This is a genomic window from Microcoleus sp. Aus8_D2 (assembly GCF_036702665.1).
GTDB lineage: Bacteria > Cyanobacteriota > Cyanobacteriia > Cyanobacteriales > Microcoleaceae > Microcoleus.
This window is the reverse complement of the sequence record NZ_JAUBUN010000016.1, coordinates 98,544-148,234: the sequence shown is the minus strand read 5'-3', so window position 1 is coordinate 148,234 and position 49,691 is coordinate 98,544. Positions and strand designations below refer to the sequence as shown.

Sequence of the window (49,691 nt, the reverse complement as noted above, 5' to 3'; positions counted from 1 at the left end):
TATGCCCTATGCCCTATGCCCTATGCCCTATGCCCTATGCCCTATGCCCTATGCCCTATGCCCTATGCCCTATGCCCATAGCCCGTCAAGTACCTCTAGTACCTCATCTTTCTGAGAAAGGCTATATATTAAAATATACTAGATTTGAATTAAAGCAATATTCGAGCGTTCAGAAAAATACAGAGCTCAGGCTCTTCAAGGCAGATGTATCTCAAGATAGAGCGGACGCAGGCTTGTAGCCGCCCAGTCTTGCGATCGATCGTCGTGAGTTTATGGTACTTTATATTTACTAGCGATTACTTGCTGGCATCAGGAGTTTTCAGTATCGCCTTTGCTTCCTCAATATTTTGGGCAACCACTTTGCCAGATTCGATTAACGCAGCTTTTTCCGTATTACTGAGTTCGAGTTCGACTATCTGTTCGACTCCCCGAGATCCCAAGCGACATGGAGAGCCTAAAAAGATATCTTGCACGCCGTATTCGCCTTGCAAATAAACAGAGCAAGATAAGAGTCGCGATTGATTTAATAAAATTGATTCTACCATCAAACAGGCAGAAGATGCGGGTGCAAAATAAGCACTAGAAGTCTTCATCAATGAGACAACTTCTGCGCCGCCGTGGCGAGTTCGCTGTACAATGCGATCGATCGCCCCTGCATCCATAAGTTGAACGATGGGAATGCCGTTGACTGTGGAATAGCGCGGCAAGGGAACCATTAAATCGCCGTGGGAACCGATGACTGTGGCGCACACTTGGGCAATGGAAATGCCCAATTCCATTGCAATAAAAGTTTGAAAGCGGGCGGAGTCGAGAATGCCGCCCATACCCATAACTCGGTGTTTTGGCAAATCCACAGCTTCCCAGGCTAGATATGTCATGATATCTAGGGGATTGGTGACGACGATTAAGATTGCTTCGGGGGAATGGGCGATCGCCTGTTTGGCAGCTTCTGTGACAATTCGAGCATTGATTTTAATTAAATCTTCGCGATTGATACCGGGTTTGCGCGGAATTCCGGCGGCAATGACGATGATATTTGAGTTGGCTGTATCTATATAATTGTTGGTACCGACAATTTGGCGATCGTGGCGTTCGACTCCCCTAGCTTGCATCAAGTCCAAAGCAACACCCTGCGGCCAACCTTCGACGATATCTAGCAATACTACATCTGCTAAATTTTTCTCGGCAATTCGTTGAGCCAAGGTGCTACCGACTTTACCTGCACCGATAATTGAGACGCGAGTTGATGGGGGATTCATTCGATTTTAGATTTAGGATTTTAGATTTTAGATTTTAAGAATGAGCTTAATTTGCGATCGAGCGAACTGTATGTAATCTACGTTACCTTTACTCAGGTATGTTGTTGCGCTTCAGCGCTCTTTCATATATGAAAGAGCGCAAGCACAACAACGTACCTAAAAGTTAGCGAAGATCGAGAAGAGTTCCAGTTGCATCCAGAACCGACTGTAATGTTTTGTGTCGGTGAGTTTACTTAAAATCTTCGAGTTGGTCTACGCGCAGCCAAATATTCGGGGTGGGGACTTTGCCGAATTTAACGAAGGCGTAGTCGCCGCGAACATCCATCACTTCGCCTTTGGTTTCAAATATATAGGAGGAAAAGCGCTGGTCGCTGGCTTGGGCTTCTAGACTGTTTTCGAGTTTCTCGCGAATTGCGCGGACTATGCTACCTTTTTTGATTGCCATAATTTGCTCTGTTTCATTTATAAAAGTATACAAATTTTAATCTAGATTTGTCTTGAAAGCACTTTTTTCTGTTGACTGTTGACCGTTGACTGTTAGCTGTTAGCTGTTGACTGTTGACTAATGACTAATGACTAATGACTACTGACTACTGACTATATTTGACACGCGGGGCAGTAATGAGTCGATCGCCCTGCTAATTTTATCTTTTCGATCGGCGTTGAGCAAGTGCGGCAGGGTTGACCGGTGCGATTGTACACCCAAGCGACGCCGCCGTAGTTACCGTTGACGCCTTGGACGTTGAGAAAATTGCTGAATGTCGTGCCGCCGTTTGCGATCGCCCGCTGTAAAACTTGAATAATAGCTGTATGAATGCGATCGATTTGCTCTCTTGTCAAATCCGCGCACAGAGTTGTCGGCATCACTCCCGACAAAAACAAAGTTTCGTCTGCGTAAATATTGCCCAAACCCGCTACCAGTGCCTGGTCTAGCAATGCTGTTTTAATTGGTCGCGCCCGTCGGTGCAGCTTGCGGGCTAAATATTCTGTGGTAAATTCGTCGGAAAACGGTTCCGGGCCTAGGAGTTTCAGGCCGGTGACTGTGCTGGAAACCTCGGTTTGTGAGGGGACGTACCACATTTGACCGAAGGTGCGTTGGTCTACAAACCGCAATTCTTGGTTTCCTGCAAAAAATAGTCGCACTCGTGTGTGTTTTGGTAGGGCTTCGTCGCCATTCACCCACAGGAGTTGTCCGGTCATTCGCAGGTGGACACCCAACCAGCCAGTTTTGGAAGGCAGGATGGAGGGGAGGGCGGGCACGGGGGCGCCGCCCCTACATTGCGATAGTTCTGCCAGGAGGTATTTGCCGCGCCTGTACCAAGATGCGATCGACTTTCCTTTGAGTTTTGTCAAAAAATCGGCCGCAGAGATTGAGCGGGCGATCGAGCTATTTAACAGCACGTCTCCGCCCAAAATTTCGCGATCGAGGGTAAGTTGATTCAAACCCCGGCAAATAGTTTCAACTTCTGGCAGTTCCGGCACAATTAGCGCTGTTCTGTTCCTTGATTGGGTGCGCCTTCCACGCTGCCGGGAACTTCGGCGCCCGGTTTGCTGTCCGTCGAAGTTTTGGGCTGGTTGGGGGCTGCTCCGCTGCCGGTTTTCCGGGTTTTCTCGTCGAGAGTGGTTTGCTTGCCGCCGGAAGCTACTGGAGTCGCTGTTTTGGCTTTGGCTTTGGGTGCTGCCACTTCGACTAATTCGCTTTGGGCGTAGTTGTTGGTGTTGACACCGGCATAATTTACGGTGTTAAAGCGAACGATAACTGGGTATTTAATGCCGCTTTGGTCTACCGTAGCAACGGTGCCCACTTCTTGATACCAGTAGGATTCTTTGCGGAGAATCCGGACTGTTGAACCGCGTTGAACCATGAGCTTTGTTTCCTTTGCGATGAATAAACGGATAAAGCCATTTTTTTTACTTTAGTCGATCGCGCGACGCATTTAAACTCTGTAACGAAATTCTTGCTTCCCCTGACGTTTTTTGTTACAGGTTTGTAAAGAAAAGTAAAGTTGTTTTGCGGGCGATCGCTGGAGGTGAAAAATAAATAAACAGACATTATCCGTTAAATGCAAGCTGTGCGATCGAGTTGAAAAAAAACTTTACAAATAGGAGAGCGGGGCGGTCAGTTTGTTGTCAGCTTAAGTCTGGAACCTTTTTTGTATCTCTCGTTTGTTGCCCAGGCCAGATCCCCCTAAATCCCCCTTAAGAAGGGGGACTTTGATTCGGACTCTTGCCCCCCCCCTTGGGAAGGTGGAGTAGGGGGCAAGCTAAGCGGGATCGAACCTCTTAAAGTTTGGAACCCTTTTTTGTATCTCTCGTTGGTTGCCCAGGCCAGATCCCCCTAAATCCCCCTTAAGAAGGGGAGTAGGGGTTGACTTTGATAGGAATCCTGTCCCCCCCTTCTTAAGGGGGGTTAGGGGGGATCTGGCCTCGGCGGTAAACAGCAGTCTGTGACTACGTTTTACGTTAAGTTGACACCAATGGGGCCGCCAGCCGGTTGTGGGGCCGCCAGGGATTGAAAACCCCTGTCTCACAGCTAAAGTTGTCTCAAGACGACTGAATAGGTGATATTAATTAACCTCGTATTTAATTATCTCACCGCGCTAAACTATTGCAAAGTGCGGGAATATTTAAATTATGTCGTTAGTTGATTTAGCTAATACTAAAGTTAGGGTTATTGGATGGAGTGCGATAATGGGTGTGGCGCCAATGATTGCCAGCGCGATCGCCAATCCGGCAGTGACAGCAGCATTGGGGGTGATGGCCAATCCCGCCGTTGGGGGAATTTCTATTTTAGCGACTATTGCGGGCGGTATCGCGGGGAATATGGCGGCTAATGAGTTGGGGAATCGGATGGCCGAAAAGTTGGCAAAAAATCCGAATATTCTCGACAATCACGATTTGATTGAGGCGGCTGGTGAGGCGATCGGCTATATTCTCAAGGATGTCGCAAAGTCGGATGAATTAATTGCGATCGCCCTTAGCAAAAATTCGTCTGTCAGGGATTTAGATAAGTTAGCCGACAAGACTCCTGAATATTGGCTGAACATTAACACGCAAGCGGTTGATTTGTCAAGAAGTTTAAATATTTCCGAAGAGCAACTGACTCTAATTTTTTCGGCGGATGCTGCGGAGTTCGATCGAGTTACGGGATTGACACCGGAAGATTGGGCAAGATTCATCGGGGAATTCGCCCGCAGCGAGGGGAAATCCTTCGATCCTGAAATCGTGGAATTTGTCGCGCAAAGACTCTACGCAACTTTCCCGAAAGCGTACCGGGAAGTGCTGAAACAAGACGCGGCGGCGGGAGGACAAAAGTTTGCGGCGATGCTGTTGAACCTGCACCAAATTGCTTTGGCGGATCTCAAGGATTTGAGACTGGAAAATCGGGAGATTCTGGACAAGTTGGAGGCGGTGGCGACTCAGCAGCAGATTTGTCAAGTGATGGCGAAATTGGGCGCGATCGAAATTGAGATCCGATCTGATTTGGCGCAGATTCGGGCATTGCTGCAAAGATATATCGATCCTGCTGCGCCGAGTTTGCCGATTCCAGTTAAGTCCGAGACAATTATTCAGGACAGAATTAAAGACTTTACCGGTCGGAAATTTGTGTTTAAAGCAATTAACGAGTTTCTGAGGACAAATCGGAAAGGCTATTTTGTTTTAGAAGCGGAACCGGGTGTTGGGAAAAGCGCGATTATGGCTGCCTGTGTTGTGATGCTGAATCGACGCTGCGTTACCCATTTCAACTCGCAACCGGACGGAATTATCAGCGCTGAAACTTTTTTGGAAAATGCTTGCCTTCAGTTAATTGAAGGTTTTAACCTCAAACACAAGTATCCTGTAATGCCGGACAACGCTTTCAAAAACAACAACTTTCTAGCCAAGTTGCTGGGGGAAGTTAGCGCTGAGTCGAGCAGCGGCAAAAAGGTGATTTTTGTGGTGGATGCGCTGGATGAAGTTGATTTGCAGTCGCAAAGTAAAGGCAGCAATGTTCTTTATTTGCCTAACGATTTGCCGGAGAATGTTTACTTTATTGTCTCGAAGCGGCCGGACTCCCTGCCGATGCCCGCAGCTAACCGGACAGTTTTTGATTTGATGGAGTACGGTGCCGAAAGTCGGAAAGATGTCGAGGTTTTTCTGGCTAAACGCACGGAGAGAAGCGAGCTGATTCAGAATTGGATTAACTGTCAAGGTTTGCAGCGGGAACAGTTTGTGACGGCGGTAGCCGAAAAAAGCGAAAACAAATTTATCTATCTGCGCCACGTACTTGATGAGATTGAAGGCGGCACGTACAATGATGTGAATTTAAACGATTTGCCAGCGGGTTTGGAGGAATACTATCAAAAACACTGGGTACAGATGATTGGCAGTGAAGACGATCTGGAATTGAAAGTTAAGATTATCTACGTGCTGTCGAAAGCTCACGAAGCTGTTTCTCGCGGCTGGATTGCTAAATCGGTGCGCGAGACGGATTTTAAAGTACAGCAGGTACTGAAGAAATGGAATTCTTTTTTGCGACAGGAGCAGGTAGGCGGGGAAATTCGCTACAACATTTATCACAATAGCTTTCGCCAGTTTCTGGAAAAAGATGAAACCGTGCAATCTGCTGGGATGAATGTGGAAGAACTCAACCGCCAAAGTATTAATAACAGGTTGGGAGGAGCGCCGATATGAGCGAGTTAGGTGTGTGGTTGGCGCAGCAGAGTGAAAGCGATCGGGAATATTTTTTGAAATATCAACCCAGGGATTTCGTTAAGGTGTTGCAGGATTTTAATCGTTATTTTGCTTGGGTGACGGATTTCGGTTTTATGCAGATGAAACTGGAGGTGTTGGGGGTACAAGCGTTAATTGAGGATTACGATTTGGCGAGAAATTCTGATGTGTTGCTGTCGGGGGAGCAAAGTGAAACTCTGAGATTGATTCAAGGGGCAATTCGGAAGTCGGCACACGTTTTGGATCAGGATAAAATGCAACTGGCAGGGCATTTATGGGGGAGGTTGTTGGATTTTGAAATGCCCCAGATTCAGGGGATGCTGGCACAAACAAAGCAGTCGAAAGATTGTCCTTGGTTGCGACCTTTGAAGGCTAATTTAGAGCGGGCAAATGAAGGTGCGCTGCGGACGCTTGTCGGTCATACTAGCGTGGTAACAGGAGTGGCGATCGCACCCGACGGAAAAACAGCTATTTCGGCATCCGAAGATGATACCCTGAAAATCTGGGACACCGAGACAGGCTCAGAACAGAAAACTCTCACCGGTCATAGTGCATCGGTAAGGGCAGTGGCGATCGCACCCGACGGCAAAACAGCGATTTCCGCATCCAGGGATAAAACCCTGAAAATCTGGGACACCGAGACAGGCTCACAACTGAAAACTCTCACGGATCATAGTGACTATGTAAATGCAGTGGCGATCGCACCCGACGGACTCACAGCAATTTCGGCATCCGACGATCATACGCTGAAAATCTGGGACACCGAGACAGGCTCACAACTGAAAACTCTCACGGGTCATAGTGAGAAGGTAATAGCAGTGGCGATCGCACCCGACGGCCAAACAGCTATTTCGGCATCCTGGGATAAAACCCTGAAAATCTGGGACACCGAGACAGGCCGGGAACTGAAAACTCTCATCGGTCATAGTGGCGAGGTACTAGCAGTGGCGATCGCACCCGACGGCCAAACAGCGATTTCGGCATCCTGGGATACAACCCTGAAAATCTGGGACACCGAGACAGGCCGGGAACTGAAAACTCTCACCGGTGATAGTGGCGGGGTACTAGCAGTGGCGATCGCACCCGACGGACTCACAGCGATTTCCGCTTCTTACGATTCTACCCTGAAAATCTGGGACACCGAGACAGGCTCAGAACAGAAAACTCTCACCAGTAATAGTTACAGGGTAAATGCAGTGGCGATCGCACCCGACGGCAAAACAGCTATTTCGGCATCTGAGGATACAACCCTGAAAATCTGGGACATTGAGACAGGCTCAGAACAGAAAACTCTCACCGGTCATAGTAACAGGGTAAATGCAGTGGCGATCGCACCCGACGGCAAAACAGCGATTTCGGCATCCTGGGATACAACCCTGAAAATCTGGAACATTGAGACAGGCCGGGAACTGAAAACTCTCACCGGTCATAGTGGCGAGGTACTAGCAGTGGCGATCGCACCCGACGGTAAAACAGCGATTTCGGCATCCGACGATCATACCCTGAAAATCTGGGAGACCGAGACAGGCTCAGAACTAAAAACTCTCACCGGTCATAGTTTCTATGTAACAGCAGTGGCGATCGCACCCGACGGTAAAACAGCGATTTCCGCATCCAGGGATAATACCCTGAAAATCTGGGACACCGAGACAGGCCGGGAACTGAAAACTCTCATCGGTCATAGTGGCGAGGTACTAGCAGTGGCGATCGCACCCGACGGCAAAACAGCTATTTCGGCATCCTGGGATTATACCCTGACAATCTGGGACACCGAGACAGGCTGTGAACTGAAAACTCTCACCGGTCATAGTTTCTATGTAACAGCAGTGGCGATCGCACCCGACGGTAAAACAGCGATTTCCGCATCCAGGGATAATACCCTGAAAATCTGGGACACCGAGACAGGCCGGGAACTGAAAACTCTCATCGGTCATAGTGGCGAGGTACTAGCAGTGGCGATCGCACCCGACGGCAAAACCGCGATTTCCGCTTCATGGGATCGTACCCTAAAAGTCTGGGATTTGCTCACAGGTAAAGAGGTTGCTAGTTTCAGTGGAGAAGCTGCGTTTAATGGCTGTGCTTTGGCGCCTGATGGAGTGACAGTTGTAGCGGGCGATGATTTGGGCTGGGTGCATTTCCTGCGTTTGGAGGGAATGCAGGATTGGGGCGATGTTTGAGAGAAATTTGCGATGAATTTTTGCGGTAGGGACACGGCACTGCCGTCTCCTATTCTGCCGTGTCGCCGATGATTATGTGCGATCGACTTTCGGGAAACGGGCGATCGACTAAGGCCAGATCCCCCCTAGCCCCCCTTAAAGAAGGGGGGGACAAGAAGCGCTCAAAGTCGGTCTTCAACTAGGGGGGATAAGAATTTTCTCAAAGTCCCCCTTCTTAAGGGGGATTTAGGGGGATCTGGCCTGGGCGATCGACGACAGATACAAAAGGTTTTAGTGGAAACGGGCGATCGACTTTTGGGGAAACGGGCGATCGACTTTTTCGTGCACGGGATTTACGCACTCCGACTCCCAGAAACCGGGTTTTTTGTGAATCTGTCAGTCGTAGCGCGTCTTGTGGAGAAAAACCCGGTTTCTCGGCCCCTCGTCAGTCTGAATGTAGCGAGTTTCGGGCGATCGACTTTTGGGGAAATGTGCGATCGACTTTTGGGATTATGGGCGATCGATTTAATTTATTCTTCGGATATACTATTCGGATCGATCGGCACAATTCCTTCCCTAGCGTAGCGAGTAAAATCCTTCACATTTAGCGTTAAAATATACGTTGCACCGTTTGCTTTCATAATAGCCACAAGACGGGCATCATGTACCTGAACCCCTAAAACTTTGTAAGTTACAACCAACCTGCGCCACTCCGAGTAAGTGAGATGCGTGTCGGGAAACAATGGAAAAATACGCTCGATCCGGCGTAACAGGCGATCGGCATCAGCAGGACTCAACCCAAAGCCATTTTTCTCGATCGGGCGAGTAACAACGTTCCAAAACTCAACGCAGTTTTGTGATGCTACTTGCAGTTTATATCCCTCCTGTCGCAACTTTTTTACGGCATTGCGGATTACAGGATATAAAGGATGAGAGCGATCGGCAAACCGCAGCAAAATATTCGTATCTACCAGGCATAACATTGCTATGGATGCTCCTCGTAGATACCAGCGCGACTTATGGCAAAATCAGATAGCGCAGGGACATTTACTCCCATGTTTTTAATAAACTCATCAGCCAATTCATCTAAAAGTATTTCAAACTCGCGATCGCTAATCTCTGCATCAGAATCACTTGCCTTTGATGACCGATTCGGTGCTGACTGCCAAGTTAGGAAATCAACAAAATTAAGGACAACTTCTAGCTGCGGTTTACCTAAATAACGCAGCTTATCTACAATGCTTTCAATTACAGCTTCCATACATTTATAGTTGAGCTTTAATTGTGATTATTTCAAATAAATTATAGCAGAGATATCCAATTTTGTCAAATTTACCAAACTGCGAGAAAATGGGAAGGGCGATCGATTCAGGCTCGGGATAGCTACGCTTCACTTTTTGGGGTAGGGAAACGGCACTACCATCTCCTGTTTGGTCGTTACGATATTGTGTGAAAATTTGATAAATAGGACTCGCGCAGCAGCCCAAAGAAACCGGGTTTTTTACTTGATTTGTGGTCAAAAACGAAGGATTATCGAAAAAAACTCGGTTTCTGAACACCCGTGAAAACTTTGATAAATTAATGACAAATAAAGTCGATCGACCTTACGCCACAGTCATACTCGCGATCAGTGCCGATGGTAAGATTGCAGATCTAGTGCGATCGCCCGCCAGATTCGGTTCTGCCAACGACAAAGCCCACCTCGAACAACAAGTCGCAGCCAACGATGCAGTTTTGTTCGGCAACGGCACTTTACAAGCCTATGGAACGACGATGCGAGTGATTTCGCCGGATTTGCTCAAACAGCGGGAACTCGCAGGGAAGCCCCCACAACCCGTGCAAATCGTGTGTTCGCGCGCGATCGAATTTGACCCGAATTTGCGATTTTTCCAGCAACCGGTGCCGCGATGGTTGTTGACTGTGAAGCCGGGAAAAGATGAGCAAATTGTCAAGTCTCAGTCTCAGGATTTGCCGACTTCGACTCAAGAAACCGGGTTTTTTCCTGAATCTATCGGCGGTGATGCGTCTTTTCTGGAAAAAAACCCGGTTTCTGGGCCCTCGTGCATCAGTCCTAAGTTCGATCGCACAATCTGTGCTAAAACCACGGATGGAGAGATTGATTGGATTGATGCGTTTCAACAGCTAGCCAGCTTGGGTATCCAACGCTTGGCGATTCTGGGCGGGGGGAAACTGGTAGCGTCTGTGCTGGCTGCGGGCTTGGTAGATGAACTTTGGCTGACGGTGTGCCCGTTAATTTTGGGCGGCGAGGATGCGCCAACTCCGGTTGAGGGAAAGGGTTTTTTGGCGGATTTTGCTCCCAAATTGCAGCTTTTGGCGGTTAAACAGGTGGGACAAGAGGTGTTTTTGCATTATAAGGTCGATCGGGCTAAAGAAACCGGGTTTTTTCCTGAATCTGGCAACTGCGATGAAGGATTTTCGCAAAAACCCGGTTTCTGAACGATCGCACGCTTGGCTAAAGAAACCGGGTTTTTTCCTGAATCTGGCGACTGCGATGAAGGATTTTCGCAAAAACCCGGTTTCTGAACGATCGCACGCTTGGCCAAAGAAACCGGGTTTTTTCCTGAATTTTGTGACTGCGATGAAGGATTTTCGCAAAAACCCGGTTTCTGAGCGATCGCGATTCCCAGCGATCGAATAATTGTATTAACTTAAATGAAGTTCGATCGCTCTACGCACAAATCTCCCTATGCTGCAACAGCCAAAGACTCAACAATATTCTGTAGCCTGGATTGGCAAAATAGGCGAAATCCCCCAAGCCTCCTGGGATGCCTTGGCGATGCCGCTAAAAACTCCATTTCTAGAATGGGATTGGCTGAACAATCTCGAAATCTCCGGTAGCGCCTCAGGTAAAACCGGTTGGCTGCCGCATCACTTGACTGTGTGGCGCGACAAACAGTTGATTGCTTGCGCGCCGCTTTATGTCAAAAGCCACAGCTACGGCGAATTTGTGTTTGACAATCAGTGGGCGGATTTAGCTCAACGTTTGGGCGTACAATATTATCCGAAGTTGATGGGAATGACTCCGTTTACTCCGGCTGAAGGCTATCGATTTTTGATTGCGCCGGGGGAAGATGAGGATGAGTTAACGGGAGTCATGGTAACCGCGATCGACCATTTTTGCGATCGCCACAATATCTCCGGCTGCAATTTCCTGTATGTCGATCCAGAATGGCGGCAGCGCATGGAAAAACACGGTTTCAGCACTTGGCTGCACCACAGCTATATTTGGCAAAATCAAGGCTATGAAAATTTTGACGGCTATTTAGGCGCTTTTAATGCCAACCAGCGCCGGAATATCAAACGCGAACGCAAGGCTGTTGACAAAGCTGGTTTGTGGCTCAAAACTCTGACGGGTGATGACATTCCCCAACCGATGTTCGGTCAAATGTATGCTTTTTATGAGAATACTTGCGATAAGTTTGGTTGGTGGGGTAGCAAGTATTTGACTAAGCGGTTTTTTGAACAGTTGCATCACAATTATCGCGATCGCGTTTTGTTTGTCGCCGCCTACGATAAGGAAGATGAGAGGCAGCCTGTGGGTATGTCTTTTTGTTTGTATAAGGGCGATCGACTTTACGGGCGTTATTGGGGTAGTTTGCAGGAAATTGACTGTTTGCACTTCGATGCTTGTTATTATACGCCGATCGAATGGGCGATCGATCGCGGCATCAAAACCTTCGATCCGGGTGCGGGCGGGCGCCACAAAAAACGGCGCGGTTTTCCGGCGATGCCTAACTACAGTTTGCACAGATTTTACAACAATCGTCTGGCGCAAATTCTTAAGTCTTATATCGGTCAAATCAATGAGAGGGAACAGGAGGAAATTGATTTAGTTAATCAGGATTTGCCTTTCAATCAGGATGATTCTTGATAATGGGGAATGGGGAATGGGGCATTGGGAATGGGGAATTGGTAATGGGGAATTGGTAATGGGGAATTGGTAATGGGGAATTAACTAATCCCCAGACTCTGCCTGGGAACCAGTTAATTTCATCCGTAGGGAAACGGCACTGCCGTGTCCTCTACTTGCTCGTTCCCAGGCTCTGCCTGGTAACGCAGATTCGGAGGCTCTGCCTCCTTTCCTTTCCTTTTTTCCAGGCGAGGCAGAGCCTCTGGATATAGTTTCCCAGGCAGAGCCTGGGAACCAGTTAATGACCAATGACCAATGACCAATGCCCCATGCTCCATGCCCAATGACTAATTCAAGAATACTCGCCCGTCTTCTTGAATTTCCATCGATTTTGTATCGACGCCCAAGTCAGTTGTCGCGCCGAAATTTACTTGCAACATTCCTGTCGTCGCGGTAGCTTGCGGGCGAACCAGCATCAATCCGCCGTCTGGACGCTGGTAAGTGAGGGTGATTGGCACTTTGATGTTTGTGAGCACAATTTCCGATTGTTCGCCCAGAGTGCGCGGTGGGGTAATGCCCACCACTTGATAATTGATGACTGCATTGGTGGTATTCACCAGTTTAATTACTACCGTGCCGGATGCCGCCGTCACTCGCGCAGCAGGCATCGGGAAGCGGGGAGGCGCGTCTGTTGTTGCAGGTTTTGAGGGCATCCCGTTGGGGCTGGGACTTACAGCGGGACTCGGTTCGGAAACGGGCTTTCCTGTTCCCGGAGTGGCTGCGGGGCTCGGTTGGGAAACGGGTTTTCCTTGTTGGGGCGGGGGGCCGCCTGCTTGGGAAAGTGTCGCTAGACTGACGAGTAAACCGCCGCAGGTGGCTGCTAGCAAGCTGATTTTGTTCAACGGTGGATTGTGGCGAAACATAAATAACTCCTCACAAGTTCGATCGAGATTTCCAACAAAGTTTATGTTAATCTATGCCCGAATTGAATTTTAATAGCTGGGTTTGGGCCCGAGGTAGAAATAATCAGGGTTTGAGGGGGAGATTTTTTTACCGCAGAGGGCGCAGAGGGCGCAGAGGAAGAGGGGAAGAGGGAAAGTTTTCGGGGCGAGATGTTTCTAATAATCAGGGTTTGAGGGATAGATTTTTTTACCGCAGAGGGCGCAGAGGGCGCAGAGGAAGAGGGGAAGAGGGGATGTTTTCGGGGCGAGATGTTTCTAATTTGTGGGCGGGGATGGTGACGGTAACAGCGGTTCCCCGATCGACTTGGCTGTCAATCCGGATTTGGCCGCGGTGGTTTTCGACAATGGCTTTGGCGATGGCTAATCCTAAACCGGAACCGGCCGCGCTGCGGTGGGTGCGGGCGGGATCGGCGCGGTAAAATCGATCGAACAAATGCGGTAGCGCTTCCGGGGAAATCCCCATGCCGGTGTCTGTGACTTTGATTTGCAGTGCAGAATTGATCGCCGACGAATTTCTTTTGTTTTTAGCTGCCAACTGCAATTCTACTTCAATTTCCCCGCCAGAGGGCGTGTACTGTACGGCGTTGCTCACAATATTGGTAAACAGTCGCGCTAGTTGATCCCAGTCGCCTACAACTGTAAAGTTATTTTCAGTGTCGGGCGAATCGATTATTTCCAAACAGAGAGAGAGATTTTGGGTAAGGGCGATGGCGAGTTGTTCTTCAATTACCTCCATCAACAAAGCATCGAGAGGAACATCAACCCACTGCTGCTGCACGATTCCGCTGTCTTGTCTGGCCAAAAACAGCAAATCGTCAACCAACCGCCCCAAACGGCGCGTCAGCCGTTCGATAACCTGTAGCTGTTGGTGTTGCTGCGGTTCGATATCCGGTTCCGCCAAGGCTACTTGGACATTTGTTTGAATAGTGGCGATCGGATTTCTGAGTTCGTGGGAAGCATCGGCGGTAAACTGTTTGAGACGACTGTAAGATTCCCGCACAGGTGCGATCGCCAATCCCGACAGCAGCCAGCCAATAGCCGCCACGCAAATTAAAGTTAAACCCGCGCCCAAAATCAAATCAAAAATTAATTGTCTGATCGGTTTTGTCACTTCAAACCAAGGATGGCTGACTCGCAAATATCCCAAAACTTGGCGGCCGATTTCCACACGCTGCGTAACTTGTCTGAGAGAATAGTTTTGATCGGGCTGCAACTTATTATTAATTATCCAAACCGTTTCGCCCGTGCGGTTAGCGCGAATCGGCACATTCAGCGGTTCCGACAAAGTAGACCACAGCAACTCGCCCGTAGGACTGAACCATTCTAAATCAATGTGGTCGTCTTCTACTGCGTCGCTGCTGTCTCGAAAACTCGCTTGAATATTAACTTGCAACTTAGTTTTAGCACCCGTACTTCGGGAAGCTACCGGTTCGATCACGAGAGTTCGCTCTACTATTTCTACAACGTGATTGAGAGTGTCGTCGATGCGATCGATCAAAGTATTGCGAACGTAGAAATAGAAACCCGTGGCGAATAATAGTAACAACACAGCAGTAACGGCAGTGTACCAAATAGCAAGGCGGCGGCGAGTAGCTTGAAACATATTTTAAACAGTAGACAAGTGACAGTAGACAAGTGACAGTTGGTTATTTGTTATGTGTTATTTGTTATTTGTTATTTGTTCAAGAGTTCGGACAGTTTTTTAACGCCCCTGTAAGCCGAGGGCGAGGAAGCCTTGCCATTTTTAACGCATTTTTTGAAACTTAGCACGCTTACTTAAACCTTGAAAAAATAGTCCACCATATAACCATTAACGGTTTCGGACGCTCGACTATATTTAAAACTGTCCTTACGTATTGTTTGTTAATTGTTGCCAATAACTACTGACTTCTTCCCTATTCCCTCTTCCTTCGCGTACTTCGCGCCTTCGCGGTTCATTAAAAAAGCCCTGTTTACAAGTCATGCAAAAAATACCCAATAAATTTCATGTTTGATACTTCAGATAGATGTGGAGATAGCTGTCAGTCTGCTACGCTACAAGCTAAACTTTTTAGGTAAACGCCTGTGAATAGATTTTTATTCCGATTCGCGATCGGCTTATTAATGGCATTTTTTGGGGCTATCACCTATTTTACCAGCAGCGTACAAAATCCCGTAACAGGAGAGAAACAGCGGGTGCAGCTTTCTCCCCGCCAAGAGGTAGTTTTGGGGTTGGAGGCGCGAGACAAAATGGCGGCTCAATACGGCGGGCTTTATCCGAGCCAGAGTATTCAACAATATGTCGATCGAGTAGGAGAACGAGTTGTCAACGGTTCAGAGGCGAAAAAAGCCGGTTATCCGTTTGAATTCCACCTGCTGCGAGATCCCAAAACAGTTAATGCTTTTGCTCTCCCTGGGGGACAAGTTTTCATTACCGCCGGACTGATGCGACGGCTGAATTCCGAGGCTCAGTTGGCGGCTGTACTGGGGCACGAAAGCGGTCATGTTGTGGGGCGACACGCTGCGGAACACCTTGCAAAACAGCAACTTGGTCGGTCTTTGGTGACGGCTGTGGGAGTGGCCGCTAGCGATGAGCGCGGTGGCGGACAACAAGCAGCATTAATTGCTCAAGCTGTCAATCAAGTTGTCGGTTTGCGGTACGGTAGAGCAGATGAACTTGAGAGCGATCGCCTCGGTTTTCGGTTTATGACGGAAGCGGGTTACGATCCTAGAGGTATTGTTGAGGTGATGCAAATTCTCGGTTCTGCTAGGAGTGGCGAAGCGCCGCCGGAGTTTTTGAGTTCTCACCCGAATCCTGAGAATCGAGTTGAAAAGTTGCAAGCTTTAATTACCCAAAATTTCCCTAACGGTATTCCAGCTAATTTGGTTTCTGGACGCGAAGAGTTTGCTAAGAATGTCTCCGGCGGTTAGCAATTGTTGGGTTGGGCTTTGCTGAAGTTATTGCTAAAGGCGGATGGAAGTTCGGCTGCGAGTTGGCACGATCTATTAATTGAGCGATCGAGCAATTTGAAAGTTGAGAACCATGATGCAATCTTGGATGATTATCGGCGGCGTGACGTTCTCAGTCGCCTTCGGCACTTTGTTTTTCAAACTCCGCGATCTTAACTGGGCCGTAAAACTTCAAAGACCAAATTGGCTGTTTTTTGAGCCTGCAATTCCGTTAATTTGGACGGTGATTTTTGCAGGCGGGGCCGGTAGCGCTGCTGTCGTGTGGGAACGCGATCCGGGAAGTCTCACAACTTGGCTGCTGATGGCTTGGTACTTGCTTTTAGAAATTGTCACAGTTGCTTATATTCCGGCGACTCTCCGAGCGAAAAGCCTCAAATTAGGGACGATTTTGGGCGGTGTTGGCGAGATTTTGGGAGTTGTGCTGCTCTTGGCTGTTTGGCCGATTTCTCAAACTGCGGCTTGGTTACTTTTGCCTTACGCAATTTGGGGTGCGATCGGCACTTATACTACTTGGGAAATGATTCAGTTAAACCCAGAAGCTGCATAATATAACGAACCGCGAAGACGCGAAGAACGCGAAGGAAGAAAAAAGCGAGAGAATCTTGAAACGATTCGGAAATAATCACCATTAAGTAACTTTTAACCAACTATTCCTAAATATAATGCTCTTCTCTTCTCTTCCTTGGCGTTCTTCGTGCCTTCGCGGTTCGTTTATAATAAGACCAAATAGGTGCAGCCCAGTTAACCGAACCGATCGAGTGAGGAAATCCGCTTGACACGGCGTGCGTATTTGATGAGAAAATAAATGAATTAAACTGCTTAATATTAAAGGATGACCGTTATCAATGGCAATTAAAGACCAGCCCCAACCGCCTCGTTTTAGGCAAATTAGCAATATTGTATTATTGCTATCAAGCTTGTTTCTGCTAGCAAACATCTTTTTGCCAAATTTGTTCGGGCCACAAATTCCGCAAGTGCCTTACAGTTTGTTCGTCCATCAGGTTCAAGAACAAGATGTAGTCAGAGCTTCGGTTGGTCAAAATGAAATCCGCTACCAACTCAAAGGCGAAGGCGATAAACCCGGTCAAATTCTGTCAACTACGCCAATTTTTGACCTGGAACTGCCTAAACTTTTGCAAGAAAAAGGCGTTGAATTTGCAGCAACTCCCCCTTCCAAAAATGGCTGGATCGGCAGTGTTTTAAGCTGGGTAGTGCCGCCGCTGATTTTTGTAGCGATTTTTCAATTTTTCGCGAACAGGCAGGGTGGCGGGCCGCAGGGTGCGCTGTCGATCGGCAAAAGTAAGGCTAAGGTCTATGTCGAAGGCGAATCGGCGAAAATTACGTTTGCTGATGTAGCCGGAGTAGAAGAGGCTAAAACTGAATTAGTCGAAGTTGTGGAATTCCTGAAAACTCCCGACAAATTCACCGCAATTGGCGCGCGAATTCCGAAGGGCGTGCTGTTAGTGGGGCCTCCGGGAACTGGCAAAACTTTGTTAGCAAAGGCTGTGGCTGGTGAAGCTGGCGTACCGTTTTTTAGCATCTCCGGTTCGGAGTTTGTAGAACTATTTGTCGGTGTCGGTTCTGCGAGAGTCCGAGATTTGTTCGAGCAAGCAAAGAAGCAAGCTCCTTGTATTATCTTTATTGATGAGTTGGATGCGATCGGCAAATCTCGCAGCAGCAACGGTATGTATGGGGGAAATGACGAACGCGAACAAACTCTCAATCAACTGTTAACTGAAATGGACGGTTTTGCTGTGGGTAATACTACGGTAATTGTGCTGGCTGCTACTAACCGCCCGGAAAGTTTGGATGCTGCTTTGTTGCGCCCGGGCCGTTTCGATCGCCAAGTTTTGGTCGATCGCCCGGATTTATCTGGCCGCGAAGCAATTTTGAACATTCACTCTCAAAAAGTCAAGTTGGGCCCGGATATTAATTTGAAGGAAGTTGCCACTCGCACCCCCGGTTTTTCGGGCGCGGATTTGGCAAATTTGGTCAATGAAGCTGCCTTGCTGGCTGCGCGTAACAAGCGCCTCGCTGTGGCGCAGGAAGACTTTTTTGAGGCGTTTGAGCGCGTTGTAGCTGGCTTGGAAAAGAAGAGCCGGGTGCTCAACGAGAAAGAGAAGAAGATTGTGGCTTACCACGAAGTCGGGCACGCGATGGTGGGTGCTGTGATGGCGGGCGGGGGCGAAGTGTCGAAAATCTCGATCGTCCCGCGCGGTATGGCTGCATTGGGTTACACGTTGCAGGTGCCGACTGAAGACCGTTTCTTGTTGGATGAGTCGGAATTGCGCGGTCAGATTGCTACACTGTTGGGAGGGCGATCGGCTGAAGAAGTTGTCTTCGGTAGCATCACCACCGGCGCCTCGAATGACTTGCAAAGGGCGACTGATTTAGCCGAGAGAATGGTGACAACTTACGGTATGAGCAAGGTTTTGGGGCCTCTAGCTTACGATAAGGGCCAGCAGGCGATGTTCCTCAACGATGGTATGGGAAATGCCCGCCGCGCTGTCAGTGCCCAAACTGCTGAGGCGATCGACAAAGAAGTCAAAGAGATTGTCGAAACGGCGCACCAACAAGCCTTGCACATTCTCAAGGAAAATCGGGAATTGTTAGAAACAATTACCTCGCAATTGTTGGAAACTGAGGTGATTGAAGGTGATAAACTACACGATTTCCTCGCTCAAGTGAAGCCTGTAGATAAGGTTTCGGCGGTTGTTTAAAATGCTTTGATTTAACCGGAAATTAACGCAGATGAACGCAGATGTGTGAAAATCATCTGCGTTTTTCTATATTTCCTCATAATATTATGTTTAATTCGATAGACCGTAATTCCTGTAGGGGCGGGTTCACCAACAGCCTTAAAGGGTGCAAACAGGTTAAATAAACCCGCCCCCACCCACGAAAAAACCCTTTATTGATATTAGTCCAACATCTCAGTTACAACCCTTTGATATACTGCTTCAATACAGGTGACAAACTGTAAAAGCTTCCTTCTTTTTCTATCAAGCAGCGTCGCGATAGAGATTGCAAGGCATTGAGCAAATCTGATGATGATATTTGTGCTTTTTCTAACAAGTTTGCTAGGTTGACTGGCTGGTTTTCTGCAGCCAACAATGACATAACTTGTTTTTCTAGTTCGGAAGTGCGATCGTACTGCTGCTGTAAAACATCTTTCAAATCTTCCGGCAACAATATGGTATCATCTATTAATAATTCTGTCGCGCAGATTCCTAACTCTTGAATCAGATTCGCCACGCTTTTTAAGTATAGCGGGTTGCCTTCATAGCGGTGAATGAGTGCTTCACTGCTGTCTATTTCTTCTAACCCACAATCTCTGAGTATTTCCCGTCCGGCTGCGATGTCTAAACCTTTGAGTTGTAAGGTACGAATGGGAGTATTTGGGTTTTTAAATTGAGTCACTTCTCTCGGTTGTTCCCAACCGATTAGCAGAAAGCAACTTTGATGGGATAATTTTTCTATCTGTTTGAATAGGGAGCGATATTCTTCGTAGTCTGGTTTATACTTTCCTGCCAATTCGCCACTACAGAAAAGGTTATGAACGTCATCCAAGACTATTAAACAGCGATACTTTTGCAAATACTTAATCAGCGGTAAGCATTTCTGGTTTGTTGTCGGTGAATTTAGCTTTTGTGACTGGGAAAAAAGCTGTATTAAGTTAGATAGAAATTTATTTATGCTGGGGAATTCGTCGAGAGTATACCAAACGACGTACTCAAACTCGTCTTTAATTTGTTGTACGAGTTGCACTGCTAAGGATGTTTTGCCGATTCCGCTGATGCCGATCAGGGCTATGAGGCGACTGCGTTGTTGTAAAATCCATGTGGTGAGGGTGTCGAGTTCGAGAGTGCGATCGTAGAAATCACCCAACTCTGGCATTTCGCTTAAATCTTGATGTAGAGTTTTGGTTTGTTGTGGGTTAGATGTTTCCTGATTTGGTGGGTATGAGTTTTGTGTATCTGGTGAGTGTAACGTTTCTCCACAGATGTTAAAACTACCAATTTTGTTGTGATGCTGTTCCAAATGTGAAACTATCGAGACTTGCAACCTCTCTATTGCCGATCGAAAATTTGTTTTACTAACATCTTCTCCCAACTCTTCAGAAAGTATCTGCCATAATTGCGAACCAACTTGCTTCACACTACTTTCAGAACAGTCAAAGTCTTTGGCTATTTGCTTGTATGTCTCGCGTTGTAGAGTTCCCCGCAGTACCGCTGCTTGTAAATCGTCAAGGTGCTTACCGGTTTTATCGAAGACTATGCGATCGGCGAGATTTAACATTTCTTTAATATTCATCTGGCAGGGAGATGCGAGAGTTTTGTGTATTGTAGCTCACGTTTGCCGGCTTTTTAGCACTTTTTTGTACGCTTTTATACAAAAATAGATTAAACAGAGTGAGGACAGGGAAAGTTTGTAGACTAAATTGAACATTTTTTGACTAAAAAAGCCCTGATTTATAAAAACTCTAGAAGAAGTATTAAAGAGTAAACCAGGGACTAACGCTTGCCGTTTTATACACAGTCCTCCAATCGGTTATTAATTAGGAGCAAATAACTTTATGGCACTCAAAATCTTAACTTTTATCTTAGGTAGCATCTTGCTTTTGATCGGCATTTTTGGAGGTGGTTTTCAGGTAAAAGAACTGAAAATACCTCAAATAGGGAAGTTTTCACGTTTTCTGGCAACGAGCTTAGGTATATTTTTCATACTGATAAGTATAGGTCTAGACATACCGCCACAGCCACAGCCACAGCCACAGCCACAGCCATCGCCACAGTCCTCGTCATCGCCTTCTTCATCGCCTCTGGGTATCTACAGGAATGGACCTGTCTCTTTTGATTTGACAAATCAAACAAGTCGAAACATCGAAAGATTTTTTGCTTCACCTGCAAATGTCAATTCTTGGGAAGAGGATATATTAGGTACTGAGGTATTACGGCCTGGACAAAAGACAAAGATTACAATTCAAGATGGTCGTGAAAACTGTATGTATGACTTTCGGGCAAGATTAGGAGCTGCCCCAAATGGTAGTGTAGGACCTGGTGATATGATTCAATCTCAGATAAATATTTGCAGCGATTTTCATGAGTGGGGATTTGTAGAAAAATAATTGTGAGTCCTGTTGTTTTAGCTATATTGATGATCTCTATAATGAGCGGGATGCCTAAGCTTGAAACATGGTCACCAAGATTGAGTGCAGCCGAACAAATTTTTCTACTCACAATCTTCTCCAGTTCCACCATTCCAATACGATGATTGTACTGGTAGCGATCGCCCATAAAAATATTTAACTTTCTCTTGTCGGTTTTATTACGCTCGATCCGTCTGTGGCATTTCTCAATCAATAACTACCAATGCCACACCGCAGCGAGTTGCGGCATCCGCTAAGCGGTTATCAAGTGTTGCGATCGGCAATTTCAATCGTACTGCTAACTCTCTCATAAGCTGCATCATAAGCAGCTAAACCTTCTTGTCTACCTAGTACGAGAGTTGACGAGAGTGCTTTGCTATCCGTAGCTTCATCAACCTGAATTAAAAGTGATTGTAACAAAGCAATAGCCATCTCAGATTGCTCACTCGTCATGCGGTTTCGTCGCTCGGCAACCAGGAGAGTATTAGCAACTTCTAGCGACCAAATTCCTGGTACAAATGCTTCGCAATCTGGCATAATCGCGAGTATAGCATTGGCATAATCGTTATTTTCATCCACTAAGCACCAACTGATGGCGACAGAACAATCTAATACAAACTGCATTAAAACCTGCGCCCTTCTTCAATCATGGAACGGATTGAGCTTTTATCCAAGGCAATTTCTTGCCGGAGTTGTAGCATTCTAGCAATTGCTGCTTGAATAGATTTTTTAGTAGTCAGTTGTCCCCAAGCGTTATACTTCGGTTTAACTTCCTCCGATGGTATATGCTGTACAACTACCACAACTTCCACAGAAGTATCTTTAAACTCAGCGGGCATTTGGAGAAGCAATATGCCATCAGATCCAATATGCGAGATCAGTTTCATTGTTTCCATGTCAGACTCCAGAAACTTAGAGCAATTCCAGTTTACCTCAAAGCTGTTCACCTTGAGCAGTATCTTTACCACTCGTATAGGTGCTATTGAATGGGTAAGGATCTCGCCCGTCACAGCAAATACCAAACAGTGCGATGATTCTACAAAGATCGATCGCCCCTAGCTAATTAACAACCAAAAACCAAATAAACATACAGAAACCCGGCTGCTTCAAAACACCGGGTTTCTAAATATTGTTTCTGCATTTTCGACTGATTAAATTCCGCTCACGTAAGCCATCACTGGAGAACCTTGCTGCTGCTGCGCGATTTCCAAAAGGCGCTGAATCCGCTCCTCTGTCGGCGGGTGAGTGCGGAAAAGTGACTGCAAACCCTGAGTCGAAAAAGGATTCACAATCAGCAGCGGCGACATCGCCGGATTGCCGTGCATCGGAATTTCATGACCCATTTTTTCCAACTTTTGCAGCGCGTTTGCTAAGCCGATCGGGTTATTGGTAATTTCCACTGCACCGCTATCGGCTGCAAATTCCCGCGTGCGAGAAATCGCTAATTGAATTAAGGTTGCTGAGAGCGGCGCTAAAATGATTAAAAATAGCAAACCGAACGGGTTCGGGCCTTGTCTGCTATCCCGCGTTACCGGGCCGTAAAGCGCTCCAAATGTCAGTATTCGCCCGACAAATGTAATCGCACCGGCGATCGTCCCTGCTACTGCTTGAGTCAGAGTGTCGCGGTTGCGGATGTGCGTGAGTTCGTGCGCTAAAACGCCTTCCAATTCTTCGCGGGAAAGCAGTTTGATGATGCCTTCGGTAACTGCTATTGTTGCGTGTTCCGGGTCTCTTCCCGTGGCGAATGCGTTGGGAGATTGAGTCGGAACTACAAAGATTTTCGGCACCGGAATTTCGGCTTTTTCGCTTAATGATGCTACAATATCGTAGAGTTCGGGAGCTTCGCTGCGGGCGATGGGCCGGGCGCGGTAAGCCATTAAAGCGGCCGTGTCGGAATAGTACCAAGAGCTAAAACTGGAGAAGGCGGCTAGCGCTAAACCGATGTAAAGTCCTTGCTCGTTACCGATTAAGTAATAACTTCCTAAAACGAGCAGGCCGCTTAGGAGTCCTAAAAGAGCGGCTGTCCTGAGTTGATTTGTTCCTAGCATGGCGGGTTGAGGGCGATCGATATTTTTGAGCTTGTGATTACATTTTCATATTTGCGGGCGATCGCGCCTCTGTCTGCCGAAATAACTGCTGCGGCCAATGGTAGTATTTACCGCAGATAATCTCGCATTCATCTCGCTTTAGTTTCTAACTCATCGCACACGCCAAGAAACCGGGTTTTTTCTGAATCTCTCGACTGCGATGAAAGATATTCGTAAAAACCCGGTTTCTGACTCATCGCACGCAAAGAAACCGGGTTTTTATCTAATCTCTCAACTGCGATGAAAGATATTCGTAAAAACCCGGTTTCTGACTCGTCGCACGCAAAGAAACCGGGTTTTTTCTGAATCTCTCGACTGCGACGAAAGATATTCGTAAAAACCCGGTTTCTGACTAGCCATTCAAATTAGTAGAAATCTTAAACTACTTGCACTTGTTTTTTGGCAAGGGAAGCAATCAGGGCTTTTTGCTGCGCCTGTTGAGCTTCGTCAGCTAAAAACTCGGCTAATTGAGCTTCGATTTCATCTCGCACAATTTGGCGGTATTCTAGGAAGTGCTCGTTGTGAGCGCATACTGTTAAGTAGTGATCCCAAACCGCTGGATTGCGTTTGAGAATGCTGAATAAATGATGCCAGAATTTCCAGCGAGTTGAACGCTTGACTCCTTGGCGCCACACTACGGTTAGTAATGCTCGCAAGTCGATCCAACTAGGGATTCTTGATGGTATATTTGCTGTAGGTGCACCTAACATCAAGAAGTGGCGATAAGTGCGGTCTAAATATTTCTCAGCATCGTATACGTCAGAAAATGCTTGAACATATTCCCGGGCGATGTCTTCTAGCGGCCGCGTGGGAATGAAGTTCATCAATGTAGTTTGATTCAAATTGCCGGATTTGTCGCGCAATCTGCCTTCTTTTGCTAGTCGGTGCGACAATGCAGTGTGCGGTAAAGCTTGCAGCATTCCAAAGGTTGTACTGGGAATTGCTGCTGCTTCGGCGAAGTTGACGATGCGTTGGCCTGCACCCGGTTTTTCGCCGTCGAATCCGATGATGAATCCGGCCATGACTCGCAAACCGGATTTGGCAATTAATTCTACTGATTCTATCAGGGAGTTGCGGGTGTTTTGGAATTTTTTAGTCATTTGCAGGCTTTCTTCGTCGGGGGTTTCAATTCCTAGGAATACGGCGTTGAAATGACATTTCACCATCATGTCCATCAATTCTTGGTCTTGGGCTAAGTCGATGGATGCTTCTGTGTTGAAGTTGAAGGGGAATTTGTGTTCTATTTGCCAAACTTCTAAATCTTTTAGTAATAGTTTGACACTGCGTTTGTTCCCGATAAAGTTGTCGTCTACCATGAACACGCCGCGCCGCCAACCTAGGTTGTAGAGACAGTCTAGTTCTGCTATTAGTTGTTGGGGAGTTTTGGTGCGGGGTTTGCGACCGTAGAGGACGATGATATCGCAGAATTCGCACTGGAAGGGACAACCTCGCGAAAATTGAATCGACATTGAGTCGTAGCAGTCTAATTCCAGCAGGTCGAAGCGGGGAACTGGGGTTGTGGTAACATCGGGTTTTACGCCGTCCGATCGATAAATTCCACTTTTTTCACCCCGCGCGATGGCTTCGACGAACATCGGTAGGGTGATTTCGCCTTCGTCGAGAATCAGATAATCGATACCGGCTGCTTGGGGCTCTTCGGGTACGGAGGTTGGGTATGGGCCACCGCAGGCTACGGATTTACCGCGCCGCTTGGCTTCGCGGATGATGTCTAGCAAGTCTTCTTTTTGGACAATCATCGCCGACAGAATAACGAGCTGGGCCCATTCCCATTCTGCTTCGGTGATTTGTCGGATGTTACGATCGACTAACTTAAATTCCCATTCTTGGGGTAGAATGGCGGCTACTGTGACCAAACCCAGCGGTGGAAGCAGCACTTTGCGATCGACTAATTCTAGGATTTTCTCATAAGACCAGAATGTTTTCGGGAACAGGGGGTAAACTAGAAGCACTCGCATAATATGTTAAACCTCACATCACTAACAGAATTGCGATCGGGCTGGCGGGGCGTGAGAGTTCGATCGACTCTCAAGATTTAATGTTAATGCTAAAATTACGATCTTGCCCGCGATCGACTATCTGGAAAGGGGCGACACCCCCTAACACAATGATAATGGGCGCAATTTTTAGCTGGCAATTCCCTGTTAAAGTTGGCAAATGTTGATATCTTATCGTATCTCACCATTGATTGACGATAATCGCTTCAAAAGTGCAGGAATCAGGCAAAAAAAAATTTGAAATAGTAGAGTTGAATAGGATAAAGAATTAGGGACGGGCTAGAAGCCCATCCCACAAGAAAGATTGTGGGATGGGCTTTGAGCATCGTTCGATTATTGGTGCGGAGTGTACGGACTACTTTGTATTTTTATCTGGAATCCCGCTAGTTCTTAACATATCAGCAACAGTTCCGCAGTAACTCGGCAATCCGATGCTTTCGGGATTAACAAGATTTTGATAGGTAAAATGGCGGTAGCTGATACAAAATCTATCCCAAGCAGCCATCTGAATTCGGAACAACCAAATAAAGAAATCGGCAAGCCAAGGTGACAGAGTAATCCGAAAGAATATTTTTGTATGCAAATACTTGCAAGCTTGTTCGACAACTTCGTTCGCGGTAATCGCCGGAGTTCCGAGTACAAAATGTCGCGGTTCTTCGGAAGCAGGCGGATGTTCGACTAAGTAATTAACTACTGTGGCAATATCTGCGCCGTGGATGAAGTGAAAGCTGCCGTCTGCCTTCAGCCAGCGAATCAAGCCAATCCATTTGGCGACAAGCGGCAAACCGGATGATAGGTGAGAAACAGGTTTTTCGGCGTCTCCTCCTAATACTAAGGTTGGGTAAAGTGCGGTAATTGGAGGCAGATTTGTTAAGGTTGATAATTGCGTCATGCAATCGTATTTCGATCTAATATAATCTGTTCCTAGTTCTCCGGCTTCTTTGAGCAAGTTGTTATCTCTACCGAGAATACTGGCGGTTGAAAAGTATATTACTTGTTGGCAAGTCTGGGGCGAAAGTAGTTGGATTAGGCGCAGGGTTTTGGTGACGTTGACATCAAAAACTTCTTGGGTTCCTCCCCAAGCTGTGGCGGCTACAATTGCTACGTCTATTGTTTGGAGAAGTTCGGCAAATTGCTCGATGTCTCTCATGTCGCCCTGTACGATGTTGATGCCGGGGCGGGCTTTAGTGTCAAATTTTAGCTTGTCGGGATTGCGAACTAATAGGTAGAGTTGGTGGTTTGTCTGTTGGATCAAAGTTTCGGCCATGTAGTGACCGATACAGCCACTTGCACCCGTCACAAAAATTTTTTTGGGGTTCATTTTGCCGGAGGGAAGATGGGAGGGATGAGGGTTTTTTGTGGTAGGGAAATGGCATTGCCGTGCCCTCTTTTCATGGTAGGGAAACGGCATTGCCGTGTCCTCTTTTTATGGTAGGGAAGCTTAACCTCAAACGTACTTATAGACTGCTGTTTGGTGGTTAGGTTCTAGAACCCCCCTAACCCCCCTTGCTAAGGGGGGGACAAGAGTTAGGTTCTAGAACCCCCTAACCCCCCTTGCTAAGGGGGGGGGGACAAGAGTTTTTCTACTCGTTACCAGGCTCCTGCCTGGTAGCGCATATCAGGAGGCTCTGCCTCCATTTTTCCAGGCGAGGCAGAGCCTCTAGGTATGGGTTCCACAGGCAGAGGCTGGGAACCAGTTAAACGCAATCAAATCGCAATTTAAGCAGTAACTGCGAGCAATTTGTCGGCTTGTTTGGCGGTTTCAAAGAAGTAACGCACGTTATCTTCGGGGGTTCCGGGTAATACGCCGTGTCCCAAATTCAGGATGTGTCCGCGCGGGCCCGCTTTGCGAATTGTATCAAGAATGCGATCGCGAATAAACGCTTGAGAACCAAACAACACGCCGGGATCGAGATTTCCCTGAACGTTCATGCTGGGGCCCAAACGCTTGCGGGCGTCGGCCATATCAACCGTCCAATCGACGCTGATGATATCGGCGCCGGATTTGGTCATCCGTTCGAGGAGGCCGGCGCTACCTGTAACTAATAAAATTAGCGGGGTGTCGGGATGGGTTTTTTTGACTTGCTCGAATACTTGTTTTTGGTATGGTAAGGCGAAGGTGTCGTAATCCTGCGGGGAGAGTTGGCCGGCCCAGGAATCGAACATTTGCACTACTTGCGCGCCGCAGTCGATTTGATAGCGGACGTAAACTGCGATCGCATCGGCGAATTTTGAGAGCAATTGATGCAGTAAAGTTGGATCGGAAAATGCCATGTTTTTGATGATGGCATAATCCTTTGAACCTTTACCTTCAACGGCGTAGGCTGCTAGAGTCCAAGGTGCGCCGACAAAGCCGAGCACGGTGGATTTGTTGCCAACTTCCGCGCGCAGGGATTGGAGGATGGTTTTGATAAACGGTAAGCTTTCTTCGGGGTTCAGCGGTTGCAGGTTGTCGATTTGCTGCTGAGTGCGGATGGGTGCGTGGATTATCGGGCCTTTACCTTCGGCGATGTCCATGTCGATGCCCAAACCGGGCATGGGGGTGACAATATCGGAAAATAAGATTACGCCGTCGGGTTGAAACGCGCGCCACGGCTGAAGGGAAACTTCGATCGCAACTTCGGGTATTTCGGAACGTTCGCGAAAGGATGGATACTTTTCTCGCAAATCTCGATAGGCTTTCATGTAGCGACCGGCTTGGCGCATCATCCACACGGGCGGGCGGTCTAGGGTTTCGCCGCGGGCTGCCCGCAACAGCAAGGGAACTTCATTTAATGATGACATCTTAACTTGTCTCTACCTTAGATATTTTAATGTCTTTGGTAGCTTACCATTGTGCGATCGTCCTTTTTGACAAAATCGTTGTGTGTACAAATGTGTATTTTGCGATTGCAGAAGAAAGTGAGACAATGGCTAGAACTCGAATATAGTCCCGAACGCACGGGTGGTCAGAAACCGGGTTTTTTGCGAAGATGATACGTTGTTACTCGTAGATTAGCTGAAAAACCCGGTTTCTTTGGGCTTGTTTCAATTGCGATCGAACTGTGGTAGTTTGCGATGGTTAGGGAAAATCGTTGAAACGACGCTGTTTCGTTCTCACCCTCGCAGCATTGCTGGGCAAGGCTTTCAGCGATTTTTGGTACTGGGTTGAAGGAGTTTTGACGGATAATTTTGGGAGTCCTTGCAAATCTCCCCACTCGCTGGGGAAAATAATTGAATGGAAACTCGATCCAAAAAAATCAATAGGAATATAATTAAATTATACGAACTTAAAGAGTAAATAAAGATGAACTTTGATTGGATTGTCAAAACCGTAGCGGATGCTTCTGGGGTAACTAGCCAGCTAAGAGTAGCTGAATGGGCCAGATTGAATCAGACTAATGCTTTTGATATGGGCCCCAAAAACTACCAGAGGTGCTTACATGATTTAGGTTTAGGTGGCAAGTATCATGAGCTTGAATACAATGAAAACGGAAGCCTTAAATATCAATAGGATCCATTTTTTTTGAAACAAAATTATTTGCTTCAGAAATTTTAGCTGGTAAACAGCAACTGATTCACGAATACAAAATTACATCTAAAATACCAAGATTCGTAGGGGCGGGTTCACCCAAATCTACAATGAAATCGACAGACTAAAAAACCCGCCCCCACCCATCGCAGAACCCCAAAAACTTGTTCCTAATCAGAGTTGGTTGGTTGGGTTGGGGCGGGTTTATAGATATTGTTCATTTGAGTTACAAATTAGGGTGAACCCGCCCCTACAATTCCTGGGAAAAGATGGTTGGTTGGGTTGGGGCGGGTTTATAGATATTGTTGATTTGAGTTACAAATTAGGGTGAACCCGCCCCTACAATTCCTGGGAAAAGATGGTTGGTTGGGTTGGGGCGGGTTTATAGATATTGTTGATTTGAGTTACAAATTAGGGTGAACCCGCCCCTACAATTGCTGGGAAAAGATGATTTTTTTGCGCTTACCTAGTCACACACACTCCGCCTACAGATACGCGACATTGCTCGGGACGATCGAACCTGCTATTATCATTAGGGCGATCGAATCTACCCTCATCCGCCCTCGCCGAATCTAAATCCCTAGTCCGCGAATTGTAATAATAATCGCCCGCCGGAACAGCCCTAGTCGGTACAGCGCAATAAGTTCCGTCCCTGCCGGTATCGTCAAACCTTACTCTTACTATAGAACGTCGATCGGCACAATCAACAGGTCGCAAGCCAAAATCATCTCGCAAAATCCGTTCTCCATCGTAGCTGCTGTTACGCCTGCTGTCGTTTCTGTCATCGCGCCGATTGCTAGCCCGTCTGTCGCCGCCATCAATTCCCGCAACTTCCACCGTGTAGCTACCGCCCCTCGCAGCATCCTTCGCCAACACCAACAGCTTGTAATCGCCGCTGCGGGGAATCACATAATTAAAAGAACGGTCTTGCGTAAAAGCGACTTGCTTGTTGTTCCCGTAAAATAGTACCATTACAGGAGTAAAACCGCCGCTTCGACCCGTATCTAAAAACACTTCAATGTTATCGCCTTCCCGCGCGCTGAAAGTATATTCTTGACCGCGCAATTCCTCCGTCGGAGTTCCGGGTGTCCACATATTTCGGAAACGGTAAATCGGAGAAGTGCGCCGGATTACTCCATCTATGCGATCGCCATTTCCGATCTGTTCAGCAACCGCACTTGACGGAATTGCGGTAAGTGCCAATCCGGCAACTAGCACAGTGGCAGCAATACTATTTAACAAGTTGTGTGTTTTCATATCAACCTCTCAAAAGTTTTAAAATCTTTTTGCCTTGTTTGCGCCGACATTTGCATACACACCATTTTAAATCTAATTTCTGCCAACCGTGTTAACCTCACCCAACCGGACTATTTAGCTGGTGCTAAATCTTAATTTTGTACTAAGGTTCGTAGTGAGGACTTTAGTCCTTCGTAGCCTGTTGAGTAAGGAAGGACTGAAGTCCTCACTACGAACCCAGTAAGAAAGGACTGAAGTCCTTACTACAAACCAACTTTTGACTATAAATCCCCGCAAGTTAGCAATCCCGATTCAGCATCGAGACTCGCCTCAATTCCCATGGGTAAAGCAGCGTTAACCCCCTCGTGCCCAAACGGCAAATCTGAGACAATCGGAATATTTAGGTCAAAGAGCCGATCGCGCAAAACTTCATCAATGCTAAAACTAGGAATATCCGGGCCAATCTCGCAGCGGCTGAAGCGCCCCAAAGCAATGCCCCGCACTCCCGCAAAAGCCCCCGCCATCCGCCAGTGAGTTAACATTCGATCGACCCTGTAAGGAGCCTCGGAAACATCCTCAAATGCGAGAATAGCACCAGTCAAATCCGGTTGATACGGGGTTCCGAGCAAATGAGTAGCCACCGTCAGATTCGCCGGAAACAGTCGCCCGGTAGCCTTTCCACCAGCCCAACCTTTACCTTGCAAAGATTGTAACGGACGGCCTTCTACGGAGTCAAAAAGTCGATCGACCGACCAATCCGGTTCCGCGCCCAAAGTCGTCAGCAGCGGCCCATGAACCCCCCAAATCCCCAATTTGTCGTCATTCCACAGCAAAGCCGTAATATCTGAAAAGCCGATTAACCATTTCGGCGCATGGGATTCGGGAGTCGGAAACCCGGAATTTGCCCGATCGCCCACCCTAGCTTTTTCCAAAAGTCGAGTGCTACCAAAACCACCTCGGGCGCACAGAATACCGCGACAATCCGGGTCACTGAGGGCATCTGCGAGCTGTCGGACGCGGTTTTCGTCGGAACCTGCTAAATAGCCAGTGCGATCGGCAAAACCCGGTGTTAATTCAACTCGATAGCCGCGAGATTTCCAAATTTCCAAACCCCGCTCAAAATTAGTCAATTCTCGCAGCGCCCCACTAGGCGCAATTACCCTGAGCAAATCTCCCGGTTGTAGCCATTTCATATTAGTCATTAGTCATTAGTCATTTGTCATTTGTCATTACTCGTAGGGTGTGTCGCTCTGCGAAAAATCCCTAACTAAAAATGAACAATCTCATAGCGACGCACCTAACCCAATACGATTGAAAAACAGGCTTTTTGACTAATTTCTGAAGTCAACCATATTGCGGTAGGGGCGGGTTAAGCTAAAAATTCATGAAACAATCGAGTGTATCAAGGCAAAACCCGCCCTTCTTTTTGACTAAAAAATCATCAAACAATCGAGTGTATCAAGGCAAAACCCGCCCTTCTTTTTGACTTAAATTGCATAAATCTTTGATTAATACGTAAACCGCAGATTGCAGACAGATTAACGTAGATTAACGCAGATAACTAGGAAATGCTTTAAGGCAAAGTCAAAATTTCCACCCCAGAATCAGTCACAGCCAGAGTATGTTCAAATTGAGCCGAAAGCTTTCCATCCTTAGTAATAGCAGTCCAACCATCCGCCAAAATTTCCACATCCCAAGTACCCTCATTAATCATCGGCTCGATCGTAAAAACCATGCCTTGTCTGAGCTTCTTTCCCGTCCCCCGCTTACCGTAATGCAAAATTTCCGGTTCAGTGTGAAAAACGCGATGCACGCCGTGTCCCGCAAAATTTCGCACTACCGAAAAACCCTGCGCTTCAGCATATTCTTGAATCGCCGCACCGATATCTCCAGTACGAGCTCCCGGCTTAACTTCCGCAATTCCTCTTCTCAGACATTCCTCAGTTACTTCAACCAATCTTTTAGCTACAGGTGAAGGTTCCCCAACAAAAAAGGTTTTAGAAGTATCGCCATGATAGCCATCAACTAAAGGCGTGACATCAATGTTAATAATGTCACCTTTTCTGAGAATTTGTTTAGCATTTGGAATACCATGACAAACAACTTCATTCACACTCGCGCACAGAGATTTTGGAAATCCTTTATAACCTAGCGGAGCACTTTTTGCGCCGTGCGCCAGAGTCCAGCGTTCCGCTTCATCATTAATTTGCAGAGTGCTAACACCCGGTTTAATCATTGGTTCCAGATGCAGCAGAAGCTGAGCTGCTAAGCGGCCGGCTTGACGCATTTTTTCGACTTCTCTACTCGATAAAAGCACTAAACGTTCAGTTGCCATAGTTTTTTTTGTTTTTTGTTGTTGTCGATTAAGAGTTTATTTAACTCAATTTTAGAATAGACTTGAACCAGCGTTCAAAAAGATCGCCCGCCACGACTAAATTGTATTCTACCTCTGCTTGTCGCCGGCAAGCGTTGCGGTCAATTTCGTCCAAACGGTCGATCGCACTTACCAAGCCATTTACACTGTCAGGCTCCACTAAAAAGCCCGTCAACCCGTCTCGAACAATTTCCGCAGGCCCCCCGCGCTCGTAAGCAATCACAGGCACACCGCACGCTAAAGCCTCGATCGCCACATTTCCGAAAGCCTCCACCCAGCGCGGCGTCATCAACAATGCTCGGCACTGACGGACTTGCTCTTGCATTTTGGTTGTTGTCAAAAACCCTAAATATTCTACCGGAGCATCCGGGTAATCTGCACAAATTTTTTGCCAATAATCCTCATCCTGCATTTTGCCCATAATTTTCAGGGGAATGCCTGTAATTTTTGCAGCCGCCACAGCATCTTCTAAGCCTTTTTCCGGGGCGATGCGGCCTAGCCAAGCTAATTTTGATTCCGGTTGGCCACAAAATTCGTACAGCGATAAATCGATGCCGCCGTTTCCCACCAACTCACACTCGCTAGCAAAGGCAAAGGTTTGGGCTTGGGTAAGGGAGCAAACTCCCAGGGTACCGGGAAATTTGGCGGCGATTTGTCCGGCGATGCGATCGAACGATCGCGACATCGATCCCATACTGATAAAATGTGCGATCGGAGTCCTAAAAAATGGCGTCAAATAAAAAGGCAGCCAATCGTAGGCAAAGTTAACAATCAGATCCCATTCATCCTCAACTTGGCGAGCGTATTCCCACATATTCGCCAGCACAGAATCGGCCGGCATCACAATCGGATCGTTGTAATCTTGTGTTTGGGCAGTTACTTGCAAATCGCCCGCAATTTCGATGACTGGAATTGATTCTAAGACTGAACCTGTCGGTGCTACAACTGTGATTTTATGGCCTCGACGCTGCAATTCTTTAGCAGTGTTGAGCACTGTAAGTTCTACTCCGCCGCCCAACCCCGAACCGAGTTGACCGACAGAAGTTGATAGGAACAATAATTTTAAAGAGTTATTAGTCATTGGTCAAACAGGTCAAACAGGTCAAACAGGTCAAACAGGTCATTGGTCAAACAGGTCACTGATTTTAGCATATTATCAATAATCATAAGGTTAACCTTTGCATCGGAATAATAATTTTGCTATCGCAGTGCTGTCCCCCCTCGCGATTTGTACTCACATCCCCTCAGAGCGATTTGTACTCACATCCCCTCAGAGCGATTTGTACTCACATCCCCTCAGAGCTACATATTAGCAGCAAGCGAGCGGGGACAGCACTCCTAAAAAACGCTTGTTACAGTCATTGAGATGCTCCCTAGAGAAAATAGAAGCAGTTAGTTATCTAGGAAAGAAAGAATATATATCGGTTGACGGCCCGACGGCCCGACTAGAGGACTACTGACTACTGACTACTGACTACTGACTACTGACTACTGACTAGAGGACTACTGACTAGAGGACTACTGACTAGAGGACTACTGACTAATCATCCCTCCCAGAACGCGGACGGATGCGATTCAACTGATTAATTGCCCAGCGAGCTGTTTCCTGAACTTCTGCATCTGGATCGTCCGTCGCGCGGTGCAACAAATGACTGATCTGATTCACCAATTCGTAAATCCGCGTTAAGTCGCGAATTGCATTTTTCCGCACTTCCGGGTTTTCATTTTGCAATGAAATTGACCAGGCATTATTCATCGGTTTGAGGGTGCGAATGCCTATTTCCGAGAGACTTGCCAGAATTAAACTGTACTGCTTCGAGTCGGAATTTCCTAGCAAATCCAGCAACGGCTCAACTGCTCTGGAATCTCCCCGCTGGCCGAGTTCCCAAATTGCTTTGCGCCTATGAGCCGGATGTAGGTGCTGCAAATCTTCAATCAGTTTTTCAATAATATCAACTTGAGGTCTGCCATCGGTTTCGGGAAGGGAAATATCTTTTTTTCGACTCGCTAGCGAATCGGATCGATTAGTTGTTTCGGGAATGTTGAAACCTGTGTTGTAGCCATTTCTGTGAGTTTCCAAGGGCAAGTTGTCGGCCTTAATTCGATCGCCCTCTACCCCTGCATCCTCGGATTCTGGTTCCCCCGATTCTCGGATAAACGGCAAAGGTCGATCGCTAATGTCGAGACTGTAGCCCTTTGGAAAATCAACAGGGTAGGGCAATGCTGGTAACGGTTTTGATGCCCCAGACGAAACCTCTTGCTGTCCCATTTCGGGCAAGTTGGTCTGAGGATTGCGATTGGTGAATCGAGGGTTTCTTTTGTTTTGGCGATCGACTCTTCCCCCTCTTCGCTTTGCATGATTAGAATCGTCGCTGCCAACTAATTTTAGCATGATAAATACTGCCGCTGCCGTGACGACAACTGCTGCCAAACCCAACATTAACAACCCCCGCTGGTGAGACAAAATGACGATTATATTGGAGATTGGTTTCGGGATTTTGGAATTAGATTTTTGCGTTTTGGACGGCTGAGATTTGTTGTTATCGTCCGGGGGAGAGGGTTTTTGAGAATTGGAGTCGGGGCGATCGTCCGGGGGAGAGTTCGCCTGAGCAATTTCTTCGGCAACAACCCGGTAAGAAGTATTGACAATCTGTTGCCTTCCCTCCGCACTGGGAATGAAGGCAGCGCCCAGACAGGCAATGCAGGTGAACAAACATAAAGTGGAGCGGTAGTGCGCCATAAGACTCAATCGGGGTTTTGAGAGGCAACGCCGCATGACGAGCTTTAGTGTAACCTTGAGTTAGCTCGCTCCTAGCTGCTATGGGCTCAACTAACCCACAAATATCACGCCCGATCGCGAAAAATCCTGGTTTGAGGTGGCAGCCACCCGGATCTCAATCACGCAATTGCGTCAATAACGGCGGCGGCAGATAGAGCAGGGGCATCTTGGAAAGTTGATTGACAGCGAAGCATCAGCTACGTGCTATGCAGACGCTGCGACGCCCGCGATTGTTGCTCGCTGCGTTCGCTGCGTGCCATCACCTGTGAGTTTAACTGTTTCGTCGCTGCTGCGCCGCTTTTGTCTTAATCTTAACGGGTAGTCGGACAACGGGGATTTGCCGTGGCAACGAGAAACCTGGTTTTTGAGTGTATTTCGGGCTGCTAAACCGAATGTTTTCAGTATGTTTATTTGTACCTACCTACTTAAGTTAAATCGATCGGCATTTAATCCTGTTTCGCCAAATCTGATATAAGATCGAGCTAAATTTTTCGTGTGAGAGTAGAAGCATTTGTGAGCCAACAAGATATCTTAAATTTAGCAAAAGAAGGCGATGCCAGGGCGATCGCATTTCTGATCGGCCAAGCACTCCAAAGCTTCGGCGTCACAGCTAAAGCCAGCCTGGAAAATGACACCCTGCACCTGCTGCTGGAAGCAGAACAATTACCCGCAGAAGAAGCCTGTCTCCGAGTCGCAGTCAAAGGGTTGCAGCGGCTGGAACCAAATAACGTTTACGCCGTAACAGTTTACGGGCGGCGGGGCGGTCAACAATTGCCCGCTTGGACTCAGACAGTAGAATTAAAAAAACGCTTGACGAACGCACCCGTAAGTGTACCTGCACCCGTGAGTGTACCCGCACCTGTGAGTGTACCCGAACCCGTGAGTGTAGCCGCTGCCCCAATTCCTGCGGCTGCCGCCATACCCACTGCCCCAATTCCTGTAGCTTTACCAAAGCTAGAAAAAACTCCAAATTTCACAACTGCGCCCACTGAAACACCAGAAAAATCCCCGCCCAAACCCCGTAAAATCCCAACTCGAAAACCCACAAACCAACGCCAGAAAAAGCCATCACCGCAGCCAGATCGAGCCGGCACTAAAACTCAAAAATCTTGGCTGTCAATCGGTACCCTGAGTCTGATTCTCGTGCCGATATCCGGCTTGGTTTTGGGTTCTCAACTTTACAAACCCTCAACCACCGCTACAATTAACCCTCTAACATCAAAGCCTGCGGTACAAAAAGTGCGATCGACCTCCTCTCCAGCACCCGCAGCCAAACCCGCTCCAAAATCGCCATCCCAGGCTGTAATAAAACCTGCCAATTCCCCCGCAACTGTCAGCATCAAAGCAGTTGGCGACATGATCCCCGGCACCAATTTCCCCTACAACAAACTGCCGGAAAATAAGGAGCGTTTATTTGAGTCGGTAAAACCGTACCTCCAAGGAGCCGATATTCTGTTTGGCAATTTTGAAAGCACGATGACCGATTATCCTTACAGCTCCAAAGGAGGCGGCGGAGGAATGCTGTTTGCCTTTCGGACGCCTCCGAGTTATGCCAAAATTTTCAAAGATGTTGGTTTTGATATTTTGAATATTGCCAACAATCACTCTTACGATTTTAACGAGCAGGGATTTAAGGACACAATTAAAAACATCGATAGCAACGGCATGAAGTCTGTTGGTAAAAGAGATCAAATTGTTTATCAAAATGTCAAGGGCGTGAATTTTGCCTTTATCGGTTTCAGCAACTACGGCGAAGTTCACAATTCCTTGCTAGAACTGCAAGCGGGGGCAGAAGTTGTCAAAAAAGCGAAACAAAAGGCTGATATTGTAGTAATCTCAGTTCATGCGGGAGCTGAAGGAACCGGAGCTCAGAATGTCAGAAATAAAAACGAGTTCTTTTACGGAGAAAACCGGGGAAATATGGTTTTATTTTCGCGGACGATGATTGATGCGGGAGCAGATTTGATTTTGGGACACGGCCCGCACGTTACCAGAGCTGTGGAACTTTACAAAGGGAAATTGATCGCGTATTCCCTGGGAAATTTTATGGGTTATCGCACTTTGTCCACAGCAGGAGAACTCGGTCAATCTCTAATTTTGGATGTAAAAATGACTCCAAAAGGGGATTTTGTTTCTGGTAAGATTATCCCCATCGAACTTAGCAGCCAAGGTATTCCCTCAGTGGATGAAGATTTTAGGACTGTGGGGTTGATTCGTCGTTTGACAAAGAGCGATTTTCCTAATACTGGTTTGACGATTGATGACAAGGGACAAATTTTGAAGAAGAGTAAGTAATCGTGAGTAGGGTGCGGATCCATCAAAAATCTGTAAAGAAGATAGACAATCTGATGGATCCGCACCACACAATATTTGACTGTTTTTTATCTTAAATAAGTTTCCTTGCAGATTTTATTGATGAGATAGATCTACTAATCTTAACTTTACTATATTTAACTGGGAGTTACTCTATAAGGATAACAACTCCATTGTGGCTATAAATTTATGAAACGGCTGTCAGCATCTACCGCTCTGATTCTGATTTCCATAGCTTTTGCGACTCAGGCTCGCGCTGCTAACCCCGAACACGTCAAGCAATTGTTACAAACCAAACAATGCAAAGGTTGTGATTTAAGTAATGCTCAATTAAAGGGCGCGAGTCTGAAGGGAGCAAATTTGGAAGGAGCTAATTTAGAAGGTGTATATTTGTACAAAGCTTATCTCGTAGACGCTAACCTTAGCGGCGCTAACGTCAAATCAGCCGACTTAGGAGACTCGAATATGAACGGGATTAACTTTAGCGGTTCTGACTTGACTAATACTAATCTCAAAGGCAACGATATGACTGGCGCTAACTTCGAGAATGCCAATTTATCTGGAGCTATTTTGGAGTGCAATAAAACAAATCGAACTAAACTTGGTTATGCTAACCTCAAAAAAGCTAACTTGAGTAATGCTAATCTTAAGGGAGTATGGCTTCAAGGTGCGAATCTCGCAGGTGCCGACCTCAATCATGCTGATTTAAGCCCTGATACTGCTGAGAGTGGGAGGAAAATCTACACTTTCTTTTCTAACGTCAGCAGCGCTAATTTGAGCGATGCTAATCTCAGCGATACTAATTTGTATCATGCTATTTTCTATAGAGCTAATTTGAATAATGCCAAGTTAACTGACGCTAATTTGAGCGATGCTAATTTGGTGATGGCTCAATTAATGGGAGCAAATCTGATGAATGCTTCTCTGAGGGAGGCAAACTTGCAAAGAGCTAATTTAAGCAACGCTAACCTCAGTAATGCGGATCTGGTGAAGTCAAAACTGGTTGATGCTAATTTAACAAATGCTATCTTGAAATCAGCTCGGTTGGTAGATATCAATATGAGTGGAGCTAACTTAATGGGTGCTGATATTAGTGGTGCCCAAATGCGTAAAAATAAATTATGTCGCGTGACAATGCCAGATGGGACAAAAACTGAAGAAGGCTGCGATAAATGATCTACCAGATTACAGTTGTAAAACCGCCTGTGGAGTTAATAGATAATCGACGATCTCAAATCGATTATCTATTATTGATTAACTACTCATAAACCATCGTTTTCAAAGCTTCTTTCATTTCCTCCGCAGTCGTCGTCGCCGTACCGAATTGACGCACGACAATACTAGCCGCCAAATTGCCCAAAACCGCCGCTTCCCAACCGGATGCACCGACGCATAAAGCTAAAGTCATTGCTGCTACGACTGTATCTCCAGCACCAGTTACGTCGAAGACATCAGTCTTGTTAAAAGGGGGAATGTCCCAGCTTTGAATCGCAAATTCTCCCTGTTCGCAAGTCGAGGTTGGAGGTGGTGAATTTTTAATAACTTCACCGTTCACTCTTTCAAACAAACTCATCCCTTCTTCCCCGCGAGTAATCAGGATTTTTTGAGCTTGAGTTAAGTTCAACAAATCGCGTCCTGCTTGCATTAAAGTTTCAGGATTTTTGATAGCATATCCGACTGCTTGCTCGGCTTCCGGTAAGTTCGGAGTAAACAGCATCGCTCCAGAATATCGCTGCAAATTTGTTTGAGCGTCTACAATTGTTTTGCCGGGAACCACTGCCGATTCGATCGCCAAACGAGTCAAAACTCCGTCGCCGTAGTCAGAACAAACAACAGCATCGACTGTCGGGATTTGCTGCCGGATGTAGTCTGCTAATTGCAACTGCAAGTCTAAATCCGGCAACTCGTCAGATTTGCGATCGACTCGGACAATTTGCTGAGTCACCGACTGCCGCGCGTGCCCGGAAATGCGAGTTTTTGTGACGGTTGGACGCTGCGAATCGATTAAAATCCCAGCCGTATCAATTCGGGCCGCCTCAAAAATACCGCACAAAGCCTTTCCCTGGTCGTCTTTTCCCACCAAACCAGCAACTTTTACTTTGCCTCCCAGTTTGGCCAAATTGTAGACAGCATTTGCGCCACCTCCGGGTAATTGCCGAGTATTCTCGTAGCGCAAAATCAACACAGGTGCTTCGCGGGAAATTCGCTCTACTTGTCCGGTAAGAAACTCGTCCAAGGTCAAATCTCCGATCGCTAATACCTGCGCTCGATCGAAGCAGTCTAATCTTTTCAATAATTGCTCTGTTGAGGCACGCAGTTGAGGCAAAAAATCGGAATAGTCGTTAGTCATTAACCAAAAAAATGAGACTGAGGAGTTGATAGTTGAGAGTGGCACGAGCGGCAATTAAAAAATCTTAATAAAGATTAATAATAGATTTCCTCCCTGGTTTGATTTTTGAGTGTTAATTCATTGGCTCGCTGGGATTTGGAGAAACCCGTTGCAGGCTGTTGGCGATAGCACTCGCTCAACCAATTTTGCCAATATTTGCGGATACAAGGGCACCCATTGAGACAAAGCGAGAAAGTTGGACGGTGTGGAAGTTTCCTTCTACATAAGTGCCTTCTAAATAAGTGCCTGGAAAAGACAGCAGAATTATTTCAATTTCTGCTTGATGATGGTAATCACCTGAGTCATTTGTTTTTTGAGTGCATCAATTTCCGCTTGCATTTTCGCCATTTGCTGAGTCATCGCCTGAATTTCGGCGGCGCCCGCTCCAGAACTCGGTGCAGCAGCGGCGGCGGCTGGGGCTTCTGGCACAGGTTTCTTTTTGGCCAGTACCATCGCCGATTTGATCGCCTCGGTTAGCTGCTTTTTCTCAAAGGGTTTAGCGATGAATGCAAAGAAATGCTTCTCGAAGGGTTTCGGAATTTTCTCCATCACCTCTTCTTCGCGGCCAGACATGATCACCAAAGGTATCTTAGAAAGCTCGGGATGAGCTTGCACTTTTTGATACACTTCCCAACCGCTGACTTTGGGCAGTAGAAAATCTAACATAATTAGATTCGGTCGGGCTTGACGGATCAGTTTGAGTCCTTCTTCGCCGTCTTTTGCTTCTAGAACTTCAAAGTTACCTTGAGGTAACATCTCTCGGACTCGAACGCGGATGACTTTACTGTCATCGATTACCAAGATTTTTTGACCAGCCACGACTGACTCCTTCAGTAATGAGTGTTGAGGATCTCAGGGCCATTGAGAGCCACTGAGATTTTTTGAATAGATCAGAAACCAATTTCAAAGGCATTGTCAAGGTGCCTCGCTTTGGCTCAAAACAACTATCTTTCGATGCTGCAATCGCTCTTACGTTATCCTTTTCAAATGCTTTCTGGGTCTATCACTTTCACCAGTTCGGTACGCTCCCCATCCTGCTGTTACTTGCTCTTTTTGTTTAACGCCCCAATGCGTTTACTAAGTGGCCGGAATTTCTCCGTACTAGGATAGTTCGTTACGCAGACAGATTTACTTACTTGCCTCTAGATTATAGATCACAGACCACGAGGACAAAAGTCCCCCAAGCTGCTTTGCTCTCAGGACACAAGTCTCTGAGTTTGCCGCTTCTGGTGTGGTCTTGTGATTTGCAACCTTCAGTATATCCCTAAGAGAATTCTACCTAGAATTCTGAACGAGTTTAGTTTGGCTGCAATTGATCCGAATTCTGATTTGGGGTGAGACTCCTACAAGTTGAGGGACTTTGATTTCGGATACGATCGCATATATTAACTCGATCGCCATGCAGGTTTTATGTCGCCCCAAACTCCTCAAACTCCTACTGTCAAAGCAACTGCCACTCAAATGCGGAGCGAAATCGAGGCGATGCCGGATTGGCTGCGACGGCCCATTGGCAAAGCTAGCGAACTTTCCGCAGTGCAGAAAATTATCAAACAGCGGCAAATTCATACGATTTGCGAGGAAGGCAGATGTCCCAACCGGGGCGAGTGCTACGCCCAAAAAACGGCGACTTTTTTGTTGATGGGGCCGACTTGTACCCGTGCTTGTGCTTTTTGTCAAGTAGATAAAGGTCATTCTCCGATGCCCCTCGATCCCGAGGAACCGCAAAAGGTAGCCCAGGCGGTGCAGTTGTTGGGTTTGCGCTATGCGGTGCTGACTTCGGTGGCGAGGGACGATTTGCCCGATGGGGGCGCGGGTTGGTTTGCGTTGACGATCGCCCAAATCCGGCACTTAAACCCCGATACTGAAGTTGAGGTACTGACTCCAGATTTTTGGGGAGGCATCGCCAGTAGGGGCGGTGCCCCCGTGCCCGCCCCAGAGGAGCAGTTGCAGCGGCAGCGGATTCGGACGGTGGTGGAGGCAAAACCGGCTTGTTACAACCACAATATTGAGACGGTGCGCCGCTTGCAAAGGCCCGTGCGCAGGGGGGCTAAGTACGATCGCTCGATCGACGTTTTGCGCCTTGTCAAGGAATTTGACCCAACTATTCCCACCAAATCCGGTTTGATGTTGGGACACGGGGAAACGGAAGCCGAGATAATTGAAGCGATGGCCGATTTGCGGGATGCCAAGTGCGATCGGCTCACCCTCGGTCAATACATGAGACCATCTCTAGAACACCTCCCAGTGCGCAAATACTGGACACCCGCAGAATTTGACCGTTTCGGGTCGATCGCCCGCGAGATGGGGTTTGAGCGCGTGCGATCGGGGCCTCTCGTCCGCAGTTCCTACCACGCCGGAGAGAGCCATTGAAATCAATCTAATTTCAACTCGGTATAAACTCCTAGTTACAAAAAATAACACTCTGAGATTGTGTCACGTGCGACGCTCTCTGCTATTTGTGAATACAGTGACTTGTGAATTAGGAGCTTGAATTATGGCAGAGATAGCAAAGAACCAATTAAAATCCGACTCCGTGATGAAAACGGGCAAATTCCCTTACACCTTTCGCGCAGCCTGGTTTTTATTGCTGTTAGGTATCAATTTGCTGGTTGCAGCCTATTATTTCCATATCATTGAATAGTCCTGCAAGTTGACTTTGAGCAGACCCTGCTTTTGGGAACCTCAAAGTCGGAGAGAGGGAGAGAGGGAGAGTGGGAGAGTGGGAGAGTGGGAGAGTGGGAGAGTGGGGAGAGACTTTTTCCTTCTTACTACTTCCCTTTTCTTTGTTACTATTTCCCTCGTCTCTCTTCCTTCTTCCGTTTTCCCTCTTCCTTTTGACAGTTGACAGTTGACAGTTGACAGTTGACAGCTTGCGAAAGAGAAGCGTTGACTGATGACTGATGACTAATGACTAGCCTTCGACTTCGCTCAGTCTAAAATGACTAATAACTAATGACTAATGCCCCATGCCCACCCTTCGACTTCGCGAGCGGGCAAGATGCCCCATGCCCCATGCCCCATGCCCCATGCCCCATGCCCAATGACTAATGACTAATGACTTCCCTACCGATTTCTCGACGCTTCTAGCTTAGACAACCGCTCTTGAATTTTGAGCACATCTTGCTTAGTTTCAATTGCCAAAGTTGCTAAATTGTCAAACATCGGGTCTCCCGAAATCATTCTAGGATTTGTCCGGCTTGAACTCGGGCGGTTCGGAGACACAGGCCGATTAACTCCAGAACCTTGAGACTGCAAACTGTAGATTTGTCCCCGGAGTTCAGCAATTTGACTTTCTAATTGAGTAATCCGAAACTCTAATTGACTGGTCAATTGAGCAGGCGTAAAAATTGGCGAAATAGTAATTGCTAACGCGCAAACAAGACACAAAAAACCGATTTTTCTGGCGTCGCGATGGCGAATATTTTTCGGCATAGCTTTAATGATTTAAATCATACCATTTATACTGTAACAAATCGCCGCTATTTTTGACATCTATCAGAAGTGTGTCTTATGCCAACTAGGAACGTAGCTATTTTCATGTTCGATGATGTCGAGGTACTGGACTTTGCCGGGCCATTTGAAGTGTTTTCGGTGACATCAGAATTAAATAAGGATTCACCACCTTTTGCAGTCTCCACCGTAGCCGAACATCCCGATGCTGTCAGCGCCCGCAACGGTTTGAGCGTGAATCCCGACTTCACGATTTCCGATTGTCCGCCACCCGATATTTTAATTGTACCGGGAGGACTAGGCACGAGAAAGTTAATCGATAATTCAGCAATTATTAATTGGATCGAAGATTGTTCGCAAACAGCCGAATTAGTGCTTTCTGTCTGTACGGGTTCGCTGCTGTTGGCAAAAGCTGGATTGTTGGAAGGATTGACTGCAACTACACACCATCGGGCATTGGATTTGTTGAGAGAATTAGCTCCCAATACAACTGTTGTTGAAAATCAGCGATTTGTGGATAACGGTAAAATCATCACATCTGGGGGGATTTCTGCGGGAATTGATATGTCTTTGTATGTCGTCGGCAAGCTTTTGGGCACAGCGCAAGCCGAACAAACAGCAGCGCATATGGAATATAAAATTGGGAATTGATAATTGGGAATCGAGTTAATTGCACATTTTATTTGCACGGACACGGTAATGCCCATTCGTGTCAACTTAAGTTCAGCCGTATTCAGAGACTGCTGTTTACCGCCGAGGCCAGATCCCCCCTAACCCCCCTTAAGAAGGGGGGGACAAGAGCTTCAAAGTCCCCCTTTTTAAGGGGGATTTAGGGGGATCTAGACTAAGCTAGAAGCGAGATTTGTGAGGGATTTTAGTCTTAACTTGACACTAATAGCTGTGTCCCTAGTTAATTAAGAATCTTCGCCCCAAACTCGAAGCTGAACATAAACTAATATCAAAGCTATCGCCATCAAGAAAGTTGCCGCAGCGGCTGCATAGCCAAAATCGAATTGGGAAAAAGCTTGCTCGTAAATATAATAAACTAGCAAATTAGTAGAGTTCAAAGGGCCACCGCCGGTGATGACATAAACTTGCTCGAAACTGCGTAGAGTAAAAATAGCTGTAGTGATGGTAGCAAATACTAAAGTCGGCCGCAAACCTGGTAAAGTGATGTGCCAAAATTGCTGCCAACCATTAGCTCCATCCAATTCTGCTGCTTCGTAACGATTTATCGGAATTGCTTGCAATCCTGCTAAAAATACTACCATATTAAAGCCTAGTTGTTTCCAAACACTGAGCAGAATTATGACTGGCATTGCCCAAACTGTGCTGCTGAGCCAAGGAATTGGATTTAAGCCGATCGCCCTGAGCATATCGTTCACCGGGCCATCCGTTTGAAACAACCACCGCCAACCCAAGCCAACAGCCACTAGAGAGGTAATCGAAGGGATAAAATAAGCAGTGCGGAGAGCTCCCCGCCAAGCAAACGAGCGATTTAGCAAAACTGCTAAACCCAAGGGAATTACTAGACTGGGAATGACTGTAGCGGTAGTAAAATAGATCGTGTTTTGGAGAACTTGCCAAAAATCCGGGTTTGTCAGCAGGCGCGAGTAGTTGTTCAAGCCAATCAAACGCACTCCCGCTTGGGTAAAGCTGCCTCTGGTAAAGCTGAGGTAGAATAAATAGGCGATCGGCCCAATCAAAAAAGTACCCAGAAACAGCAAAGCCGGGGCGAGAAATGTCCAAGCTGCGATCGACTCATTGTCCAACCAGTTAAAACGCCCAGATTTCATCGGCACCATTGGCTTGTAAATTTTAGCTTTTAGTTTTAAATGGTATCACAATATAGGTCAATGTCAAAATGAATCTTCTCGATATATTAGCAAATTTACCCAGTATAGAAACTGAAAGGCTCCTGCTCCGAAAAATCACTTTAAACGATGCCAGCGATATGTTTGAGTATGCTTCCAACCCGGAAGTCTCAGAATACACAATGTGGTCAACCCACACCTCGATCGAAGACACTAAATACTTTCTCAAGTCTCTAACAAAAATGTACAAAAGACGAGAGCTTGTAGATTGGGGAATCGTCCACAAAGCCGAGAAAAAGTTGATCGGGACTTGCGGATTTGTGGAATGGAGCATGACTCACAGCCGCGCCGAAATTGGCTATGCACTTTCTCGGAGATATTGGAGAGAAGGATACATGAGTGAGGCTGTCAATGCAATTATTGAATTTGGCTTTCGGGAGATGTTGCTAAATCGTATTATGGGTCGATGTGAAGTTAACAATATTGCTTCGGCGAGGGTGATGGAAAAAGTGGGGATGCAGTTGGAAGGGATTTTGCGAGAGCAGCTATTTGTCAAAGGCAGATATTGGGATCTGAAAATTTATTCGATTCTGAGGGAAGAGTTTTTTGATGATATTGTTGTAGAATCTGATTGAATATTTTTGATAGCATTTATGACGGTTAATCCAGTATCTGTTAATTCTAGCGCTAGCCTGATTTCCCCTGAGATTGGCAAAAGTGCGATCGCCCGCAACATTCCACCGTTAAAACTAGGAGTTTTAGCCTCTGGTAGCGGCAGCAACTTCGAGGTAATTGCCGAAGCCATCCAAAAGGGACAACTCAACGCTAAAATCCCAGTATTAATTTACAACAATCCCGAAGCCAAAGCTGTCGCCAGAGCGGAAAAATACGGCATTCCCTCGATTTTGCTCAATCACCGCGATTGCAAAAGCCGCGAAGAATTAGATACAAAAATTGTTAAAACTTTCCATGAATATGATATAGAATGGGTAGTCATGGCAGGTTGGATGCGCATTGTCACCAAAGTCTTGCTCGATGCTTTTGCCGACAAAGTTATTAACATTCACCCCAGTTTGCTGCCGAGTTTCCCAGGAATTCGCGCCGTCGAGCAAGCACTCGCCGCCAAGGTGAAAATAACAGGATGTACGGTGCATATCGCCCATTTGGAAGTAGACAGCGGGCCGATTTTAATGCAGGCTGCGGTTCCGGTATTCCCTGACGATACGCCAGAAACGCTGCACGCCCGGATTCAGGTGCAAGAGCATAAAATTATGTTAGGCGCGATCGCACTTATTGCCGATCGACCTTCTGTTTAATAGATCTCTTGCAAAAATACAAAGCACCTCACCCCAACCCTCCCCTTGAATCAGGGGAGGGGGTAAGATTATTCTTTTCTTGTTTCCCCCCGCGGGAGGGGGGACTTGCGGGGGGTAAATTTGACTTTTGCAATAGTTCTAATGTCTGAATCTTTGCAGCAGACAATTATACCAAATTTCGCCACCGAGAGCAACCACCGAGGTTATGATTGTCCGTAATGTCGATCGCACTTTCCCGCAACTTGCGCGGTTATCATCGAAAACATTGTGACTAAAAACCCTACCAGTGCCGCATCTTCCCCAGAATTGCCCGTCAGCGACTCACCCGAAACTGGCCCGCTGCTGACTGATGCTAATCGCCTGAAATTAATTCTCAAAGAAAGACTCAAAAAGAACATCGGCATCAAGGGAGACTTTTATCTACCTTGTTTGCCTTCGATGCTAGACGACTATCTAAAATTACTCTCAGACTTCTTAAAAGTTCTCGGACAAAACCTCGACGCTGCCCAAACCGAAAACTTGCGAACATTAATCGCTAACGCCTTAACAGAAGGATTCAAAAATTCTCCCCACGCTAATCTCATCGTCTCATACTTTCCCGCCAATCCTCAAACTGGTTTAGCCGGGGGGATTACTATGAATACCAAGATTCAAGTCGAATCGATGGCCCAGAAATATCATAGCTGGCCGGATATTCGCCCGGAACCTTTATTTGGCAGTCATCCTGATGCTAAAGTTATGGCTATTGTCGCCGAATTAGGCGAACCGGGTAAAGCAGCTATTTTAGATGTGGGTGCGGGCCCAGGGCGCAATAGTCTACCTTTAGCTAGGTTAGGACATTCCGTGGATGCGATCGAGCTAACGCCCATATTTGCCGAAAAACTATCAGCAGCAGCCACCGCCGAAAACTTGCCGATTCATGTCACCCAAGGCGACGTTTTAGATCCATTATTGAGGATGAAAACTTATCGGTACAAATTAGCGATTGCTACCGAAGTTCTCTCGCACTTCCGCTATCCCGAACAAATCCGCTTGTTCCTCGGCAAAATGTCCGATGCTGTGTTAAGTGGCGGCTTTATACTATTCAGCACTTTCTTAGCTGTCGGTGGCTACGAACCGGATGAGATGGCCAAACAAATGTCAGAATTGTGTTGGTCTTATTTAATTACCAGACAAGAATTGGAAGCAGCAATCGAGGGTTTACCGTTAGAAATTATTGCTGATGAATCGGTGATTGAATACGAACAAAAACATTTGCCTGATGCTGCGTGGCCGCCGACTCCTTGGTTTGTGAGTTGGGCGAGCGGCCGCGATTTGTTTCCCGTGCAAGAAACACCGCCGTTGGAGTTGCGGTGGATACTGGTTAAACGCTTGTAGAAAGTATTAGGGTGAGTTAGATTGTAGCTTTTTGATGATTGAGAAAATAACGCACTTTTACGAACCGTAATACTTTCGCGATTATGTCGATGCTTGTTTGGATTTAGTTACCGCCCAAATGCAAAGACAATTAGATTGTTTGGTTGCTAATTGAGAATTGCACAAGTTTATTTATGATAGGTTCGATCGCACTTATGGTCGATCGCACTTCCATTCAACCCTGTTTAGATTGCGGTTACGGGATGTAACCCTTATTCAGCTTACGAACTAGACCTCTTTGTCATCCTCACAGACTCTGCCCACGAAAAAATTAATCAAAGTCGAACTATACATATTTTTACAAATATGACTTTTATGACTTTAAGTTATGACTTTTATGAATTGACTTTATACGTAATTAGTTTAATTATATCAATTACAATTAATAATAGGTAAATTAATTATGTCTATTTTCAGTACCTCAACCAGCTTCCCTGCCGGCACAGAACCCAATTGCATTGTTGTAGGAGACTTTAACAAAGACGGTAAGCCAGATCTCGCCACAGGCAATCAAGGAACTAACAACATCTCCATTCTGTTGGGGACAGGCACAGGCAGCTTTGGCACTCCCACCAACTTTAACATCGGGTTTGAGCCCATAAATAATCTGGCATTAGGGGACTTTAACAACGACGGCAACCTCGACATAGCTTCTCTAATGAGGGACAGCGCAAATTTAGGCCAAGCAGCCATCCTGTTCGGAAATGGCAAAGGTAGCTTTGGCACTCCCACGAGCTTTGATACGGGGGCATATCCTTACTATGATATTTCTATTGATGTTGGTGACTTTAACGGCGACGGTAAGCTAGATTTAGTTACGATCATCCGCTCTTCCAGCGATGTATCGATCATGTTGGGCAAGGGTACAGGCAGCTTTGGGACTCCTACTAAATTTAATGTGGGGACAAATCCGCAGTCTGTCGTCGTGGAAGACTTTAATGCTGACGGCAAGCTTGACTTAGCTTTCACAGACTATTCTGACAACATATCGATCCTGTTGGGAAAAGGGACAGGCAGCTTTGGGACTCCTACTAAATTTAAGGTAGGGGGATCTTCGTCTATGATCGCGACAGGGGACTTTAATGGGGATAACCAGCCAGATTTAGTTGGAATAGACAGCGGCTCTGACAACATATCGATCCTGTTGGGAACAGGGACAGGCAGCTTTGGGGCTCCTACTAACTTTAATATAGGGATCGAAGGTTTCGCTGTTGTTGGGGACTTTAACAGCGATAACAAGTCAGACTTAGCTGTGGCTCTCGACGATTATGGTGATGGTAATATCTCCATTTTGTTGGGAAATAGTACGGGCAGTTTTGGTGAGGCCACCAACTTCACCATTGCAAACGAGTCCTATTTTGCTGTTGGGGACTTTAATGGTGACGGCAAGACAGACTTAGTTACGGCAAACTTCTTCTCTAACAACGTCTCGGTTTTTCTTAACAGCAATACGCTCAGCAACAATACGCCTGTAGTGAATTTCGGTGCTGCTACCTACACTGGCAGAGAAGGAAATGCGAATACAGTTGTGAATATTCCGGTGACAATCAGCAGCAGTCCCGTCAAAGATTTGATAGTGCCGATCGCAATTAACCCCAGCAGCACAGCCACCCAAAATTCAGACTACACTTTTTTACCTGGCACTCTCAGATTTCGTGCAGGTACTAACACCCTGACTCAGAATGTTGCTGTCACGATCAAAGATGATAATATCCCAGAGAACGCCGAAACAGCGGTGTTCAACTTTGGCATCATTACTGATGGGAGTGCAGGTCTAACAAATCAAGCAATATTGACGATCAACGATAAGGAGACTGCGCCAACACCAACACCAACTCCAACATCGACACTAACTCCAACTCCAACATCGACACTAACTCCAACTCCAACATCGACACTAACTCCAACTCCAACATCGACACTAACTCCAAC

The 49,691-nt window shown here is 46.8% G+C and carries 45 protein-coding genes; 19 read left to right on the top strand and 26 right to left on the bottom strand.

The genetic code is table 11. The annotated features are described in order from the left end of the window. Nucleotides 1-296: 296 nt before the first annotated feature. From mdh to QUB64_RS15230, 4 genes are all read right to left on the bottom strand, one after another. Nucleotides 297-1,259 carry a malate dehydrogenase gene (gene mdh, locus QUB64_RS15245; RefSeq protein ID WP_333270953.1) on the bottom strand — a complete coding sequence of 321 codons (963 nt, stop codon included), beginning with the start codon at nucleotides 1,257-1,259 and terminating at the stop codon, nucleotides 297-299. 229 nt (nucleotides 1,260-1,488) lie between these two features. Continuing rightward, nucleotides 1,489-1,704: an NAD(P)H-quinone oxidoreductase subunit O gene (locus QUB64_RS15240; RefSeq protein ID WP_333270956.1), complete on the bottom strand. Its 216-nt coding sequence runs from the start codon at nucleotides 1,702-1,704 to the stop codon at nucleotides 1,489-1,491. A gap of 152 nt (nucleotides 1,705-1,856) precedes the next feature. Next, nucleotides 1,857-2,741 carry a DNA-formamidopyrimidine glycosylase gene (locus QUB64_RS15235; RefSeq protein WP_333270958.1) on the bottom strand — a complete coding sequence of 295 codons (885 nt, stop codon included), beginning with the start codon at nucleotides 2,739-2,741 and terminating at the stop codon, nucleotides 1,857-1,859. A 2-nt stretch (nucleotides 2,742-2,743) separates the two neighbouring features. After that, complete coding sequence (locus QUB64_RS15230; RefSeq protein WP_333270961.1) at nucleotides 2,744-3,124, bottom strand: photosystem I reaction center subunit IV; 381 nt, start codon at nucleotides 3,122-3,124, stop codon at nucleotides 2,744-2,746. A gap of 769 nt (nucleotides 3,125-3,893) precedes the next feature. On the opposite strand from QUB64_RS15230, the gene QUB64_RS15225 reads away from it, so the two are divergent. From QUB64_RS15225 to QUB64_RS15215, 3 genes are all read left to right on the top strand, one after another. Next, entirely contained in the window at nucleotides 3,894-5,933 is a 2,040-nt protein-coding gene (locus QUB64_RS15225; protein WP_333270964.1) for an ATP-binding protein, read from the top strand. After that, nucleotides 5,930-8,149: a WD40 repeat domain-containing protein gene (locus QUB64_RS15220; protein ID WP_333270966.1), complete on the top strand. Its 2,220-nt coding sequence runs from the start codon at nucleotides 5,930-5,932 to the stop codon at nucleotides 8,147-8,149. The genes QUB64_RS15225 and QUB64_RS15220 overlap by 4 nt, the downstream gene beginning before the upstream one ends. A gap of 273 nt (nucleotides 8,150-8,422) precedes the next feature. Beyond that, nucleotides 8,423-8,713, top strand: coding sequence for a hypothetical protein (locus QUB64_RS15215; protein WP_333270969.1), 291 nt, complete (start codon nucleotides 8,423-8,425; stop codon nucleotides 8,711-8,713). Here the strand turns inward: QUB64_RS15215 and QUB64_RS15210 are convergent. The 3 genes from QUB64_RS15210 to QUB64_RS15200 are packed head-to-tail and all read right to left on the bottom strand — an operon-like array spanning nucleotide 8,659 to nucleotide 9,648. Next, nucleotides 8,659-9,111: a type II toxin-antitoxin system VapC family toxin gene (locus QUB64_RS15210; protein WP_333270971.1), complete on the bottom strand. Its 453-nt coding sequence runs from the start codon at nucleotides 9,109-9,111 to the stop codon at nucleotides 8,659-8,661. The genes QUB64_RS15215 and QUB64_RS15210 overlap by 55 nt on opposite strands. Before the next feature lie 2 nt (nucleotides 9,112-9,113). Next, nucleotides 9,114-9,389, bottom strand: coding sequence for a hypothetical protein (locus QUB64_RS15205; RefSeq protein ID WP_333270973.1), 276 nt, complete (start codon nucleotides 9,387-9,389; stop codon nucleotides 9,114-9,116). A 4-nt stretch (nucleotides 9,390-9,393) separates the two neighbouring features. Next, nucleotides 9,394-9,648: a hypothetical protein gene (locus tag QUB64_RS15200; RefSeq protein WP_333270976.1), complete on the bottom strand. Its 255-nt coding sequence runs from the start codon at nucleotides 9,646-9,648 to the stop codon at nucleotides 9,394-9,396. 61 nt (nucleotides 9,649-9,709) lie between these two features. Here QUB64_RS15200 and QUB64_RS15195 point away from each other — a divergent pair, with 61 nt between their 5' ends. Genes QUB64_RS15195 through QUB64_RS15185 form a run of 3 tightly spaced genes read left to right on the top strand, consistent with a single transcriptional unit; the run spans nucleotide 9,710 to nucleotide 12,020 of the window. Continuing rightward, nucleotides 9,710-10,585, top strand: coding sequence for a RibD family protein (locus QUB64_RS15195; protein WP_333270979.1), 876 nt, complete (start codon nucleotides 9,710-9,712; stop codon nucleotides 10,583-10,585). After that, entirely contained in the window at nucleotides 10,554-10,787 is a 234-nt protein-coding gene (locus tag QUB64_RS15190) for a hypothetical protein (protein WP_333270982.1), read from the top strand. The genes QUB64_RS15195 and QUB64_RS15190 overlap by 32 nt, the downstream gene beginning before the upstream one ends. A 48-nt stretch (nucleotides 10,788-10,835) precedes the next feature. Beyond that, complete coding sequence (locus tag QUB64_RS15185; RefSeq protein ID WP_333270985.1) at nucleotides 10,836-12,020, top strand: GNAT family N-acetyltransferase; 1,185 nt, start codon at nucleotides 10,836-10,838, stop codon at nucleotides 12,018-12,020. 119 nt (nucleotides 12,021-12,139) lie between these two features. Here the strand turns inward: QUB64_RS15185 and QUB64_RS15180 are convergent, their stop codons facing one another. The 3 genes from QUB64_RS15180 to QUB64_RS15170 form a co-directional block, all read right to left on the bottom strand. After that, entirely contained in the window at nucleotides 12,140-12,337 is a 198-nt protein-coding gene (locus QUB64_RS15180; protein WP_333270988.1) for a hypothetical protein, read from the bottom strand. Nucleotides 12,338-12,346: 9 nt separating this feature from the next. Further along, on the bottom strand, nucleotides 12,347-12,922 hold the full coding sequence (locus QUB64_RS15175) for a hypothetical protein (protein WP_333270991.1): 576 nt from the start codon (nucleotides 12,920-12,922) through the stop codon (nucleotides 12,347-12,349). A gap of 226 nt (nucleotides 12,923-13,148) precedes the next feature. After that, a complete protein-coding gene (locus tag QUB64_RS15170; RefSeq protein WP_333270994.1) occupies nucleotides 13,149-14,564 on the bottom strand; it encodes a sensor histidine kinase in 1,416 nt (471 codons plus the stop codon). A gap of 461 nt (nucleotides 14,565-15,025) precedes the next feature. Between QUB64_RS15170 and QUB64_RS15165 the strand changes: the two genes are divergently transcribed. From QUB64_RS15165 to ftsH4, 3 genes are all read left to right on the top strand, one after another. Next, a complete protein-coding gene (locus tag QUB64_RS15165) occupies nucleotides 15,026-15,871 on the top strand; it encodes a M48 family metalloprotease (RefSeq protein WP_333270996.1) in 846 nt (281 codons plus the stop codon). A 112-nt stretch (nucleotides 15,872-15,983) separates the two neighbouring features. After that, the gene (locus QUB64_RS15160; RefSeq protein WP_333270999.1) at nucleotides 15,984-16,457 is read left to right on the top strand and encodes a TspO/MBR family protein; all 474 of its coding nucleotides are present in this window, start codon (nucleotides 15,984-15,986) and stop codon (nucleotides 16,455-16,457) included. A 298-nt stretch (nucleotides 16,458-16,755) separates the two neighbouring features. Next, nucleotides 16,756-18,630, top strand: a complete 1,875-nt coding sequence (gene ftsH4, locus QUB64_RS15155) for an ATP-dependent zinc metalloprotease FtsH4 (RefSeq protein WP_333271001.1) — start codon at nucleotides 16,756-16,758, stop codon at nucleotides 18,628-18,630. Nucleotides 18,631-18,847: 217 nt separating this feature from the next. Here the strand turns inward: ftsH4 and QUB64_RS15150 are convergent, their stop codons facing one another. Then, nucleotides 18,848-20,224: an ATP-binding protein gene (locus QUB64_RS15150; RefSeq protein ID WP_333271005.1), complete on the bottom strand. Its 1,377-nt coding sequence runs from the start codon at nucleotides 20,222-20,224 to the stop codon at nucleotides 18,848-18,850. Nucleotides 20,225-20,486: 262 nt separating this feature from the next. Between QUB64_RS15150 and QUB64_RS15145 the strand changes: the two genes are divergently transcribed. After that, nucleotides 20,487-21,038, top strand: a complete 552-nt coding sequence (locus tag QUB64_RS15145) for a hypothetical protein (RefSeq protein WP_333271006.1) — start codon at nucleotides 20,487-20,489, stop codon at nucleotides 21,036-21,038. Nucleotides 21,039-21,323: 285 nt separating this feature from the next. Here QUB64_RS15145 and QUB64_RS15140 read toward each other — a convergent pair whose 3' ends face one another. From QUB64_RS15140 to QUB64_RS15090, 11 genes are all read right to left on the bottom strand, one after another. After that, complete coding sequence (locus tag QUB64_RS15140; RefSeq protein WP_333271009.1) at nucleotides 21,324-21,683, bottom strand: type II toxin-antitoxin system VapC family toxin; 360 nt, start codon at nucleotides 21,681-21,683, stop codon at nucleotides 21,324-21,326. Beyond that, entirely contained in the window at nucleotides 21,683-21,946 is a 264-nt protein-coding gene (locus tag QUB64_RS15135) for a hypothetical protein (protein ID WP_333271012.1), read from the bottom strand. The genes QUB64_RS15140 and QUB64_RS15135 overlap by 1 nt, the downstream gene beginning before the upstream one ends. A 264-nt stretch (nucleotides 21,947-22,210) precedes the next feature. Continuing rightward, entirely contained in the window at nucleotides 22,211-23,107 is an 897-nt protein-coding gene (locus tag QUB64_RS15130) for a M48 family metalloprotease (RefSeq protein ID WP_333271014.1), read from the bottom strand. 416 nt (nucleotides 23,108-23,523) lie between these two features. Further along, nucleotides 23,524-25,122, bottom strand: a complete 1,599-nt coding sequence (locus tag QUB64_RS15125) for a B12-binding domain-containing radical SAM protein (RefSeq protein ID WP_333271016.1) — start codon at nucleotides 25,120-25,122, stop codon at nucleotides 23,524-23,526. A gap of 394 nt (nucleotides 25,123-25,516) precedes the next feature. Further along, nucleotides 25,517-26,482, bottom strand: a complete 966-nt coding sequence (locus QUB64_RS15120) for an NAD-dependent epimerase/dehydratase family protein (RefSeq protein WP_333271019.1) — start codon at nucleotides 26,480-26,482, stop codon at nucleotides 25,517-25,519. Between the two features lie 398 nt (nucleotides 26,483-26,880). Continuing rightward, the gene (hemE, locus tag QUB64_RS15115; protein ID WP_333271021.1) at nucleotides 26,881-27,945 is read right to left on the bottom strand and encodes a uroporphyrinogen decarboxylase; all 1,065 of its coding nucleotides are present in this window, start codon (nucleotides 27,943-27,945) and stop codon (nucleotides 26,881-26,883) included. A 1,189-nt stretch (nucleotides 27,946-29,134) separates the two neighbouring features. Next, nucleotides 29,135-29,929: a hypothetical protein gene (locus QUB64_RS15110; RefSeq protein ID WP_333271024.1), complete on the bottom strand. Its 795-nt coding sequence runs from the start codon at nucleotides 29,927-29,929 to the stop codon at nucleotides 29,135-29,137. A gap of 260 nt (nucleotides 29,930-30,189) precedes the next feature. Next, on the bottom strand, nucleotides 30,190-31,110 hold the full coding sequence (locus QUB64_RS15105; RefSeq protein WP_333271027.1) for a S66 peptidase family protein: 921 nt from the start codon (nucleotides 31,108-31,110) through the stop codon (nucleotides 30,190-30,192). Between the two features lie 371 nt (nucleotides 31,111-31,481). Further along, nucleotides 31,482-32,243 carry a type I methionyl aminopeptidase gene (gene map / locus QUB64_RS15100; RefSeq protein ID WP_333271030.1) on the bottom strand — a complete coding sequence of 254 codons (762 nt, stop codon included), beginning with the start codon at nucleotides 32,241-32,243 and terminating at the stop codon, nucleotides 31,482-31,484. A gap of 40 nt (nucleotides 32,244-32,283) precedes the next feature. Continuing rightward, a complete protein-coding gene (locus QUB64_RS15095) occupies nucleotides 32,284-33,363 on the bottom strand; it encodes a glycosyltransferase family 4 protein (protein WP_333271033.1) in 1,080 nt (359 codons plus the stop codon). A gap of 459 nt (nucleotides 33,364-33,822) precedes the next feature. Continuing rightward, nucleotides 33,823-35,022: a HEAT repeat domain-containing protein gene (locus QUB64_RS15090; protein ID WP_333271036.1), complete on the bottom strand. Its 1,200-nt coding sequence runs from the start codon at nucleotides 35,020-35,022 to the stop codon at nucleotides 33,823-33,825. Between the two features lie 552 nt (nucleotides 35,023-35,574). On the opposite strand from QUB64_RS15090, the gene QUB64_RS15085 reads away from it, so the two are divergent. After that, nucleotides 35,575-37,356: a CapA family protein gene (locus QUB64_RS15085; RefSeq protein ID WP_442921663.1), complete on the top strand. Its 1,782-nt coding sequence runs from the start codon at nucleotides 35,575-35,577 to the stop codon at nucleotides 37,354-37,356. A gap of 207 nt (nucleotides 37,357-37,563) precedes the next feature. After that, nucleotides 37,564-38,550, top strand: coding sequence for a pentapeptide repeat-containing protein (locus QUB64_RS15080; protein ID WP_333271042.1), 987 nt, complete (start codon nucleotides 37,564-37,566; stop codon nucleotides 38,548-38,550). Nucleotides 38,551-38,632: 82 nt separating this feature from the next. Here the strand turns inward: QUB64_RS15080 and QUB64_RS15075 are convergent, their stop codons facing one another. Both QUB64_RS15075 and QUB64_RS15070 read right to left on the bottom strand, forming a co-directional pair. Beyond that, complete coding sequence (locus tag QUB64_RS15075) at nucleotides 38,633-39,724, bottom strand: bifunctional heptose 7-phosphate kinase/heptose 1-phosphate adenyltransferase (protein ID WP_333271044.1); 1,092 nt, start codon at nucleotides 39,722-39,724, stop codon at nucleotides 38,633-38,635. 303 nt (nucleotides 39,725-40,027) lie between these two features. Continuing rightward, complete coding sequence (locus QUB64_RS15070; RefSeq protein WP_333271047.1) at nucleotides 40,028-40,582, bottom strand: response regulator; 555 nt, start codon at nucleotides 40,580-40,582, stop codon at nucleotides 40,028-40,030. Between the two features lie 591 nt (nucleotides 40,583-41,173). On the opposite strand from QUB64_RS15070, the gene lipA reads away from it, so the two are divergent. Together lipA and psaX are read left to right on the top strand one after the other, a co-directional pair. Then, nucleotides 41,174-42,133, top strand: coding sequence for a lipoyl synthase (lipA, locus tag QUB64_RS15065; protein ID WP_333271049.1), 960 nt, complete (start codon nucleotides 41,174-41,176; stop codon nucleotides 42,131-42,133). Between the two features lie 124 nt (nucleotides 42,134-42,257). Next, a complete protein-coding gene (gene psaX / locus QUB64_RS15060; protein ID WP_333271051.1) occupies nucleotides 42,258-42,404 on the top strand; it encodes a photosystem I protein PsaX in 147 nt (48 codons plus the stop codon). 422 nt (nucleotides 42,405-42,826) lie between these two features. Here psaX and QUB64_RS15055 read toward each other — a convergent pair whose 3' ends face one another. Further along, nucleotides 42,827-43,195 carry a hypothetical protein gene (locus QUB64_RS15055; RefSeq protein ID WP_333271053.1) on the bottom strand — a complete coding sequence of 123 codons (369 nt, stop codon included), beginning with the start codon at nucleotides 43,193-43,195 and terminating at the stop codon, nucleotides 42,827-42,829. A 78-nt stretch (nucleotides 43,196-43,273) separates the two neighbouring features. Here QUB64_RS15055 and QUB64_RS15050 point away from each other — a divergent pair, with 78 nt between their 5' ends. Continuing rightward, complete coding sequence (locus QUB64_RS15050) at nucleotides 43,274-43,864, top strand: DJ-1/PfpI family protein (protein WP_333271055.1); 591 nt, start codon at nucleotides 43,274-43,276, stop codon at nucleotides 43,862-43,864. 263 nt (nucleotides 43,865-44,127) lie between these two features. Here the strand turns inward: QUB64_RS15050 and QUB64_RS15045 are convergent, their stop codons facing one another. Next, the gene (locus QUB64_RS15045; RefSeq protein WP_333271058.1) at nucleotides 44,128-45,018 is read right to left on the bottom strand and encodes a carbohydrate ABC transporter permease; all 891 of its coding nucleotides are present in this window, start codon (nucleotides 45,016-45,018) and stop codon (nucleotides 44,128-44,130) included. 59 nt (nucleotides 45,019-45,077) lie between these two features. Here QUB64_RS15045 and QUB64_RS15040 point away from each other — a divergent pair, with 59 nt between their 5' ends. From QUB64_RS15040 to QUB64_RS15025, 4 genes are all read left to right on the top strand, one after another. Continuing rightward, nucleotides 45,078-45,662: a GNAT family N-acetyltransferase gene (locus QUB64_RS15040; protein ID WP_333271060.1), complete on the top strand. Its 585-nt coding sequence runs from the start codon at nucleotides 45,078-45,080 to the stop codon at nucleotides 45,660-45,662. An 18-nt stretch (nucleotides 45,663-45,680) separates the two neighbouring features. Then, a complete protein-coding gene (gene purN, locus QUB64_RS15035) occupies nucleotides 45,681-46,343 on the top strand; it encodes a phosphoribosylglycinamide formyltransferase (RefSeq protein WP_333271063.1) in 663 nt (220 codons plus the stop codon). Between the two features lie 267 nt (nucleotides 46,344-46,610). Next, nucleotides 46,611-47,720, top strand: coding sequence for a class I SAM-dependent methyltransferase (locus QUB64_RS15030; RefSeq protein ID WP_333271066.1), 1,110 nt, complete (start codon nucleotides 46,611-46,613; stop codon nucleotides 47,718-47,720). A gap of 442 nt (nucleotides 47,721-48,162) precedes the next feature. Continuing rightward, on the top strand, nucleotides 48,163-49,691 hold a 1,529-nt coding region (locus QUB64_RS15025; protein WP_333394115.1), incomplete at its 3' end, for an FG-GAP-like repeat-containing protein.

Bases quoted from the DNA above. Each gene is read 5' to 3' on its own strand.
- purN (WP_333271063.1), top strand. From the start codon at position 45,681: ATGACGGTTAATCCAGTATCTGTTAATTCTAGCGCTAGCCTGATTTCC.
- QUB64_RS15230 (WP_333270961.1), bottom strand. From the start codon at position 3,124: ATGGTTCAACGCGGTTCAACAGTCCGGATTCTCCGCAAAGAATCCTAC.
- QUB64_RS15110 (WP_333271024.1), bottom strand. From the start codon at position 29,929: ATGAAAACACACAACTTGTTAAATAGTATTGCTGCCACTGTGCTAGTT.
- lipA (WP_333271049.1), top strand. From the start codon at position 41,174: ATGTCGCCCCAAACTCCTCAAACTCCTACTGTCAAAGCAACTGCCACT.
- QUB64_RS15150 (WP_333271005.1), bottom strand. From the start codon at position 20,224: ATGAATATTAAAGAAATGTTAAATCTCGCCGATCGCATAGTCTTCGAT.
- QUB64_RS15090 (WP_333271036.1), bottom strand. From the start codon at position 35,022: ATGGCGCACTACCGCTCCACTTTATGTTTGTTCACCTGCATTGCCTGT.
- QUB64_RS15175 (WP_333270991.1), bottom strand. From the start codon at position 12,922: ATGTTTCGCCACAATCCACCGTTGAACAAAATCAGCTTGCTAGCAGCC.
- QUB64_RS15170 (WP_333270994.1), bottom strand. From the start codon at position 14,564: ATGTTTCAAGCTACTCGCCGCCGCCTTGCTATTTGGTACACTGCCGTT.
- QUB64_RS15220 (WP_333270966.1), top strand. From the start codon at position 5,930: ATGAGCGAGTTAGGTGTGTGGTTGGCGCAGCAGAGTGAAAGCGATCGG.
- map (WP_333271030.1), bottom strand. From the start codon at position 32,243: ATGGCAACTGAACGTTTAGTGCTTTTATCGAGTAGAGAAGTCGAAAAA.
- QUB64_RS15225 (WP_333270964.1), top strand. From the start codon at position 3,894: ATGTCGTTAGTTGATTTAGCTAATACTAAAGTTAGGGTTATTGGATGG.
- QUB64_RS15185 (WP_333270985.1), top strand. From the start codon at position 10,836: ATGCTGCAACAGCCAAAGACTCAACAATATTCTGTAGCCTGGATTGGC.
- QUB64_RS15210 (WP_333270971.1), bottom strand. From the start codon at position 9,111: ATGTTATGCCTGGTAGATACGAATATTTTGCTGCGGTTTGCCGATCGC.
- ftsH4 (WP_333271001.1), top strand. From the start codon at position 16,756: ATGGCAATTAAAGACCAGCCCCAACCGCCTCGTTTTAGGCAAATTAGC.
- QUB64_RS15120 (WP_333271019.1), bottom strand. From the start codon at position 26,482: ATGAACCCCAAAAAAATTTTTGTGACGGGTGCAAGTGGCTGTATCGGT.
- QUB64_RS15160 (WP_333270999.1), top strand. From the start codon at position 15,984: ATGATGCAATCTTGGATGATTATCGGCGGCGTGACGTTCTCAGTCGCC.
- QUB64_RS15125 (WP_333271016.1), bottom strand. From the start codon at position 25,122: ATGCGAGTGCTTCTAGTTTACCCCCTGTTCCCGAAAACATTCTGGTCT.
- mdh (WP_333270953.1), bottom strand. From the start codon at position 1,259: ATGAATCCCCCATCAACTCGCGTCTCAATTATCGGTGCAGGTAAAGTC.
- QUB64_RS15040 (WP_333271060.1), top strand. From the start codon at position 45,078: ATGAATCTTCTCGATATATTAGCAAATTTACCCAGTATAGAAACTGAA.
- QUB64_RS15055 (WP_333271053.1), bottom strand. From the start codon at position 43,195: ATGCCGAAAAATATTCGCCATCGCGACGCCAGAAAAATCGGTTTTTTG.
- QUB64_RS15195 (WP_333270979.1), top strand. From the start codon at position 9,710: ATGACAAATAAAGTCGATCGACCTTACGCCACAGTCATACTCGCGATC.
- QUB64_RS15240 (WP_333270956.1), bottom strand. From the start codon at position 1,704: ATGGCAATCAAAAAAGGTAGCATAGTCCGCGCAATTCGCGAGAAACTC.
- hemE (WP_333271021.1), bottom strand. From the start codon at position 27,945: ATGTCATCATTAAATGAAGTTCCCTTGCTGTTGCGGGCAGCCCGCGGC.
- psaX (WP_333271051.1), top strand. From the start codon at position 42,258: ATGGCAGAGATAGCAAAGAACCAATTAAAATCCGACTCCGTGATGAAA.
- QUB64_RS15095 (WP_333271033.1), bottom strand. From the start codon at position 33,363: ATGACTAATAACTCTTTAAAATTATTGTTCCTATCAACTTCTGTCGGT.
- QUB64_RS15190 (WP_333270982.1), top strand. From the start codon at position 10,554: ATGAAGGATTTTCGCAAAAACCCGGTTTCTGAACGATCGCACGCTTGG.
- QUB64_RS15050 (WP_333271055.1), top strand. From the start codon at position 43,274: ATGCCAACTAGGAACGTAGCTATTTTCATGTTCGATGATGTCGAGGTA.
- QUB64_RS15145 (WP_333271006.1), top strand. From the start codon at position 20,487: ATGGCACTCAAAATCTTAACTTTTATCTTAGGTAGCATCTTGCTTTTG.
- QUB64_RS15130 (WP_333271014.1), bottom strand. From the start codon at position 23,107: ATGCTAGGAACAAATCAACTCAGGACAGCCGCTCTTTTAGGACTCCTA.
- QUB64_RS15135 (WP_333271012.1), bottom strand. From the start codon at position 21,946: ATGAAACTGATCTCGCATATTGGATCTGATGGCATATTGCTTCTCCAA.
- QUB64_RS15180 (WP_333270988.1), bottom strand. From the start codon at position 12,337: ATGGAGCATGGGGCATTGGTCATTGGTCATTGGTCATTAACTGGTTCC.
- QUB64_RS15205 (WP_333270973.1), bottom strand. From the start codon at position 9,389: ATGGAAGCTGTAATTGAAAGCATTGTAGATAAGCTGCGTTATTTAGGT.
- QUB64_RS15140 (WP_333271009.1), bottom strand. From the start codon at position 21,683: ATGCAGTTTGTATTAGATTGTTCTGTCGCCATCAGTTGGTGCTTAGTG.
- QUB64_RS15080 (WP_333271042.1), top strand. From the start codon at position 37,564: ATGAAACGGCTGTCAGCATCTACCGCTCTGATTCTGATTTCCATAGCT.
- QUB64_RS15105 (WP_333271027.1), bottom strand. From the start codon at position 31,110: ATGACTAATATGAAATGGCTACAACCGGGAGATTTGCTCAGGGTAATT.
- QUB64_RS15075 (WP_333271044.1), bottom strand. From the start codon at position 39,724: ATGACTAACGACTATTCCGATTTTTTGCCTCAACTGCGTGCCTCAACA.
- QUB64_RS15045 (WP_333271058.1), bottom strand. From the start codon at position 45,018: ATGGTGCCGATGAAATCTGGGCGTTTTAACTGGTTGGACAATGAGTCG.